This window comes from Vibrio sp. Of7-15 (genome assembly GCF_022347565.1).
Classification (GTDB): Bacteria; Pseudomonadota; Gammaproteobacteria; order Enterobacterales; family Vibrionaceae; genus NORP241.
The window spans coordinates 1-57,671 of the sequence record NZ_JAKRGH010000030.1; the positions used below are offsets into that span (position 1 = coordinate 1).

A 57,671-nucleotide genomic window follows, 5' to 3' on the forward strand; every position below is an offset into this window, starting at 1 on the left:
AAATCTGCCGGCACTGCCTTCGATGGTTCGAATCCGTCCCCCTCCACCATTATTACAATTTAGTTGCTCAATCAGTGAATTTGGCCTAGGCGACTAATATTAATATAGAAATACCCCGTGGAGGGGTTCCCGAGTGGCCAAAGGGAGCAGACTGTAAATCTGCCGGCACTGCCTTCGATGGTTCGAATCCGTCCCCCTCCACCATTATTTACTGTTTAGAAACAATTTCTAGATAGGCAATCAGATTGCAAATTGCAAAACGAACCCTGTGGAGGGGTTCCCGAGTGGCCAAAGGGAGCAGACTGTAAATCTGCCGGCACTGCCTTCGATGGTTCGAATCCGTCCCCCTCCACCATCATTCAAGCCAGTCCTGAAAAGGGCTGGCTTTTTTGTTACCACTCATCCAAAGCTAAAGACAGCACCAGTCTCAATGCCTCCTAACCTCCTGGCATTTCACTTGCAGCTCTAACCTTCATAATGGATCTGTATTGCAAATTGCAATATTGCTTTAGCAGAGAAGGAGATCGCAATGGATGCAATCATGACTTACCTATCTGAGCAAAACTTACAGTTTGTAATGAATAATTCAGCACACTCTGAAGTTCATGCGTTAATCATTGAAGATCAACGTTCGGCGTCTTATATGCTCAAATCATTGCTTCAAAATCTACATATCTACAATGTTGATCTGGCGAGTACTGAGCAAGAAGCGACCCGCTACTGCCAACTCAAACATTACGATTTAGTGATCATGGACTATCACTTAAATGGCGAAAATACAGGCAGTGAATTACTGGCCAATTTACGCACCAATAATCTCATTAGTATTAACACCACTTGCGTCATTATTTCTGGTGATAGCAGTCACGAAGTCATTCTTTCTTCGATGGAGGCAAAACCTGATGCTTTTATTTGCAAACCCGTTAACTTAACGTCTTTGTCTGAGCAATTACAACGTGCCTGCTCAGAAACAGCAGTCCGTTATCCATTTATGAGCATTGCTCAACAGCAAGGCCCACAAGCCGCTATTCATTATGGCCTTACACAACTAAAACCCCTGAATACTCAAAATCGCAGCTTACACACCCTGCTACTGGATATGCTGATCGCACAGAAAGACTGGCCACAGTTAGAGCATGTCATTAACCTAGTTGGGGAAGTGAAGGATGTGCCTTTACTGGAAGTCGCAAAAGCGCATTTAGACATTCAGCAAGAGAGTTTACAGGACGCAGAGCGTCGGTTAAAAACGTTACTAAAACACCAACCGTTGTTTCTAGCAGCAATCGATTTGTTATGCCAAATAAAAATCAAACAACATGAGTTTTCGGAAGCACTTATTTACGCAGAGCAAGCCAGCAAACTGACCCCAAACAATACAGAAAGAATCATGCTTCTAGCTCGGTTAGCCGTAAAAGAAAAAGAATACGATATTTTTAATAAGACTGGCGACATGCTCGCAGCGCATCTTCATTTTCAAGAATCGAACTGGTTAGTTCAACTGACAGATTATGTCGTATTATGTGAATCTGTCTATCAACAGAAAAAACAGCTTAAAGCACAACAGAATAACTACAAAGAAATTAACCTTTTTTTTCAAAAAGTTAAGTTGCGCCTACCAAAACGCCATTATTCATCATTTTATGCATTAGCCAACATAGCCTTGGCTCGCAATGAGCTGCTGCACAATAGCCCACATAGAGCAAAACAACACATCTACCTTGCTCTAACACCACACTTAACAGAGCTAAACAACTTATCGTTGGTTGTTCAAATCTACGCACTTACCCCAATCATGGAGTTGGCGGAATCCAACTTAAGTATGGTGATTTATCAATCCATGAAGAACAATAACACCCTCACTGTCACCTTAAAAAATCAATTACAGAAACTAAAACAAAGCCTGCTTTTTAAACGGCACTTACAGCTCATCAAAGCACTAAAAGAGGCCAAAAATGCACTTTCTCACCAACCAACGGAAGCGCTAATGCATTACAACAAAGTGCTTGAGGCCCATCCAGCTTGTAGCGAAGCACATTTAGGTCGGCTGGAAGCAAGCCTTAAGCTTCAGAATATGGATAAAAACCTGATTCTAACCAGTTTTTCAGCCATTACTTTAGTCGCTCTGCCTCTGCCCCTAAAAATCTGGTGTGATGAATTGGCTAAGAAGTATCAAGAGCTGGGAATATCGAGCCCCTTGCATAAACATCGCCAGGGCGAGCTCTTTGCCCGCCCAGCAATAAGCTAGCGTGAAATATCGTCTCGATAGTGCGGAGAATCGAAATCCAGTATTGGCCCAGCAGGAACAATCTGAGTCGGGTTAATACTGGTGTGGCTATTATAGTAGTGTCGCTTAATGTGGTACATATCCACTGTTTCTTTCACTTTAGGGTATTGGTACAACTCTTTTAAATAGCCTTGAATATTAGAATAATCTTGGATCCGCTTTTGGTTACACTTAAAGTGCCCAACATACACTGCATCAAAGCGAATTAACGTCGTGAATAAACGCCAATCGGCTTCGGTTACTGTATCCGAAACCAAATACCGACTTCTGCCTAAATGATCGTCTAACTTATCTAATGCCGAGAATAAAGACGTGAACGCTTCTTCATAAGCTTCCTGAGTCGTCGCAAAGCCACAACGATATACACCGTTATTGATATTTGGGTAAACAAAATCATTCCATTCATCAATCTGAGAGTGCAGTGTTTCTGGGTAAAAATCGGTGGTGTTTCCCGTTAACTCATTAAACTCAGAGTTAAACATACGAATAATTTCAGAAGATTCATTACTGACAATGGTATTGGTTTTCTTATCCCATAACACAGGCACAGTAACTCGCCCTGTGTAGTCCGATTTCGCTTTCGTATAAATTTGATGCATAAAGTCAAACTGAAAGAGCGGCTCCGGAGTATCAAACTGCCACCCTTTATCATGCATATCTGGGCTAACCACGGTGACATCAATATGATCAACAAGATCTTTCAATTGCCTAAAGATCAATGTTCGATGTGCCCAAGGACAAGCTAATGAGACATAGAGATGATAACGCCCAGACTCTGGTTTAAACATCGCATCAGGCTTATTTGCTACCCAGTTCCGAAACCCCGCATCTTCACGAATAAACTTTCCGTTACTGCTTTTTGTGTCGTACCACACATCATGCCAAACACCCTCAACTAACTTACCCATACCGATTCTCCGCTCTGTATTTATACGTTAATGGAAACAGTATAAGAGCCTCGATGAATGGTTAAAGCCTGAAAATTTGCTCAAGATGCTCAAGATATTCGAACAAGATCATATAACAACAGAGCACAGAAAGCCCTACGCTCACTTTAGACTAATCGCTAAAGACAACTAGACTCAAATAATTGGGTTGCTACATAAGAATAAACTCAAGGCGGAAAACTTATGAACTTGACGATAAAAACCAAGATCTGGCTGTTCATCGTATTGATTATGTTACTCATGCTTGGTTCAGGTTTATATTCAAGTTCGAAACTACAGCACATGGGGCAAGTTTTAGAAAAGTTAACCCAATTCGACCTACCGCTTGCTGAAAAAATCTCAAACATAAAAGCACTGCACAACGAGCAAACCATCCATTTAGAGCGCTACTTTCGCTCATTCAACACAACAGAACAACAAGCCTTTGGCACTCTCGATGAAAGAACACATGCACAATTTAGCGAAATAAAAACCCTAATCGCAGAACACCAAAGTCATAATCGCAAGTTAACCCATATTTTTTCTCAACATAAAGCCCAACTTGATGCATTAGAAAATCAATATCTACAACTTGGCCAACTGAGTAATGAACTGATCGAAGTGATCACCACAAGCCAACTCAAATCATTACCTAGACTAGAAAGGTCCTTAAGCCAAACCGCCAAAGAAGTCGGTTCAGGCTTATATCTACTTCTGGTTCAATTAGAAAAAGACGCTCTTGAACTCAGCGAAGTGGATGAACTTCTGAGCCTAAAAATATTGAATCACGCCTACCTTCCAACCATTAACAACATCACGACCATTAAACATAAGCAGCTATCCCAACAAACTAATATTCAAGCGCTATTTCGCCACTTAAATGAAAACACAGCCTATAATCTAGCCCTGCTTTCCAAACAGATCAGCGGCGAATTTGTGAAAGCAGAAACGTTACTCCAACAGTTACTCACCTCTTGGCTATCTCCTGAAGCCATGAATAAATTTTCGACTTATCTCATCAGCTTAAAAGCCACCAACAGCAAACATGAGCAATTTAAAATCGCGCTGAACACCGCAATTGATGAAATACTTAAAAACCAGTTGGCGCTTATCAGTGACAAACAACAACTCATACAAGAAAGATCAGCACAGCTCAATACGGATTTAGATACCTTCTTAATTCGTATAGAAACAGAAGCTTTTAAACAAGAACAACAAGCAGAACAAGACCGAAAACAAGCAACCCTGCTGTCGTTAACTACGTACGTATCAGGAATTATCATTGCCGCCATCGCAGGCTTCATTTTAGTTCGTAACATCGTTTCTGGCCTGAATTCCGTCGCTTTAGCCACCAAACGGTTTTCTAGCGGAGACCTAACCACTGAATTGGTTCTCACGGGCGGAAGTGAAATCAGTAACCTCACCAAAGAGTTTAACCTCATGCGGGATAACTTCCGTGACATGGCTGAAAAAGCAAGGAACTTTGCTGCCGGTGACGAGAGCCAATTAATCGAACCAAAAACAGACTCCGATGAGCTCGGCATTGCGCTTTCTAATATGATGAAACAGGGCATAGCCAGAACCCAATTAATTGCAGACACTGAAGCGCGCACCCGAGCCATTATTGATACCGCCGTCGATGGTATCATCATCATCAGTGAAAAAGGCCTGATTGAAAACCTAAACCCAGCAGCAGAAAAACTCTTTCAGTACGCAAAAGAAGAGCTTATAGGCAATAATATCAACGTATTAATGCCAAGCCCCTACCGTGAAGAACATGATGGCTACCTTGCCAATTATCGAGTCTCTGGCATCAAAAAAATCATCGGTAAAGGCCGGGAAGTCGAAGGGAAAAAGAAAGATGGATCCGTATTCCCCATTTCACTGTCGATTGGTGAGATCCTGTTAGGAAATTGCCGACTCTTTACGGGCATAGTGCGCGACATCAGTGCTGAACGACAAGCCAAAAAACTGCTAGAGCAAAGTGAAGAAAAAGGCCGAGCCATTATCAACAATGCCCAAGATGGCATCATATTAATTACAGAACACGGCTTAATTGAATCGTTCAACCCTGCTGCTGAACGCCTATTTGGTTACAAAGAAAGTGAGGTGGTGGGGAAAAATATTAAAGTACTGATGCCTTCTCCCTTTCATGAAGAGCATGACACTTACCTCGAAAACTATCGAAACTCAGGCATCAAGAAAATCATCGGGATTGGCCGTGAAGTAGAGGGAAAAAGGCGTGATGGCAGCTGTTTTCCCATCGCCTTATCTGTTGATGAAATTACCCTCGGCAATCAACGCTTCTTTACTGGCATCGTAAGAGACATCACCCAAATCAAAGCCAGCGAATTAAAACTCAAAGAGAGTGAAATACGCAGTCGAGGCGTTATCGAAACCGCCGTTGATGGCATTATTATTATTACCGACAAAGGCATTATTGAAGACTTTAATCCAGCATCAGAGCGGCTATTTGGCTATAAAAAAGAACAAGTAATTGGAAAAAATATAAAAATACTGATGCCCTCTCCTTATACAGAAGAGCATGATTCCTACCTTGAAAATTACAAAAACACAGGTATTAAAAAAATCATTGGTATTGGTAGAGAAGTGAGCGGACGTCGGCAAGACGGCACCACTTTTCCCGTGCAATTGTCCGTAGGAGAAATGACAGTTTTTGATCGAACCTATTTTACTGGTGTAGTTAGAGATATTTCAGCCCAAAAAAACAATGAAAAAGCACTCATAGAACGCACTAAAGAAATGGAGCTACAAAACTGGTTTAAAAGCCAAGTGGCCAGAGTGTTGAAAGTCTCGTCCTCAGGGCAAAATATGCTGCAACTGACGCAAACCGTGATTTCTGAACTGGCCGACATATTCACCATTGGCCATGGGACTTTTTATATGTCCAATCACGACCAGTCAGGTTCACAACACTTTTCATTATTGGCAAGCTACGCCTATCAGGAGCGCAAAAACTTATCGAACCACTTTGTTCTCGGTCAAGGTCTCATTGGCCAAGCAGCATTAGAGAAAAAAGCCATACACCTTACTCAGGTCCCTGAGGATTATATAAAAATCAGCTCTGGGCTTGGTGAAAAATCCCCTTTAAATATTATCGCTATGCCGATTGTGTTTGAAAATCAGGTCCTCGGTGTGATTGAACTTGCCTCTTTCACCGCTTTTGAAGAAATTCAACTAGAGCTACTTCAACAAATCAGCGATGGCCTAGGGGTTATTATTAATAACTCACTCAGTAAAGAGAACATCGAAAAACTGCTCGACGAATCAAAAAAGCAAAGTGAAGAACTTCAAACCCAACAAGAAGAGCTCAAAGCTTCGAATGAAGAGCTTCAATCCCAAACTCAAGCATTACAGCAGTCTCAAGCCCAACTAGAAGAACAGAAAGAAACGTTAGAACAATCCAATACCGCTCTGGAAGAAAGACAACTTGAAATCAAAAAACAAAATGAACAATTAGAACAATCCCGCGCAGAGTTAGAGAAAAAGAGTCAGGCACTGGCTCTATCGAGCAAATATAAATCTGAATTTTTGGCCAACATGTCACATGAACTCAGAACGCCATTAAATAGCTTACTTATTCTCTCTAAATCGCTATCAGACAACAAAGAAGGCAATTTAACCGATAAACAAATCAAATCAGCCAAAGTGATCCACGATGGCGGATCCAGCTTATTGGAAATGATCAACGACATTCTCGATCTTTCAAAAGTAGAAGCAGGAAAACTCGAAATTGAGATGATCAACGTGGATCTAAAAGACATTTGCCACAGTGTCTATGCCATTTTTGAAGCACAAGCCATAGATAAAAGAATTCAGTTTACGACCCAGATACCACAAACAATCGACACAACAATTACAACCGACAGCCACCGCGTTGAGCAAATTCTGCGTAACTTCCTCTCCAATGCTTTCAAGTTTACCGAGTCTGGCACCATCGACATTCAAATCCACCAGCCAGCCAACACCACTACGTTTACTTCTTCTGTCTGTAACCCAAGTAACATGATTGGGATTTCGATTTCAGACACAGGCATGGGGATCAGCGAAGATAAACTTGATTTGATTTTTGAAGCCTTCCAACAACAAGATGGCTCCATCAGCAGAAAATACGGCGGAACCGGCCTAGGCCTAACGATTTCTCGTGAACTGGCTCATTTACTGGGCGGGGAAATTCAGGTCACTAGCCAGATTAATCAGGGAAGTATATTTAGCTTGTATCTCCCTACATCTAGACTGTCATCCCACCCAAATGGCTTAATCAGTCCAAACTATAACGCTGAGCCAGCAAACTATGAGGAGCCTGAAATATATGATGTACCTGAAGCAGGCGAAAAATCTGGGATACAAGAACTGCAAGATGCCGACGAGATATTAAATGCAGATGCATATACCCCGCCCAAAGCACCTACGAATAAAAGCGATTACCGAAACCACATACTGATTGTGGAAGACGACAAAATTTTTGCCGATGAGCTAGAACGAATAGTAAAAGAAAACGGTTTTTCTTGTTTAAGAGCAAACACAGGCCGAGAAGCCCTATACCAAACTTTAGAACATCATCCTCGAGCCGTACTGCTCGATATTGGCCTACCTGATATCGATGGTTTTGAAGTCATTGAGCAAATTAAAGCAAACAGTTCAACCAGAAGAATTCCGGTACACGTCATATCAGGCGCTGATTGTAAGTCAGACAGCTTAAGTCACGGTGCTTACGGCTTTTCAATGAAACCAGTATCCGAAGACGATGTTAAAAAGTCTCTACTGAGCTTATACGCCAGTAAAACCACCCCCATGAAAAAAATCCTTGTGGTTGAGGACGATTCTGGAGAGCGAATCGCTCTGGATGTCTTATTAACAAACGACAGTACTGACATACAATACGCCTCCAGCGGAAAAGAAGCCTGCGATAAGCTAACCAGTGATCACGATTTTGACTGCCTAATTTTAGATCTAGGCTTACCTGACATGAGCGGTATCGATGTATTAGATAGGATTCAAGTATTGCCCAAAAACTCACGCCTGCCCGTTATCATTTACACGGGTAAAGAGCTAGAAGAAGATCAACAAGCCAAGCTACATAGTTATGCATGTGACATTATTATCAAGGGTGCAGAATCTCCAGAGCGATTAATGGATGACATCACTCTATTTGTACACAGTGTCAGTAAAAAAGAGCAGCAAACTATCTCACACGATCACTCTTCTTTAGAAGATAGAAAAGTTTTATTAGTGGATGATGATATAAGAAATGTTTATGCCCTTTCCAGCCAGCTAGAGCAAGAAGGTATGCTCGTTGAGGTAGCAGACAACGGCCAACAAGCAGTCAAAATGGCAACAGAAAACCGAGATTTTGAACTAATTCTAATGGATATCATGATGCCTGAAATGGATGGTTTTGAAGCCACTCGGAGGATCAGAAAGTTATCGGGGTATGAATCCACTCCGATTATTGCTCTAACTGCCAAGGCCATGCCCGAAGACAGGATAGCCTGTGTTAAAGCGGGAGCCTCTGAATATTTAGCGAAACCAGTCAATATGGACAGACTGCTTTCAATGTTAAAAGTTTGGTTATACAAACCGACGCAGGGTTAGCATATGGACAGTGTTGATATTGAAAACCACGAGCTAGAGCTATTACTTTCCACCTTACTTACCCACCATAATTTAGATTTCACCAACTACGCCAGAGCTTCATTAAAACGAGGGGTTAAACGGCACGTTGAACAAGCTAAATTACAATATATTTCGGAGCTAATTCCAAAAGTCATTCATGAACCTCAGTGTATTCACCAATTGTTAGATAGCCTGACCATTCGCGTTTCTGAAATGTTCAGAGACCCCAACGTTTTCCTAACGATTCGTAAAAAAGTCCTGCCTGTGCTGAGAACCTACCCAAGAATTAATATCTGGCATGTTGGGTGCGCCAGTGGGGAAGAAATTTACTCTATGGCGATCATGTTACTGGAGGAGGGGCTGCTCAATCGCTCTCACCTGTACGCGACAGACATTTCAGATACTGCCATTCAAAATTCTAAAAGTGCTATTTACGATGCCAGTAAAATTACCCTATTTGGTGAAAACTACTTAAAAGCAGGTGGCACACGTGACATTAGTGACTACTTTACAATGGCTTATGGCTCCATCAAACTACAAGATTATTTAAAAGAGCATATTACGTTTGCTTACCATAACTTAACCCAAGACCCTGAATTTGCTGAAGTTCACCTTGTTATGTGCCGTAATGTACTGATCTATTTCAATCAAAAGCTGCAAAACCGCAGCCTATTAAAATTTAAAGACAGTTTAATTCATCGCGGTTGGCTCGTATTAGGAGACAAAGAAACGTTAAACGGCACATCGGTTCAATCTGATTTTGATAACACCTATCAGAGTTTACGTATCTTCCAGAAAAAGCTCCCTAGTGTGATATGAAAAAAAAACCACCAATACATTCTTATAAAGCTGTGGTTATTGGTGCTTCTGCTGGCGGATTATCAGCACTTAAAACGCTTATTCAGCACCTCCCTGCTTCTTTCCCTCTACCTATTTTTATTGTTCAGCATGTCTCCCCCAACAGTGATGACTTTTTACCCCATTACCTCAACAGCCATGTGGCACTTAATAGCCAAGTGGTATTTCATGGCACGCAAATCCAAAATAGCACCATTTATTGCGCACCTCCGGGCTATCACATGCTTATAGAAAGCGATGGCACCATCAGCCTTTCTATTGATCCACACGTTTTATTCAGCCGCCCTTCCATTGATGTTATGTTTGAATCGGCTGCGGAGGTATACCGGTCATGCCTTATTGGGGTTTTGCTCACAGGAGCAAACAGAGATGGAAGCCAAGGTTTAGTCACCATAAAAAAATATGGCGGCACCGTATTAGTTCAAGATCCAAGTACCGCTGAGTACCCTGAAATGCCTCAATCGGCCGTTAATACTGGTGTTGCCGATCACGTATTAGATTTATCTGGCCTTGCTCATACACTCTCACACTTAGTGCTACCAACGTGAAAAATAAATCCATAACTCACGATAGTCCAAGACTTGCATTCATCCCCTCATGCTTTACGATAGCGAATATTAGAATTAGCCCACCCAAACACATAGGCTCAACAAACAATGAAAGTCATCTCTTTTAATATCAACGGTCTTCGCGCAAGATTACACCAACTTCAAGCTTTGATTGAAAAACACCAGCCGGATGTAATAGGCCTTCAAGAAATTAAAGTGCATGATGAAGCCTTCCCACTGGAAGACGTAGAGGCCATGGGTTACAAAGTGTACCACCACGGCCAAAAAGCGCATTACGGTGTCGCTATGTTGTGTAAACAAGAGCCTGTATCCGTACAAAAAGGCTTTCCAACCGACGATGAAGACGCGCAACGCCGTATGATCATGGCAACGTTTGAGCAAGAAGATGGCCGTAAAGTAACAGTACTTAATGGTTATTTCCCTCAAGGCGATAACATTAAACACGAAACGAAATACCCATATAAGCGTCAATTCTACAAAGACTTAATGACCTACCTAAACGACCATCACACAAACGAAGAAGATGTGATTGTGATGGGTGACATAAACATTAGCCCAATCGATGCCGATATCGGTATTGGTGAGCCAAACGCAAAACGTTGGCTAAAAACGGGTAAGTGTTCATTCCAACCAGAAGAGCGTGAATGGCTAAAAACCCTTATGGATTGGGGTTTTGTTGATACATTCCGCCAACTTCACCCTGATGTCACCGATCAATTCTCATGGTTTGACTATCGCTCTAAGGGCTTTGTCGATAACCGTGGGCTTCGTATTGATGTGGTTTTGGCAACGCCTTCGTTAGCAGCGAAATGTCAGGACGCGGGGATTGATTACGAACTGCGTGGCATTGAAAAACCATCGGATCATGCGCCTATCTGGTCAACATTTTCAAAGTAATAGTGCCCCTATCGACTATCTATTGCTCATAAACAAATAAACAAATAAACAAATAAACAAAAAAGAGCGTACTTTATCGGTACGCTCTTTTATTTATAAAAATGACGATTAGTTAACCAACAGTATAAAGTTAGCTTAATGGCCTTAAATAACGTAAGAATCGACCTTCCGCTTTTTTAAACGCATAAATAATAATAAACGTCAGTGCCATGTAGAATAAGCCAGCTGTTAAGAAGGATTCAAACGGCGCATAGTAACGAGAATTTACTAAACGTGCAGCGCCTGTTAGATCCATAATGGTCACAATACCTGCAACCGCAGAGCCATGTAACATGAAAATAACTTCATTACTGTAAGCAGGTAAAGCACGACGTAAAGCACTTGGCAGCACAATTCGACGGTAAGTCTGGAAAGGACTCATGCCATACGCTTTTGCAGCTTCTACTTCCCCTTTTGGCAAACCATTTATAGCACCACGAATAATTTCAGATGTGTAAGCACTTGTATTCAATACAAACGCTACCAGTGCACAAAACCATGCGTGCTCCCATAGCGTGCCTTGGATCTCAAGGAACTGATCCATCCCGTAATAGATCAAGTACAGCTGAACTAATAAAGGTGTACCACGGAAAAAATAAATAAACGCCCAAGCCGGAGTCCACATCAAAAGGTTTTGACTATTACGAGCAATCGCCATAGGAATAGCCACGATCAAACCAATAATCAATGCGCTAATCACCAACCATGTTGTCGTCCATAAGCCATCAAGGTAAATCGGGAAGCTCTCAATAATTAATGAAAAGTCCATATCTACCTCGTATGAATACTGAATTTACGTTCAACTAATTTAAGTGCACCAGTTGAAAGAGCCGTAAATATCAAGAACATGATGGCTACAGCCATGTAAAACGTAAATGGCATTTTAGTTGTGCCTGCCGCCATTGCCCCAACTCGAACCATGTCTTCTAAACCAATGATGGACACTAATGCCGTAGTCTTTAAAAGTACTAACCAATTATTACCAAACCCCGGTAATGCATGGCGGATCATTTGAGGCAACAAAATACGGCGGAAAGCCAATGTACTGCTCATTCCGTAAGCTTTAGCCGCTTCCAACTCTCCGCGATCAACCGCCATAATGGCCCCACGGAACGTTTCAGCCATATAAGCTCCGAAGATAAACCCAATCGTCAGTACCCCAGCAATAAATGGGCTCACATCCACATAATCAGGCAGATAAGAAACCCACTCATGTTCTGGGTTACTGGATGTCATCCACTCGTTAATCCATTCGTTGATTGCATAGAGACCATTATTCAACATCATTTGGCCGCCATAGAAGATCAACATCATAAGAACGAGATCAGGAATGCCTCGAATAACAGTGGTATAAAATGTTGCAATGGCTCTTGCCCAGCGATAAGGCGCTAATTTGGCCAAAGCACCAAGCATGCCCAAAACCATGGCAAGCACCAATGACAGTAGGGCTACTTCAATGGTGATCACCGCCCCTTTTAAAATCGAGGCTTCATATCCTTTTAAATCCAACATACTACTGAGGGCGGCACTTACATACCGCCCCTCCGCTGGTGATTATTGACCGTAAACGTCGTACGCGAAGTATTTACTAGCAATCTTCTGGTAAACACCTTTCTCACGTAGAGATTGAATTGCTTCGTTTAACTGCTTCGTTAAATCTTTATCTTGTTTACGAACCGCAATACCAAAGCCATCACCGAACCATTTCGGATTCGTTAATGAAGGACCAATAAATTCATACGCTTTACCACCAGGCTTGTTCAATAACCCTTCTTCAAGAGCTGACGCATCACCCAATACGGTCGCAATACGGCCCGCTCGTAGATCTAAATAAGCCTCATCAAATGAACCGTAACGAACAATATCTACTGAGCTACCATAGTTATCCGTTAGGTATTTATCATGCGTGGTTGCACGTTGAACACCAACTTTAACGCCTTTTAGACCTTCTTTTGTGAAGTTTAAGTCTGTGCCTTTCTTCGCAACAAACTTATTTGGAATAAGCGCATACTTACCTGTGAAATCTACTTTCTTTTTACGCTCTTCAGTAATCGACATTGCCGCAATAATGGCGTCGTATTTACGAGCAAGCAACGACGGAATAATGCCATCCCAATCTTGCGCTACGATCTTACATTTAGCCTGCATCTCTTTACACAAAGCATTTGCCATATCGACATCAAAGCCTTTTAGCTCACCACTTGGTTCAGTCCAACTGAACGGAGGATACGCCCCTTCAATACCAAAACGAACGACTTTCCAATCCTTTGCTTGTGCTGCACCTGCTAGTGTTGAAGCAACCAATGCCGTTGCTAATACCCACTTTTTCATTTCCTTACTCCTATGTGCATGTTGTGTAAAGCATCGTCATCTGCTTGCACCCCAATGCAAGTCAGAATCCAGCTCTGTGTTTTAATAAATAGACGAAATAAACTGCTGTAAACGCTCTGAATCAGGGTTTGTAAATAGTTTAGAAGGGTGTCCTTGTTCTTCCACTAATCCTTGGTGTAAGAACATCACATGATTTGAGACATCACGTGCAAATGCCATCTCATGCGTCACGACTAACATGGTGCGTCCCTCTTCGGCCAAACCTTGCATAACACCAAGAACTTCGCCGACCAATTCAGGGTCAAGTGCTGAGGTAGGTTCATCAAACAACATTACTTCTGGATCGACCGCAAGCGCTCGTGCAATGGCTGCACGCTGCTGCTGACCACCAGATAAATGGCCTGGGTAATAGTCTCGACGCTCATACAGACCTACTTTTTGTAGAATCTGCTCTGCTTTCTCAATGGCCTCAGATTTTGGCACACCAAGTACGTGAACTGGAGCTTCTATCACATTTTCCAGCACCGTCATGTGTGACCATAAGTTAAACCCTTGAAAAACCATAGCAAGACGAGAACGAATACGTTGAACTTGCTTCTCATTAGCAGGAACAGGATCGCCCATACGGCCATTTTTCATTTCGATTAATTCACCGTTAACCCAAATTTCTCCCCCAGTTGGGGTTTCAAGTAGGTTTATACAGCGTAAAAAGGTGCTCTTACCGGAACCGGAAGAACCGATGATTGATATTACATCACCTTTATTGGCAGTTAGCGAAATCCCCTTCAGCACTTCATTTTGACCAAAGTGCTTATGCAGTTCCTTAACTTCCAGCGCTATGGCATCCTTCATGCGCCTTCACTCCTGTTATACTGATGAACTGAATAACATCAAAAATAATTGTTATTTTGTAAAACTCCAGTGAAAAATAACACCTGAAGTTTCGCTCTGCAACATTTTATTAACTAAAATGAGAGGCTATATATAGTCGAATTATTTGCATAAAAATCCATTATCGCGTTTTTATGCTGATTTGCAACCACAAAGTACATATTGTACGGTATTCATATTTTTTATAAACTTGACTATCAATTGCTCTGAGATATTAATTTATGCCTAGACTGTTTTTTGCTCTTTTACAGGGCATTTGTCTAATGATGTTCACTCTAACAGCCTACGCACAGACCACCCTTACTGTTGTACCTGAGATCCGTGAAGATTTTACGCGCCGATTCAATCCGTTTGTGGGAAATTCTTTACCAACAACCCATGAATTTATTTTTGAACCACTGATTATTTTCAACTCAATGAAAGACAATAAACCAGAATATCGCCTAGCCACAGGTTACGAACTGGACGATGATCTCAAGGGGGTTACTTTCTTTTTAAGAAAAAATATAAAATGGTCAGATGGAAAGTTATTCACTTCCTCAGATATCGCATTCACATTTAAGTTAATAAAAAAACACCCAGAACTTGATTACTTATTGATCAGCGATCATATTAAAGATGTCACCCCTATTGACCCACATCGTATTTACATTGAGTTGCATAAAGCCAACTCTCAAATCGCTCGTGTACTGGTTACTTTATCTATTGTGCCCGAGCATATCTGGAGCAAAGTGAGTGATCCGGTAAGCTTTGCTAATCCGAACCCTGTGGGTAGCGGTCCCTTTACCACCATTGAGTCCTTTTCAAACAATGAACTGATCCAATGTCAAAACCCTTACTACTGGAATAAAGAAGATCTGGACATTGATTGCCTTCGTTTACCCAAAGTCGTTAGTAACAATGATTTTCTTTCGCGAGTCGGTAAAAGTGAATTTGATTGGAGTAGCTTTTTTATTCCCAATATTGAGCGACATTATGCGGCTATTGCACCAAATTTTCGCTATTGGTTAACTCCAGCAAGCACCGTTAGCTTAGTCTTTAATTTTGAAACTGAGAATGAACAATGGCGAGATCTGTTTGCACAAGTCAAATTTAGACGTGCTATTTCAATGGCCATGCAAAGAGCACTGCTCATTAATATTGCCGCTTATGGTCAAGGGCAACCCATCACACACGCTTCTGGTATGAGTAATAAATTCAATACTTGGGCAGATCCAATGACCACCCAACAATACGAATACTTTATTAACTATCAGCCTAATGCCAGTGATGACTACCTACGCCAGCTAGGGCTACTAGATAGAACTGGCGACAAACTACGAAACTTTCCAAACGGTGATCCCGCTCAATTGACACTCATTGTACCTAGAGGCTGGAATGATTTTACTGCTTGTGCGTATTTAACGGCAGAGATGCTGTTTCATCGTGGGATTCGCATTGATGTGCAAGAATTGCCTTATCGTGAGTACTACAAACGCATGGCAACCAAAGACTATCAACTTGCCATAACAAACTTCCCTCATGGTGCAACACCATTTAGGTATTTCGAGGCGACATTTAATACCGAACACCAGACAGAACTATCCCCACGCTATGGCATGCATTATTACAAAAACAAAGAAGTGGATAAATTACTTAAAAAGTACTTACTAACACGTGAACTTAAAGAGCAAAAATCTTTAATTAAAGAACTCAATGCCCTTATTGCGGAAGAACAAGTCACAGTTCCTCTATTTAATACAATGAACTTTTATCAATACAATACCGAACGCTTTACTGGCTGGTTTAATGAGCACAACCCTCAAGCAAACCCGGTCGCTTGGTCTCAAAACCCTGAGCGTCTACTACAAGTGTTGGCATTAAAGCCAGTCACTACTCAGAAGCAAGGTATTTCACTCTAAATACAAACAACAACTTGGCAAGGATAGCGGCTAAAACCCATTCTTTGTCAGGTTTTATTCCCTCTATGTTTTCTATTAATAACGCCTAAAAATGAAACCTAACCTTTCATTCCTCTTCTTTTAAATCAACAAAAAATTAAAGTTCATACATTTCAAGCAGTTAAGAGTTAATAACACTTAGATTAATATGTAATAAAATTACAATCTAAAAATTATTTTAATTTCTCAAATATTTTATAACCTTATTAATCAACATCTTAACTTAACTACACTTTGCAAAAACGATCACAACTCGTCATTAATTTTCATAAGATGATCTATATCAAGTCTGCAGCGTTACTCCTTTGGTATTATCGCTACCAAGAGATTTTCAACGTGAATAGAGTATTGAAGTGAAAACTGAACTGAATGCATTTGACTCGCTCATGCCACCTGAAATGGCCCGTAAAGCCGAAGAGGTAGGTGTCTATAAAGCAACTAAGAACCCATTACAATCGTTCTTCCTTGCCATTACTGCGGGTATCTTCATTTCAATTGCTTTCGTTTTTTATACTACTGTTACAACGGGTGCCGGTGACATGCCTTATGGTATGGCTAAATTTATCGGCGGGTTAGCTTTTAGTCTTGGCCTTATTCTAGTGGTTGTATTAGGCGGTGAACTTTTTACCTCTTCTGTTTTAACCACCGTAGCAAAAGCAAGCGGCCGCATTACTTGGACTCAGCTACTCAGAAATTGGGTGACCGTTTATTTTGGCAACATGGCTGGCGCGTTCTTTTTTGTCGCTCTTATATGGATTGCCCAACAGCACTTAGCAGCTAATGGCGCTTGGGGCATTAATGCAATGAAAATTGCTCAGCACAAACTTCATCATACCTTTGCTCAAGCGGTTGTATTAGGCATGTTATGTAACTTAATGGTTTGCCTAGCTACTTGGATGACATTTTCTTGCCGCAGCGTATCAGACAAAATTTTAGTTATGTTGCTGCCTGTTTCTATGTTTGTGGCCAGCGGTTTTGAGCATAGCATCGCCAACATGTTTATGATCCCAATGGGTATTGCAATTCATACTTTTGCAGGCCCTGAGTTTTGGGCTCTTACTGGCGCCAACCCAGCAGATTTTGCAGATTTAACAATGAGCCACTTTATTTTCAATAATCTTATCCCTGTGACTATCGGTAACATCATTGGTGGCGGATTATTAGTAGGTATGACTTATTGGTTTATTCACCGTCGTGCGGAATTGAAAAAGTAGTTTCTCACGCCGAAAAAATGTAAGTATTTAATTTTTCTACTGAATAACTTTATTAAAAGGTAGGTATATCATGGCAGAGCAATTTGCTAACGCTTGGAAAGGTTTCGCTAACGGCGAATGGCAGAACGAAGTAAACGTTCGTGACTTCATCCAAAAGAACTACGCACCATATGAAGGTGATGAGTCTTTCCTTGAATCTGAAGCGACGCCAGCTACAGCTAAGCTGTGGGACCAAGTTATGGAAGGCATCAAGCAGGAAAACAGCACTCATGCTCCTGTTGACTTCGATACTTCAGTTATCTCTACTATTACTTCTCACGATGCAGGCTACATCAACAAAGATCTAGAAACGATCGTTGGTCTTCAAACTGAAGCTCCTCTTAAACGTGCGATTATCCCTAACGGTGGTATTCGTATGGTTGAAGGTTCTTGTAAAGCGTATGACCGCGAGCTAGATCCTCAAGTATCTAAGATTTACTCTGAGTACCGTAAAACACACAATGCTGGTGTTTTCGATATCTACACACCTGATATTCTAAAATGTCGTAAGTCTGGTGTTCTAACTGGCCTTCCTGATGCGTACGGCCGTGGTCGTATTATCGGTGACTACCGTCGTGTTGCTCTTTACGGTATCGACTTCCTAATGAAGGACAAACTGGCTCAGTTTGCTTCTCTTCAAGAGCGTTTCGAGAACGGTGAAGATCTACAAATGACAATGCAACTTCGTGAAGAAATTGCAGAGCAACACCGTGCTCTAGGCCAAATCAAACAAATGGCTGCGAAATACGGTTTCGACATTTCAGGCCCAGCGAACACCGCGCAAGAAGCGATTCAGTGGACTTACTTCGGCTACCTAGCAGCGGTTAAATCTCAAAACGGTGCTGCAATGTCTCTAGGCCGTACTTCTACGTTCCTAGATATCTACATCGAGCGTGACATCGCTGCTGGTACTATCACTGAAACTCAAGCTCAAGAAATGATTGACCACTTCGTAATGAAGCTGCGCATGGTTCGTTTCTTACGTACGCCTGAGTACGATGAGCTATTCTCTGGTGACCCAATCTGGGCAACAGAATCTATGGGTGGTATGGGTCTTGACGGTCGTACACTGGTTACACGTACAAACTTCCGTTTCCTAAACAGCTTGTACACTATGGGCCCTTCTCCAGAGCCAAACATTACTGTACTTTGGTCTGAGCAGCTACCTGATGGCTTCAAACGTTTCTGTGCGAAAGTATCTATCGATACCTCTTCTATCCAGTACGAAAATGATGATCTAATGCGCCCAGACTTCGAGTCTGATGATTACGCTATCGCATGTTGTGTATCTCCAATGATCATTGGTAAACACATGCAGTTCTTCGGTGCTCGTGCCAACCTTGCGAAAACAATGCTTTACGCAATCAACGGTGGTGTCGATGAGAAACTGAAGATCCAAGTGGGTCCTAAGTCTGATGCAATTACCGATGAAGTTCTAAACTACGACGATGTAATGACTCGCTTAGACAGCTTCATGGATTGGTTAGCAACACAGTACGTGACTGCATTGAACTCAATTCATTACATGCACGATAAATACAGCTACGAAGCCTCTCTAATGGCTCTGCACGATCGTGACGTTCGTCGTACCATGGCGTGTGGTATTGCTGGTCTATCTGTTGCCGCTGACTCACTGTCTGCCATTAAATACGCAACAGTGAAACCTGTTCGTGACGAAGACGGCATCGCAACTGACTTCGAAATCGAAGGCGACTACCCTAAATTTGGTAACAACGATTCTCGCGTAGATGACATTGCTTGTGAGCTTGTTGAAAGCTTCATGAACAAGATCCGTAAGCTTAAGACTTACCGTGATGCAATCCCTACACAGTCTATTCTTACTATTACATCTAACGTTGTATACGGTAAGAAAACAGGTAACACACCTGATGGCCGTCGTGCTGGTGCTCCATTTGCTCCAGGTGCTAACCCAATGCACGGTCGTGACGAAAAAGGTGCGGTAGCATCACTGACGTCTGTAGGTAAACTGCCGTTTGCACATGCGAAAGATGGTATTTCTTATACTTTCTCTATCGTACCAAACGCACTAGGTAAAACTGACGACTCTCAAAAAGCGAACCTAGCTGGTCTTATGGATGGTTACTTCCACCATGAATCAGGCATTGAAGGTGGCCAGCACTTAAACGTGAATGTTCTTAACCGTGAAACTCTAGAAGACGCTGTTAAAAACCCTGAGAAATACCCTCAGCTGACAATCCGTGTTTCTGGTTACGCAGTACGTTTTAACTCTCTAACAACAGAGCAGCAAAAAGACGTAATCGCACGTACTTTCACTGACTCTCTATAGCTTCAGTCAGATTCACCGCGATTAAACAATAAATGAAAAAGCCCAGCACACCACCATGTGCTGGGCTTTTTAACATTTATTGCGTTTTAATATTTATTTTTAAGCCAGCTACTACAGCTAAATTCAGACCGAAAACTGCTTACAATCTTCGTTCAGGTTGTGTGAACGATCACCAACAGCTTTGCTGTTCTCTCGAAGTAGCGTGTTATTGTCATCACTGTCTTTCATGGCTGCAGAGATTTGTGTCATGCTGTCTGCCATGGAATGGCTCGTTACCGCGAGTTCTTTTATGGATTCAAAAATCAACTCTGTCTGGTGGTTGGCTTCATCCGCTTTTTGAATGATCCCTTTAATAGCATTCATCGCTTCATGGCCACGCTTTAAACCAAGCTCCATCGACTCTTCACTTTGGCTAATATACTGGATCACCTCTGCACTTTCTTTTTTCATGGTATCAATAGTGCCTGAAATTTCTCCAACGGCTGTTACCGTACGTACAGCAAGATTTCGAACCTCATCCGCTACCACAGCAAACCCTCGCCCTTGTTCCCCCGCCCTTGCCGCTTCTATTGCCGCATTTAATGCTAGAAGGTTAGTTTGCTCTGCAATGCCATTGATTATTTCCATCACCGAATCTACTTTACTGGACGCCTCTTCCAATTGCTGAATATGTGTTGCTGCTGCCGTTAAAATTTTTCCCACATCTTCCAATGATGTAATGGCTGAGGTAATCACTTCCCCCCCATCTTCTGCTGACCGACTGGACTCTTTGCTGACTTCGGCCACCATGGATAAGCTGTTCGACACTTCTTGAGTGGTCACACTCACCTCTTCGGTCGCGGACGCAAGCACTTGAGTTTGTTCCACTACCTCAGATTGACTATTAACCAAATAATCCACCGTTTGGTTCAACTCAGTGGCATTTTTTGATAAGTCGCCACTGCTCTGCTGTACTTTGCTCACCAGCTGACCGAGATTCTCACACGTTTGATTGATCGCAATCGCAAGGCGGTTAAATTCATCTTTGTCATTATCTGTAATAGATAACCGTTGGCTTAGATTACCACTGGACATGGCTTCCAACACCCCTGTCGTACGGGTTAAAGCTCGTGTAATGCTAATACTTAAAGTCATGAAGATAGACAGGGTGATCGCCGCTAAAATAAAACAAGCAACAGTGGTAGAAACCAGTGTGGTGGAGGCTGCGTCGCTAGATTGGTCTTGATATAACTCCGCCATCGCTTCTAATTTTAAATCCACGTTATCAATCGTCGACAATACATTTTCTTGACTATTAAAAAGGCGATCTTCTAACTGACCAAGTTGCTGTGATAATTCACTGACTCGAACAAAGGTCACTTTAAACTGTTCAATCTCTTTTTCGTACAAATCGAGCATAGCGTAAACATTCGACATACTAACAAACGCACCGAGCGCCCGATTAAAAAGCTTTTTATTTTTTTCAGTTGGAAGTAATAAGTAATTTTGTTGCATTTTGATCATATTCTGAAAATCAGAATCTAGCGTCACCATACCGGTTTCTTTAATTTTTGCTTCAATTGTCGACGCTAATGTTTTTAATTCTCCAAGCTTGCCATCTTCCACATTAAACCCGAGTTCAGACCTTAGCTCTAACCAAGGATTAAAGGCTTTTATATAACCACTCAACGCTTGTTCAAGTTTGGTAGCTTCACTTGGGAGATCAAAATTAATCAAAGATTGCTGGTTGTTTTTAACGCTATTTTGAACTTCTTTTAAATCTGACTTTGCCTTAGGTATCTTGCTCACATCCATGTCATTTAAGCTGCCAGCTAACTTAAGCAATTGAACTTCCGTTGATTTAAGAGTAGCAACCGCACTTGAAAGTCGATTACTTTGTATCATTTGCTCACTCATGTGGCTTAGGCTAATTGCTGTATAGCCTCCAAGGATCGCGAACCCAAATAGCAAGACAACCACCGCAGCTGTCAATTTTTGCTTTTGAGACACGTTTACTGTGCTCATATAACCTCCAACGGCCACCGCTATAATAGCAACCAAGTTATTTACACTTATATCATTTTATTAACATAGCAGTATTCATGGAAGCAGCAATAGATTTTATGAACCTAAGGGGGGTTGGTATTTTGTTTTTATGACATTTTCTTACTGGTAATCACTACATTATCCCTACTTTTTGTAATAAAATAACGCACAGCAGATTACCTTCTTGGAGTACACGTTATGTCAGTTACAGGCCGTATTCACTCATTTGAATCATGTGGTACCGTCGATGGTCCGGGTATTCGTTTTATCGTCTTTTTACAAGGCTGCTTAATGCGATGTAAATACTGTCATAACCGAGATACGTGGGATACTCACGATGGTAAAGAAGTGACTGTTGATGAAATCATTAACGATGCTAAAAGCTACCGTCATTTCATGAAAGCATCCGGTGGTGGTGTTACCGCATCTGGTGGTGAAGCTATGCTGCAACCAGAATTTGTCCGAGACTTTTTCAGAGCGGCCAAAGCCGAAGGCATTCACACCTGTTTAGATACCAATGGCTACATTCGTAAGCACACTGATGTGGTGGATGAAGTGCTGGAAGCCTCTGATCTGGTTATGCTGGATCTCAAACACATGAAAGATGAAATCCACCAAGATCTAATCGGTGTTTCCAACCGCCGCACGTTAGATTTTGCTCGCTACTTACACAAAATTGGGCAAAAAACGTGGATCCGATATGTGGTAGTGCCAGGCTATACGGATGATGAAGAAGCTGCCCATATGTTAGGCGAATTCATTAAAGACATGGACAACATCGAAAAAGTGGAGCTGCTGCCTTACCATAAATTAGGCGCTCATAAATGGGAAGCACTAGGCCATGAATACCCATTAGAAGGAGTGAACCCACCTTCGAAAGAAAGTATGGAAGCCATTGTCACTATTTTAAATAAATACCACGATAATGTGATGTACTAAGCCGTCATTAGACTGTCAAAAATCACGTTTATTATTGGGCTGATATTCACATCAGCCCAATCTATATTTACCTCATTATTCCCTTCGTGAACTTTATGAACAGAATTGGTTTTATAGCCAATATTCTTTTTATCGACGCTATCTAGCCATTTCCATCACTTGCATTTAACTTTTCCTTAACCTTTGAACGTCAAACCCTCGGTTCAAAGCGATTTATAACTACTATAAACCTACACATAAGGAATGTGAGTCATGCTTAAGGTTTTCAAAAAGCGATTTACCGCATCAATGATTGCAGCGAGTATTGCCACCCTTTCAAGTTCTGCTTTTGCTAGTGAACTAGAAAAACTCCACTTTTTGATCCCTGGTGGTGCTGGCGGCGGCTGGGATATGACCGCTCGTGGTACTGGTGACGCTCTCATCAAGTCAGATTTGGTTGAGCAAGTCTCTTTTCAAAACTTGTCTGGCGGTGGTGGTGGTAAAGCCATTGCACACTTAATTGAAACGGCGAAACGTCAAGAAGACACCTTAATGGTGAACTCCACTCCTATTGTTGTTCGCTCACTCACCGGTATTTTTCCCCAATCTTTCCGTGATCTCACACCAGTAGCTGCAACCATCGCCGATTACGGTGCCATCGTGGTGGCTGCGGATTCCAAATTTACAAGTTGGGAGCAAGTCTCTGCCGCTTTTAAAGAAAACCCACGTTCTGTAAAAATCGCAGGCGGATCAGCACGTGGCAGCATGGATCATCTTGTTGTGGCAGCTGCGTTTAAAGGTGAAGGCTTTGATGCTAGAAAAGTTCGTTATATCGCCTACGATGCTGGTGGTAAAGCCATGGCAGCCCTGCTTTCCGGTGAAACTCAATTGCTTTCAACAGGCTTAGGCGAAGTTCTGGAAATGTCGAAAAATGGCCAAGTTCGCATACTGGCAGTCACAGCACCGGAGCGCTTACCAGCAGCACCAAACATTCCAACACTAAAAGAATATGGTAACGAAACCGTATTTGCGAACTGGCGTGGTTTCTTTGCCGCTCCAGGCACAAGCCAAGAAAAGCTAGACGAGTGGAACCAAGCTCTGAGCAAAATGTACAAAACAGAGCAATGGGCTACCGTTCGTGACCGCAATGGCTGGATTGACAACTACAAAGCCGATAAAGACTTCTACAAATTCCTTGAAGATCAAGAGAAACAAATGGGCGATCTAATGCGTGAATTAGGTTTCCTTAAGTAACGAATACACTCGCACCGCCTTTGTCTGGCTACAGTGCCAGACGTAAGCTGCATCAACTATCAGTTCCCCGGATACGGAACTCTCCTTGCCCAACACTAATGAGTTAGTTTGGTTTGATGCAGCTTATTTTTCCTTTCTTATTTCAGCTCAAGGACATGGAGAGAACCTATGCAGTTAACGACCTCTTCGCTGTTATGTCGAGACAGAATCGGCGCATTAATCTTTTTAGCGGTCAGCTTATGTTATGGATACCAAACCAGCCTGATCCCTTTATTCCCTGGTGATGAGTACGAACCGTTTACCGCAAGAACTCTGCCATACCTACTTACTTTTGCTGGTATTGGCTTATCACTGATTTTATTAGTCACCGCAAAACCTGAAGAACAAGGCCAATTACCATCCAATTTAAATTGGCGTTTATTAATCAGCTTTTTAGTCCTAATGGCAGCCTATGGCGTTGGCCTGACATGGTTAGGATTTGTGTTGGCCACCAGCCTTTTCTTACTCGGTGGTTTTTATTTACTTGGTGAGCGCAGAAAAAAAGTATTGTTTGGCGCTTCATTTCCCTTTGTCCTTGCCTTTTGGTTATTACTGACAAAAGGGTTAGATATTTACCTTGAGCCTGGCAACCTCTTTACGGCTTGGTAGGAGACACGGATATGTTAGATGGAATTTTAGCGGGCCTTTCAACCGCAGTCATGCCAACCAACTTAATGATGGTGATGATCGGCTGTTTTGTCGGCACTTTTATTGGCATGTTACCAGGGCTTGGGCCTATTTCAGCCATTGCCTTGATGATCCCAATTAGCTACGGGTTAGATCCCGCTTCAGGTCTGATCCTGATGGCGGGTGTGTATTATGGCGCTGTTTTTGGGGGTTCAACTTCCTCAATCTTAATCAACGCACCGGGGTGTTCTTCTACGGTGGTAACCGCCTTTGATGGCTACCCAATGGCTAAAAAAGGCCAAGCAGGTAAAGCACTGGCCCTTGCAGCTTACTCCTCTTTTACTGGTGGCACGCTTTCAGCCATCATGCTATTAGTCGCAGCTCCAGCTCTTGCTAGTGTGTCACTCAGCTTCCAATCTTCTGATTACTTTGCCTTAATGTTACTTGGCCTTTCTGCAGTTGCTGCCTTTGCTGGTAAAGGTTTAGTGGTAAAAGCATGGATGATGACCGTATTAGGCTTGATGCTCTCTACTGTTGGTATTGATAAAGGTGTCGGCGTTGAACGTTTCACTTTTGGACTGACTGATCTAATGGATGGTTTTAGCTTCTTACTGCTGGCCATGGCCACCTTTGCCTTAGGTGAAACCCTCATGGGGGTACTAAAACCGGCAAAAGACACGCGTGATGAAGAAAGCCAAAAACTGGATGAGCTTGGCAGCATGAAGGTCACGAAAGAAGAAGTGAAAGAAGTTGCTCCTGTGGCTGTTCGCTCCTCCATTTTAGGTTTCTTCACTGGCGTCTTACCTGGTGCAGGGGCAACCATTGCCGCTTTCTTAAGTTACGGTATGGAACGTAATATCGCACCAAAAGAAAAACGTGAAGAATTTGGTAAAGGCAGCATTCGTGGCTTAGTGGCTCCAGAATCAGCTAACAATGCCGCTTCAAGTGGTTCATTTGTCCCGCTACTGACGCTGGGTATTCCTGGCTCTGGTACAACGGCCATTATGCTTGGTGCACTAATCGCTTACGGTATTCAACCTGGCCCACGCTTGTTTGTCGATCACCCTGATATTTTCTGGTCAGTCATTATCTCTATGTACTTTGGTAACATTGTATTGGTGATTTTAAACTTACCGCTTATCCCATACATCGCTAAGCTACTGATGATCCCAAGAACGGTATTACTGCCTATGATTCTGTTCTTCTCAATCACGGGGGTGTACTTAGTCTCCTTTAATACGGTGGATGTCTTCATTATGCTGGCAGTGGCTATCGGAGCCATCGGCCTTCGACTAGCTAACTTCCCACTCGCCCCCTTGTTACTTGGCTTTATTCTAGGTGGATTAATGGAAGAAAACTTACGACGAGCACTAATGATCAGTGACGGCGAGCTCAGCTTCCTATGGGAGCGTCCTATTACCCTATCGTTCACAGCATTAGCAGTGGTGGTACTGCTTGCCCCTGTCTTCATGGCATTATGGAAAAAGATAAAGCCAGCCCCAACGGTAGAAAACGTTAAACCGTAGATACATTTCAAGGTGGTATACGCAATAATCAAAAAGGCTGAACAAGTGGTTGTTCAGCCTTTTTATTTTCGTCTTTTGTTTCCAATGCCTAAGTCACGGACCATGGTCAAAAAATACTAAGAAACCACTCGATACGTTCGCTCTGGTCTTCCCACCGTGCCATAGTTTAAATCGGCTTCGACCTCACCGGATGTAATCAGATACTCCAAATATCGTCTTGCAGTGGTACGGCTCGCTCCAATCAGCTCCCCAGCTTCATCAGCGGTGACTGCTGTTCGCTCAGAAAACAGAGCTCGAACCTTATCCAGTGTTACCCCATCAATCCCTTTTGGTAACCGCTTCTGAGTGGTGACTGGAGTACTGTCACGACTGGTGAGCATGGCATCAACCACACTCTGATCCAAATCGGAGGCCATGTGTAATTTACGCTTTTGTTCAAGGTACTTTTGTAATGACGCCTCTAGGCGAGAGAAAATGACAGGCTTTAATAAATAATCCACCACTCCGCCACGCATGGCCTCTTGTAAGGTATCCACATCCCTAGCCGCAGTAATTAAAATCACATCACACGATTGTTGGTGCTGACGCAACTGGCGCAGAATATCGAGCCCATTTCCATCAGGCAGGTACACATCTAACAAAACAAGATCTGGTTTTAGTACATCTAATAACGTGTTCGCTTCCATACATGATGTTGCTATCCCAATGACTTCAATGGCTTCCATTTGACTCAAATAGCGCCTATGAACCTCAGCAATGGCCACATCATCTTCTATGATCAAAACCTGTGTGATGACCGTTGTTTGATCTGCCATGTTATTAGCATCACGCATGTTGGATTTCCTTGGGGATATAAACTGTCATCCTCGTTCCTTGTGTTGATTTATTTTCCATGACTAACTGGCCTTGATAACGCTGAACCAATTGATTCACTAAATATAATCCGACTCCACGATTATTGGCTGATTTACTGGAAACACCACGCTGGGTTAACGTGTCTGGATTAACATCCGCAGGTAAACCGCAGCCCTGATCATCCACCTCAATGATCAATTCTCGGCCATAATCGGTCACACTAATTTGCACGGTTTTATGCTCTAGATTAGGTTGCCCATCATGTGTCAATGATGCCTCAAAAGCATTATCAATTAAGTTACCAATGATGGTCACCATGTCTTCTGAGCGCACACGCGTTGGCAATACTTCCAACCGAGTCCCTTCATCAATCTCTAATGATAAGCCGAGTTCTCTTGCTCGCTCACTTTTCCCTAAGATCACGCCCGCGATGACCGGATCACTAACCGCTTCTCGTAAAAATTGAATCAGGTTTTGATAGTGCTCGGTTTCTTGACCAATTAATCGCTGTACATCTTGAGTTTTCCCAAGCTGAACTAAACCACTGATCGTATTAAGCTTGTTACGGTGTTCATGAGTTTGAGAACGAAGCAAATCAGCATACTCACGAACTTGGGATAATTGCTTTGTCAGCTCCGAAATTTCATCTTTTAGACGAAAGCTCGATACCGCCCCAACGATCACCCCATTCATCAGTAGGGGCTCACGATTGGCGACCACAACTTGCCCATTAAGCAATAGTTCTGTGTCATGCTCAGATTGATGGGTGATCAATAACTTAGTTAAATCACTGTCTGGCAACACCTGAGATAAAGGCTTACCCAGTGCCTGCTGCTCATCAATGCCTAAAATTTCACACGCACTGCGGTTAATGGATCGCAAATTACCATCAGCATCAATACTGATCACCCCTTCTCGAAGGGTACTTAAGGTCACGTCTAATTCGACGTATAAACGGCCAATTTCTTCAGGTTCAAAGCCTAAAATAGCCCTCTGAAAACGACGAGCAGCATAGTTCGACAAAATCGCATTAGCTAAGACCACCAGAAGGGCCATCCCAATCAAAAACAATAAAAACGGCTCTACTTTGTCGTGAATGCTCGTCAGCAAATAACCCACAGAGACAACCCCAATGATCTCACCTCGGTGGTTAAAGATTGGTGTTTTGCCACGAACCGATTTACCTAAAGAGCCTTCAGCAAAAGAGACATACGACAAACCCATTTTAAGCGCTTTGTCGTTATCGCCTCCTCTCATAGGGAGACCTAAACGTTCTGGGATGGGGTGAGCAAGACGGATCCCATGTTTATCGCCTACAACAATAAATGCCGCACCAATGGAAGCTCTTAAACGCTCAATTTTATGTGCTATCAAATCAGGCTGATTGGATTCAACCGCCTTTAGGACTGTTGGAGAGTCCGCCAAGAATTTAGCAATGCCAAGGGCTTTTTCACCTGAATCTGTCGCTTCCCAGTATTTGATGTAGCTAAACCCTGCCGCCGATAAGATCATCAGCTCAATTAAACCAGATAGGGTCATGACTAGTAATAAACGGCGGCGAAAGCTTAATTTACTCCATTGAGACACGTGTTATTCCTTTACTCTAACTAAGTTCCACATCCATTAGCTTTGGGTTTTATGTGCTGAACACACAGAAATACCACACTTTGCAGATACTGTTAAAAAACATAATAACACTGGAGTAATCTAATTACTTTGCTCAACTTCATAGGGTGAAAGTTCCAAGAGTTACACTGAAGATGTGCTGGAACTGTTACGCTCGGCAACGATTTGTTCTGAGTAAATATCAATAAAGCTAGCCAAGACCGTTTGCCTTACTGGTTTAGAAATAAAGTCGTTCATACCCGCATCGGCACAACGTTTACGCTCTTCAACGGTAACATTGGCAGTAAGAGCAATAATGGGGGTTGCCATGATATGATCATCTCTAGCAGCTTCAAGCTCACGGATTTTCTCTGTCGCTTTAAAACCGTCTAATACAGGCATCTGGCAATCCATGAATACTAAGTCGTAGTCGTGGCTTTTCCACAGATCCACTGCCACCAGCCCATTTTCAGCAATAGTGACTTCATGGCCAAGCTTGGTGAGCATGGCTTCCGCGACTTTCTGATTAACATGAGTATCTTCCACCACCAAAATAGACAGTGAAATATCATTACTGACCGCCACATTCTCACGACTTACTTGTAATCCATAGCTGGTATCACCGATCGCAGGACTAAGCACATTATGCTCAGATTTATTATGTCGTCCTAGCGCCCTCTGTAACAATAGTTTCAGATCCGTCAAGCGATAGGGACGAGCTAAATAGCCACGAAGCTGACAATCTCTGATTTGCTGGCTGTCCTCTTTATCAGGTGCTGCCGTTATCATTAGCAAAATAGGACTTTGATCATTAAATTGATGACGAATTTTTTTCGATAATGAAAAGCCATCCATATGCGGCATGATTTTATCTAGCAAGACAATATCAACTGGATTTGAACTATTAATGCCTTTTTCAATGTTCAGCAAAGCTTCTTGCGCTGTACCACAACAATGCACTGACGCTCCAAACTCTTCAAGTTGAGCACTGGTAATACGCATATTGAGCTTGCTATCATCCACTAACAGAATCGAAATACCTTCAAAAAGCTGACTGTCATACAAATCCACTTCTGACAGGTTAGAGCGTTCCAATTTCACATCAAAATAGAATGTGCTCCCTAAACCGACTTCACTGTCTAATTTAAGATCGCCACCCATCAGATCAATAATTTGACGACAAATAGCCAAACCAAGCCCTGTACCACCATAATTTCTGGTGGTGCTACCATCCGCTTGTTGGAATTTTTCAAAGATAAGTGATTGCTTATCTTTAGGAATGCCGATCCCGGTGTCTTTCACTGAAAAACGAATCGTTAAATGATCAGAATCTTCCTGAAGCAAGTGGGCACTAACACCAATAAAACCATCGCTGGTAAACTTCAAGGCGTTACCCACTAAGTTGATCAACACCTGTCGTAAACGGGTAGGATCACCAATTAATAAAGGGCTAATATTACTGTCCACTTCACACGAGAACTTCACAGCTTGCTCCGAAGCCTTCAACTGGAACAGGATTTCAATGTCTTTAAACACCTCAAATACATTCAGATCGGCATTTTCAAGCTCTAACTGACCCGCCTCTATTTTTGAAAAATCGAGTATGTCATTGATAATATCCAACAAAGAGAGAGAGCTTGTATGCAGCATATCGATGTATTCACGTTGCTGCTGATCTAAAGATGTCGATTGCAATAACGCAGATAAACCAATAATACCATTCATAGGAGTACGAATTTCATGGCTCATGTTCGCCAAAAATTCACTTTTTTTCCGGTTGGCATCTTCCGCGACCTGTTTGGCTTCAACCAGCTCATTATTATAATGTCGGACTTTTTCAACAGATTGATTATACCCTTCCGCTAATGTGGATATTTCATCATCAAACATCTTTGGCAGCATAGTAACCGGATTAGGTGTTCCATCCTCCTGGTTATTTAATTCTTTTGTTAAGTGCACCAGATGACGACCAATAATCTGATACACAATAAACATAATAAAGGCGGTAATAATGAAGGTTTTTATCGCTTGAGTAATTAACAGAAAGGTAAATTTTTCATACAACTGCTCATAAACAGTCACTAAGCTGGACTCAACATACAGCATACCAATCTCATATTTCTTACCATTTACGTGGTAATTCATTGGCCACTGTTCTGTGAGTTTATATTCATTTTGAGGGGTTCCTAATTCAATGATCGTTTCAAACTGATCACTGACTTTTACATAATGAACATCAGGTAAATGTAATAAACCAGACGAGAGCATGGCCAGTTGCTCTCTATCTTCCACCCATAAGCTTGCCGTCAGGCTCGATAGATAACTCCCTTGAATTTCATCCATGCGAGTATGTATGCTATCGACCTCTTGGTCATAATCGAGGAAAAGATTCAAGCAAGTAATAGCAAAAGTAAAAATTGAACTTACTAGTAAAATCCAACTAACTAGTTGCCTACCGATGCCTACTTTTTTCTTTGAGCCAACTCTAAAACGAGTAATCATGCAAACCCGACGCTATTATTCTAATATCTAATTATTAGCATAAAAATGTATTCAATGCTGCCTAGAGGGAACAAAATGAAGATAAAAAGCTCAATACCACCAGCTCTAATAACTTCAATAATATCAATAAGCTTCTCGGCCAGTTCTTGGGCCAGTGATGTTCCGTATTTTGTCATTTCAAAACAAGCTCGTCCTTTCCAAATTGAAACAAATAATCAGCAACACCAAGGGATAATTACAGAAATTGTTGAAGCGGTATTTGAGAACAATAACTACTCCCTCAGTTACAATACATTCCCCTATAATAGGATGATGATACAACTTGCATCAGATAATTATCCTAATTGGGTCACTTATGGCAGCCCTAATTGGGGAGGCTTACAAGGAGAGAATTTATCTTCTATTCCAGTATATAAAGTTCAGCATGCTTTGTTAAGTAGTAAAAAAGTACCTTTTGAATTCGAAGGTATCGATAAAATGAAAGGCAAAATAGCGGTACTGTTGGATGGCTTTCAATATCCGGGGCTACAACCTTATATTGATTCAGGGCATTTGAACGAATTACGGGTAAAAGATTATCGTGCGGCCTTTAAAGTTGTTGAAAGATTAGCAGGAGAGTCTTTCTTTGTAGAAATGGATACACGAATAAAATATAACCTAATGCAGCAAAATAAAGATCTACAAAAATACAGCCTTCAATACTTTGGTTCAGTGATCCCTGATTATCAAATTCACTTAGCCTACGATCCAAACATGAAACCAGAATTACAAAAATATATTGATTCTCGTCTAATGGAAATGAATCAAAATGGAAAGTTAAATAAAATAGTTCAAAAATACCAGTAATAGTAAATTTAATTAATGAACTTACTATAATAAGAAGGCAGCTTAATCACTGCCTTTTTATTATTGGCAACTAGGTTTATTAAGCTTTATTAACATCGTAAGGCACAAACATATGCCCTAACTTGGTGGCTTTGGTGTTTAAATAGCCCACATTATGCGGATTCTTTCCTTCTTTTAACGCAACACGTTCAACCACCTCAATGCCGACATCTTTAAGTGCTTTGACCTTACGTGGGTTATTTGTCATCAAGCGCACTTGCTTAATGTCTAGAAAGTTCAGCATACCTCTGCAAAAATCGTACTTCCTCATATCAGCTTCAAAGCCAAGGGCTTCATTCGCTTCAACCGTATCGGCTCCGTCATCTTGTAGGTTATACGCTTTAATTTTGTTCAAAAGGCCAATACCTCGCCCTTCTTGACGCAAATACAATAATACGCCACTGCCATTTTCAACTATGTTTTCTAGGGCTTTTGATAATTGAAAACCACAATCGCAACGAGCACTAAACAAGGCATCACCAGTTAAACACTCTGAATGTAATCGTATCAGAATCGGAGTATCTGGCTCTAAATCACCATACACTAAGGCCAAATGCTCTTTTCCCGTATCCGGCTCATAAAAACCATGCATCATAAAAGTGCCCCATTGAGTTGGGAGCTTAGCTTTTTCGACAAACTGAACCGTATTACTTGAGCGTTCTCTGACTAACTCATCACGAACATCCATTAAGATTTTACCGAGTTCATTACGGCCACTGCCATCCCCCCCATCGCCCCAAAAGTTATCTTTATGCGAATGTTCTTTAATTATGCAATTACCAGTGCTGATTAATTTATCTGCAATTTGGGGATTTTGTTTAAATTTTTCAGATACAATTAATTTCATTACCTCACTACGAATATCTTCCCAATCTTCTCGCACATCACTGACGTATTCACGACTGAGCTGAAAAGCAATATCTGGTGTTTTTGCATTTCGTATTTTTTCTTGTAGCTCAGGACAATGAAACTTTTGAGCCTGGTAATAATGCTCGCTTGTTGCCCATATTTGACCTTCAAGGTTCACTTCTACAGGGGCAAAATTAGAAAGATACCCGTGTAAATCTTCTGGCTCATAAAAAAAGACTTCTTTATACATAATTACCTCTACAGCAACGCCTAACCAACTAGGGACTTCGTTATAAATTTAGCTGAAATTCTTTATATGCATGTAATTTTCTAGAAACAACACTCAGTGAAATTATAATCAAACAGTTCCATTATTAATATTTTCATTTATGAATGAATAACCTAACTACATATATTAGAACTCTATTTTTCTTTCTCAGCGCTGCCTTTTTAGAAGCCCTTCACACTACCTTGTTGATTTATTAATCACCTTTCATTTTTAGAGCCATATTTAATGAAAGTTTCTTTCAATATACCTACATCGGCTTTCTTACTGGGTTTTCTATTCATGGTTAGTATTCGTATTTTTCCTCAATTGCTGTTACAACTGAATAATCGATTAATTTACCAACAATTAACATGACTGAACTACAATGGTTAGGCTGGTTCTTCTGGCTTGGAATACTCATAAAGTTTTTCCCTGCTGAATTTATTCCAAAACTAAAACAAGAAAAAACCTATCAGCACATCGTGTTTTCGAGCTGTATTTTCTTATTTATTCTTTGGGGTCTAAGAGCAGGTATTAAGGAAGGGTTAGATGTACACTTTCTTGCCATGACAGTGCTCACTTTAACGCATGGTTGGCGCATTGCGGTTCTAATCAGCACAGTTCCAATTGCCGCTTTAGCACTATTTGGCTTTGTTTCCACAGCAGATTTAGGTGTTTATGCCCTGATAAACACAGTATTACCTGCGTTGTTAAGCTATAGCGTCTTTAGTTTGAGTTTTCATTACCTACCGCGTAACTTGTTCGTTTTTATCTTTGTCGCAGGCTTTTTTAACGGTGCCTTAAATATTGCTATTCAACTTCTTCTTACCTCTGGTTGGCTGTATTTTGCAGGTATTCATACTTGGCACAGTATTGTGGACAACTACCTCGTGTTTCTACCTCTACTGCTGTTTCCGGAAGGGCTTTTAAACGGAATGTCGATTACTCTATTAACTATTTTTAGACCAGAGTGGATTCGTACGTTTTCTGATCGGCAATATTTATATCAGCATCCTAACGATAAAAAATAGCGCAAGTGAGCCTCAATTTTTATGTAAAAATCCTACAAAACATGTGTTGAGATCATGTTATCACGTGCCACATGGCTGCTAATCTTGCCTGTAGATTGATACATAAATTTTTGAGGCCCTATTATGGAAATGACTAATGCTCAACGTCTGATTCTGTCTAATCAATACTACCTAATGGCAAAAATGGATCCTGAAAATGCAGAAAAATACCAACGACAACAAACGATTGTTGAGCGCGGTTATGCATTACAAATCAGAGAGCTAGACAAAGACTTTGGTTGTCTATCTGAAGAAAAGTGCCGAGAAGTGATCGATTTCATGGAAATGTATCACGCGATGCAAGAATCAAACAAAATGTTATCAGAGACTGAGCGCAAAGAAGTGGATCAGCGTCGTTTACAATTTTTAGGTTTTGATATTGCTTCTGAAGCTCAACACGTTAATTATGTTCGCTTCCTAACTGGTTCTGAAGGTCTATACCCTCAATTTGATAAGGCCGATCATCACTTTAACAGCCAGATGCCAATGCTGGATAAGTACCGCCGTATGTTAGCCGTCTGGCGTAACTGTCCACGTCAATACCACCTTTGTGCAACAGAGCTTAGCCAAATATTCAACGCTTAGTGCGCTTAAGAATAACGCACTTAAAAGAAAAACACTTAATAATATAGTGAACTGCATAGAAAAAGACCTGCACGATGGCAGGTCTTTTCCTTTGTGCTTATTTCTATCGTTTCAATGCTTCCTCCACGAGAGCATTGAAGTGGATTAGAAACCGTAAGAAGCACCAAATACGAACGCATTGTTATTATTGTCAGATTGGTTACGGTACTCAAAATACGGTTGAACACCAGAACGAGTCCACGTAGCTCGAAGCTCATGATCCATCGTATTATCACGAGATGCACCCGCCTCTGTGTCCCCTGCAATAACGTACACATTATTATAACTTAGTGTCAGATCCATATCGGTCACATCATAGCCAATCCGGTTATCCATGCGCAGATCCATGTCATTATTGGTATCCGTTGCATCAATGTGTGCACGAGTACGGTTTGACAAAGCAATCCCGTTATCAAAGTTATAACCAATCTTCACTAATGGGCGGTACTGAACGGTTTTACCTAAGCTCATTAAGTGCTGATAACCTGCTGCAACCCACAACTTGTCTGAAAGATTAAAAGACTGTTCACCACCTACAGTTAAACCAGCGCCAACTTGGCCTGGAGAGTCATCTCCCGTTTGAATTGTGCCTAATTGAATACCATCTATCTCAGCGTAAGCAGTAAAGCCACCATAAGTATTATCAAACGTATGGCCTGCTTCTAATGTCGATGTGGCGTTAGAGCCATGAATACCATCTGAATGCAACTGAGCATTACCCGTCACATAAGAAGAATCTGCCATTGCAGTACCAGATATTAGAGCAGCAGGAAGAGTTAATGTTAATAATGTTTTTTTCATTTTAATTACCTCAGCTCCCAAAGAAAGTCACCTTACTTTCTAGTTTCTTATGCTCAAAAACAAACATAAGGAACTGTATTTATTGGGAAAAAGTCGAGCAATCCATCCATCAATTGCCTAGTATTTTCTTGATAAACTCAAGATACCCGACCTAACTGAACAAACACTGAACACCTATTTCGATTTAATTCACATTGAAAAATAACACTTAATAAATTTGAACTAGATAACATTTTTATTATCAATAACAACAAAAATAACCATCAAGGTTATCCCTAAAAAACCAAAAAGAACCACAAGAGTAATGAACACGCCTTGCCCCAACTAAGCCCAGAGATTAGACTTGCCCGGTTATTTTCAATTAGGTCACGCTATGTCTTTTCTTTGTCCACTTTGTCAGCACACTCTTACTCACAACGATAAACAATTACGTTGCGATAATAATCACCAGTTTGATATGGCAAAAGAAGGCTATGTAAACCTGATGCCAGCTCATCACAAACGCTCTAAAAATCCGGGTGACAATAAAGAAATGATGCAGGCACGACGTGCATTCCTAGAAGCAGACCATTACCAACCAATGCAACAAGCGGTTGCTCAGCTTTGTGCTGATAATTTATCAGATGATGCCACTAAGCTACTGGACATTGGCTGTGGTGAGGGTTACTACACCACAGAAATCGCTAACCAATTAACGTCACTTCCACACTTACAAGTTTTTGGTTTAGACATCTCAAAAATCGCTATTCGCTATGCCGCTAAACGCTATCAAAATAGCCAATTTTGTGTCGCTTCCAGCCATAAGTTGCCATTTTCGGACCAATCTTTAGATGCAGTTGTACGTATTTATGCGCCATGCAAGCAAGAAGAGTTACAACGAACAATCAAAGATAATGGTGTGATTATCACTGTCACACCAGCAAGCCGTCATTTATACGAGCTGCGCGCAGAAGTGTACGACGACGTTAGGCTCCACCCTGAAACACCAGAAAATATTGAAGGGTTCAACCTACAAGAAGAGAAAAAGTTGTCATACATGATGGACTTATCAGGAGCACAAGCACTGAATTTACTCCAGATGACACCATTTGCTTGGAAGGCGACTGAAGATCTAAAAACAAGGCTCTCCAGTCAAGAACAGTTCAGCTGTGAAGCTGACTTCATGCTTCGAGTGTACCGAAAAGCATAAGGCTCAAACCGAACTGTAATTAATTCTCATTTAGATTGATAAAGTACAACAACTCCACTACTATCTGGCCCCTATAATTGGTATATACATCAGGCAAGTGGAGTTGTTATGAAATCTTGGCTATCACCAAAAAAAACATTACTGGCTATTCTCGCGCTCAATGCTTTAACAGGCTGCGCTTCTGCTTCTATCGAGCCGACCACGGCCACCCCCGTCAACACATTTTATGATTACCAGCTACACACTCCTCAAGGAAATGACATTACTGTTGCTGATTTTGCCAACACATTAAGCAACGCCGATGTGATCCTAGTTGGAGAATGGCACACTCACCCGGGTATTCATCGTTTTCAAACCGACTTATTACAAGCGCTGCACCTTAATTTCTCCAAGGTTGCTCTGTCTATGGAACAATTCACCCGAGATAACCAAGATATCGTTAACCTATATTTAGAAGGGAAGATCGGGGAACAATTATTAATAAAAAAAGGCAGCGCATGGCCAAACTACGAAAGTGATTACCGCCCCTTAGTGGAGTACGCAAAAGCCAATCAGCTTGATATCATTGCCGCTAATGCCCCGAAAACCACCGTGCGCTGTATTGGTAGACAAGGCATTGACTACCTAGAAAAGCTGGATACAGAAGAGAGACAATGGCTAGCAGACACAATTTCAATACAAGATAGTCCATACAGAAAAAAATTTTTGGCCTCCATGCACCATGGCAATGAAGAGCAAACCCTAAAACAGTTTGCAGCTCAAATCACTTGGGATGAAACCATGGCCGACAGCATTGTGGATTACTTAGCAGAGAACCCAACAAAACAGGTCATGCACATTGCCGGAAAGTTTCATATTGAAAATGGACTAGGCACAGCAGCCAGTATTAAAGCCCGAAATCCGGAGTTAAATGTGGTTCTAGTAAGTCCAACCAGCAAACAAAATCCACTAGCAGAAAACAGTGAAGATTATCGTTTAGAGGTCCTAAACCTACCGAAACGTTTTGTAAGTCACGAAAGCATGATGGCTTCAATGAAACATATAGGTAAGCGTAATAAAACACTAACCTGTAAATAATTTCTTACTTGTCGGCAAGGCATGAGTGTGAAATCCATGCCTTTATTTTATGGTCACTATCAACTTTAGCTTTCTTCCTGCCAAGATAATGCTCTAGGCCCAGAGCGAGGAGATCTTGTTGATGACCAACATAGTAAAGAACCTAGTACCACCAATACACACCCTTCAAACATACTGATACCAGGTGATACACCAAGCCACAAGGCAGCCACTAAAATCGACAGTAAAGGGGTAAAATAAGACAAGGCTGCGACTAATGTTAAGTTACCTTTCTGCATCGCCAAATCCCAACACGAGTACGCCAACGCACAAGTCCCAGAAAGTAATAACAACTCAAATGCCGCTTTCCAAGTCAGTGTTCCAACGCCACCAACCCAAAACGCTTGTAGCCACATCACGATAGAAGTCAGCAACAAAAAAAACGCTAATGCTCCACGGTTTCGGCACCAGAGTCGAGTTAGATTAGAATACAAAGCCCAACATAGCGCGGCACCAAACGCTAACCCATAAGGCAAAGGGTTCGCGATAATATTATGACTCATGCTAGCAATATCAAGCCCCTGTCCACCGGACACCACATGCACCACACCAACTAGAGAACAGATAATACCAGGAACTAACCACCACCTTGCTTGCTGTTTATGAATAGGGATGGCCAAACATAAGGTTAAGCTCGGCCAGAGGTAATTGATAAGCCCAATCTCTAACGTTTGTTGGTGATTATTGGAAAAACCAATGGCTAGGGCGAAAGCTGCCATATAAAAGATAAATAACCCACCACACACAATTAGATACCGTTTCGACTCCCCTTTCATACCAAGTTCACGACGAGCAAGAAAAATAAATACAGCGCTCAAGGTATATACAGCAGCCCCTGTTGCTTCAGGGCCTAAGATTTCAGAAATACTTCTAAATAGGGCGACACTTAGGCTCCACATTAAAATCGCCAACATCCCAGCCAGCGTTCCTTGCTTTGTCATTACTTTATCCATCTGATTTAGGTGGCTCTACTCTACTAATAAATGCCGAATAAAAAAGAGAGGAATACTGCAGTTTTGTATACGAAATTGTTATAAAAGTGAAAAAATAGGCAGTTCAAGTCTGCCTATTTTTCTCTTTATTAAGTCACGCTTTATTAGTTCAAAAGTAAGCTATCATCTGCCAATTCTTCGCCACGAACTTTGCTGAACATCTCCAGTAAATCTTTTACTTCCATATTCGCTCGTTCTTCCCCGGCAACATCCAGTACAATCTCTCCTTGGTGTAACATCACAGTACGATCACCACATGCCAACGCATCTTTCATCGAATGCGTTACCATCATTACGGTTAAATCAAACTCTGTGACAACCCTTTTCGTCAAATCAATAACAAAAGCAGCCATACGTGGATCTAATGCAGCAGTGTGCTCATCGAGCAATAGAAGTTTGCTGTCCGATAAGGTCGCCATGACTAAGCTTACCGCTTGTCGCTGACCGCCAGATAACAGTCCAATACTATCACCTAGACGATCTTCTAACCCTAATCCTAAAATGCTGATCCGCTCTTGGAACAACTTTCTACGATTAGAAGATAAAGCCAGCTTCCAACCACGGCTTTTACCTCGGCTGTACGCCAACGCCATGTTCTCTTCAATGGTCAGCTCACCACATGTCCCCGCCAAAGGGTCTTGAAATACTCTTGCGGCTAACCGAGCACGTTGGTGAACATGCTGCGAGGTAACATCTTGGCCACCTATCACCACTTGACCACCCACCATGGGTGTTTCCCCACTCACAGCACCAAGTAAAGTCGACTTACCAGCCCCATTTGAACCTATAACAGTGAGAAACTGATGCTCCGGTACTTCAAGCGAGATCCCTCTTAATGCTCGGTTCTCTAAAATAGTCCCTTGATTGAAGGTGACTTGAATATCTTCCAACTGGATCATGACACCTCCTTACTGGTTTTTAGGCTTTGCGTTTGCGACTTTTTTGCGCGCAGTTTTCCTTTCATTTTTGGTGCAATTAGCGCAACAGCAACCAGAACCGCCGTGATTAAATTAAGATCAGAGGCTTGCATACCAAACATGCCGGAACTTAATGCAAAAGCTACCGCTAAACGGTATAGAATAGAGCCCAGAATAACCGCAACAACCGCTACCCAAATTTTACGTCCTGGAATCAGTGTCTGGCCAAGTATGACCGCCGCTAACCCCACCACAATAGTACCAACACCTGAAGTAACATCCGCAAAACTGTTGGTTTGCGCAAATAACGCCCCAGAGAAGCCTACGAACGCATTCGACAGCGCTAAACCGAAGTAAGTATAGAAACCAGTACTACCACCTTGAGCCTTCACCATACGACTATTTACGCCCGTAGCACGCAAGGCCAACCCAAAATCACTGGCTAATAATCGGACAATGAACCAAGCACTCAAGGCAACCAAAACCGCAACCACCAATGGGCGAACATACATAGGATCAACCCCCATGTTCTCAAATGGCGTTAAAATTGTATCTTCACCTAACAATGCAATGTTGGGACGCCCCATGATGCGAATATTAATCGAAAACGCGGCGATCATGGTTAAGATGCTGGCAAGCAAATGCAAGATCCCACAACGTACAGCAAGAAACGCAGTAACAAGCCCAGTTAACCCTCCGGCTAGAATTGCCATTCCTGTTGCGATCCATGGATTAACCCCAGACACAATCGCGGTAGCCGCTACTGCAGCGCCCATAGGAAAGCTACCATCAACACTCAAGTCGGGGAAATCGAGCACGCGGAAGGTAAGATAAACACCCAAAGCCACCAGCCCGTATACTAAGCCGATTTCTAAGGTGCCAAAAAAAGCAAAAGCAGACATGTATTCTCCCTAGATACTACCCCTGCTTACTTGCACTGTAAGCAGGTAACACACCCTGTATTATTTATAGTTACTCTTGTACTTTCGTTGCACGGCCTAATACATCAGATGAGAAAGAAATCCCTAGCTTATTGGCAGCAGCTTTATTTAAAACAAGATCAGAGCCCTTTGCTACTTTAACCGCAATCTCACCCGGCTTTTGACCATCTAAAATAGCGGCGACATAATCGGCGGTTTGAACACCAACTTGGTAGTAATCAAAACCCAAGCCAGCAAAAGCACCGTTTGTTACGTATGATGTGGCACCGCCAAATACGGGAGTTTTCGCTTGATTAGCCGCCACAATCATGCCATCAATGGCGCTTGCTACGGTGTTGTCTGTAGGGGCATAAATCACATCCGACTTAGATGCGACAATCTGCGTTGCAGCTTGAACGTCTGCACTTTTTAATGCCGTACCTTCCACAACTCTTAAACCTTCTTTCTTCGCAGCACTCTTTAAGAGATCAACCAATGTCACGGCATTTGCTTCCCCTGGGTTGTACACCACACCAATGGATTTAGCATTTGGTAATAACTCTTTAATCAAAGAGACATGCTGCGCTACCGGAGACAGATCGGACAGCCCCGTGACATTTCGACCCGGCTTATCCATATTTTTTACCAATTTAGCACCAACAGGGTCTGTTACTGCCGTAAACACAACGGGAATTGAGCGAGTAGCAGCCACCAATGCTTGAGCGGTTGGTGTTGCAATACCTACTAACACGTCTGGCTTTTCCCCCACATACTGACGAGCAATCTGCACTGCGATAGCCGGGTTACCTTGTGCCGTTTGATAAACAAATTCTAAGTTTTCCCCTTCAACATAGCCTTTTGCTTTTAAACCATCTAATAAGCCTTGACGAGAGGCGTCAAGTGCTGGGTGTTCAACAATCTGTGAAACAGCAACTTTAGCCATTTTTGCCAAAACGGTCGTCGGTGCCAATAAAAGCGATCCAGCGATGCACGCTGCGGTAATAATCTTCGACGCTTTCATGTTATCTCCTTGGTCTTATTGCGATTTGTTTATTGTTTGCGCGAGCGTCATCTTCCTGTGACGCCTTTTAATTATTAGACAAACTTCGTCGTCTTTTCTATTTATCCCAAAAAACCGCCAATAAATATACATTTTATTAACATTTATTTTTGGTTATTTAGATAATGCGTAAACTAAATCACCTTCTCTCTCAAATATGCTGATATATTCATATTAAAAAGGAAGGTATGAAGAAGGGGTATTTAAAGAAAAACTACGGATAAAAAAAAGCAGGTGCGTAAACACCTGCTTTAATGAATAGAGAAGAGAGAAAGAAAAAGCCGTTAAAACCAGCGCTCCAGCGCCGACCGATCTAGCTGTTTAAATGCACGAGAAAGCACTTTCGCTAACTCTTTATATCTAGGTTGAGCTTTTAAAGGCTCTAAAGCACCGCCGTTTTCAATAATTTTCTGGTGTAATTCTCGATACCATCCGGCTAGCGCTGGCGGTAATTGCGTATTTGAACGGTTACCTAACCACCAAAAACCTTGTAGTGGCATGCTCAAAGCAAACAACGCCATCACAATGGCTTGTGGCAACGCATCATAGTTATTAAATGCCATTTGTGTAAGAACACTAATAACTGCAACAGCAGGCATAACTTTAATTGCAAAGCGAGTGGCCTTGATCACTCTTTGCTCTGGAAATAAAGGCGCTAACTCTTTTCGCAGTGGCCACATGTCCATATATTTCTGACCATCTCGAAAACGGTATAAAAAGCTTTTTTCGCTCATATCGCCCCTCCCACTCAAAAAAAACTATAACTTTTCAAAAAAACTGATAACAAACTTGATTAAAATTAATATTTTTTCAAAATCTTTTTGTTATCTTGGCGCACAATCGCTATCCTACGCGCACTCCAATTTTCATTGTTGCCCTTATTGACTAATAAGGCAACTTTGTTTGATGAATGCAAGGAAAGCACACAGCATTCGCGTTGTGTTTCAATATACGGAAATTAACGATTTTTTGACCGAGAATAGGCTTGTTGATACAAAACTCGTCTATTCTTGTGATTAATTTTCATACTTACTGAATTTTATATTCAGACGAATAACAGGTAGTAACTCATGTCTAAGCTGGTTTTAGTTTTAAACTGTGGTAGTTCTTCTCTTAAATTTGCAGTTGTTGATGCAGTATCAGGTGAAGAGCACCTGACTGGTCTTGCTGAATGTTTGCAGCTTCCTGAAGCTCGCATCAAGTGGAAACTTGACGGCAAGCACGAAGCACAACTAGGTAACGGTGCAGCTCACGAAGAAGCACTTGCTTTCATGGTTGAAACTATCCTTGCTTCTAAGCCAGAGCTTTCTGAAAACATCGCGGCTATCGGTCACCGTGTTGTTCACGGTGGTGAGCAATTCACAAAGTCAGCACTTATCACTGACGATGTACTTAAAGGCATCGAAGATTGTGCAGCTCTTGCTCCTCTTCACAACCCTGCGCACATCATTGGTATTAAAGCAGCTCAAAAATCATTCCCAGCACTTAAAAACGTTGCTGTATTTGATACTGCTTTCCACCAAACTATGCCTGAAGAAGCTTACCTATACGCTCTTCCGTACAACCTATACAAAGAGCACGGTATCCGTCGTTACGGCATGCACGGTACTTCTCACCTATTCATTACTCGTGAGTGTGCAAACATTCTTGAGAAGCCAGTTGAAGAGCTAAACATCATCAACTGTCACTTAGGTAACGGTGCTTCTGTTTGTGCAATCAAGAACGGCCAATCTGTAGATACTTCTATGGGTCTAACTCCTCTTGAAGGTCTTGTAATGGGTACTCGTTGTGGTGACATCGACCCTGCAATCATCTTTCACCTACACGACACGCTAGGTTACTCTGTTGAGAAAATCAACAACATGCTAACTAAAGAGTCTGGCCTTGCTGGTCTTACTGAAGTAACTTCTGACTGTCGTTTCGTTGAAGACAACTACGGTACTAAAGAAGAAGCAACTCGTGCAATGGACGTATTCTGTCACCGTCTAGCTAAATATGTTGCTGGCTACACAGCAACTCTAGAAGGCCGTCTAGACGCTATCGTATTTACTGGTGGTATCGGTGAAAACTCTGGCCCTATCCGTGAGATGGTTCTAAACCGTCTTGGCGTATTCGGCATCGAAGTTGATGGTGAAGCAAACCTTAAAGCGCGTTTCGGTGGTGAAGGTACTATCACAACTGCAAACAGCCGCGTACCAGCAATGGTTATCTCAACTAACGAAGAGTTAGTTATCGCTGAAGATACAGCTCGTCTAGCTGAAATCTAATCTCAGTGTCTACTGGCTAATCTATGCTTAATTAGGTTAGCCAGTTCTTCTTTTTATAGCTTTGTAGTCTGTATACGAAGCTTTTGCCCCAAATAGTGTAGAGGAATTATCCTGTGTCTCGTACTATTATGCTTATCCCTGCTAGTGCTGGTGTTGGTCTTACCAGTGTTAGTTTAGGTGTCCTACGTTCTATGGAGCGTAAAGGCGTAAGTGTTGCTTTCTTTAAGCCTATCGCTCAGCCACGTCACGGTGGTTCTCAGCCTGATTTAACATCAACTATCATTCGCTCTAACAGCGACATGAACATTGCTGAACCAATTGCAATGTCTCACGCTGAGAAGCTAATCAGTAATGATCAAAGCGATGTATTACTTGAAGAAATCGTTGCTCGTTATAAAGAAGCAACAAAAGATGTGGAAGTTGCTTTAATCGAAGGTCTAGTACCTACTCGTAAGCAACCATTCGCAAACCAGATCAACTACGAAATCGCCAAAACGCTTGGTGCAGAAATCGTATTTGTTGCAACACCTGGCACAGATAATCCAGCACAGCTTAAAGAGCGCATTGAAGTTGCATGTTCTAACTTCGGTGGCACTAAAAACAAGCAAATTTCTGGCGTAATTGTAAACAAGCTAAATGCGCCTGTTGATGATGCTGGCCGTACACGCCCAGATCTATCTGAAATTTTCGATGACGCAGATGCAACAAAACCAACAAATGTTGAAGTTATGCAGCTGTTCAACTCTAGCCCTATCCGTGTTCTTGGCTGTGTGCCATGGAGCATCGATTTAATCGCAACACGTGCGATCGATATGGCGAAGCACTTGAATGCTGAAGTGATTAACGAAGGTGAAATGAATACTCGTCGTATCAAGAGTATTACTTTCTGTGCTCGTTCTATCCCACACATGATTGAGCATTTCAAACCAGGTTCACTGCTTGTTACTTCTGCTGACCGTCCTGACGTTATCGTTGCCGCTTGTCTTGCTGCAATGAACGGTATCGAAATCGGCGCTATGCTACTGACTGGTGGTTACGAAGTACCTGCTGAAATCATGACTCTGTGTGAGCGTGCATTTGCAACTGGCCTTCCGGTATTCACAGCACCAGGTAACACATGGCAGACTTCTCTTAACCTACAGAGCTTCAACCTAGAAGTACCTGCAGACGATAAAGAGCGTGTTGAGTTCGTTAAAGATCACGTGGCAAGCCACATTGACGGCCAGTGGATTGATTCTTTATCTGAAGGCACTGACGGTATCCGTCGCCTAAGCCCACCAGCATTCCGTTACCAGCTAACTGAATTTGCACGTATGGCTAACAAGCGTATCGTACTTCCTGAAGGTGATGAGCCACGTACAGTAAAAGCAGCATCTATTTGTGCTGAGCGCGGCATTGCTGAATGTGTGCTTCTTGGTAACCCAGACGAAATCCGCCGTGTTGCAGAGCAGCAAGGTGTAGAACTAGGTACTGGCGTTCAAATCATCGACTCTGATGCTGTTCGTGAGAACTACGTTGCTCGTCTAGTAGAACTTCGTGAGAAGAAGGGCATGACGGAAGTTGTTGCTCGTGAAAAACTAGAAGACTCTGTATTCCTAGGTACTATGATGCTTGAGTGTGGTGAAGTTGACGGCCTAGTATCTGGTGCAGTTCACACCACAGCAAATACTATCGTTCCTCCATTCCAGATCATCAAGACGGCTCCTGAAGCGTCTATCGTATCTTCTATCTTCTTCATGCTTCTGCCTGATCAAGTACTGGTATACGGTGACTGTGCAATCAACCCAGATCCAAACGCTGAACAACTGGCTGAAATCGCAATCCAATCAGCGGATTCTGCTAAAGCATTCGGCATTGATCCTCGCGTTGCTATGATCTCTTACTCTACTGGTACTTCTGGTAAAGGTGCAGACGTAGATAAAGTTCGCGAAGCAACTCGTATTGCTCAAGAGAAACGTCCTGATCTTATCATTGATGGTCCTCTACAGTACGATGCAGCAATCATGGAAAATGTGGCAGCTTCTAAAGCGCCTAACTCTCCTGTTGCTGGTAAAGCGACAGTATTCGTATTCCCAGACTTGAACACGGGTAACACGACGTACAAAGCCGTGCAACGTTCAGCAGATCTAGTATCTATTGGCCCAATGCTTCAAGGTATGCGTAAGCCAGTAAATGATTTGTCTCGCGGCGCATTGGTAGACGACATTGTTTACACTGTTGCTCTAACTGCTATCCAAGCAGGTCAAGCTGAAGAACAAGCTCAATAATCCCTCTTTCGGTTTTATTGCCTAGATAAAAAACGGCCACCTACAGTAAAGGTGGCCGTTTTTATATTTAAAGTATTACATTAAACGATAAGCAGGCCTTGGTTTGTTTTTCGTGATTACTTCCACTTCCTTAAACTCTCTCGTTTTCATGATCGCATATAGCAATACCGGTGACTGACTGCGATACACACTTAATAGAACGTCCCCTAGCTCTTCATCCGCAACTTTTTTGTACATTGAGACAGCAGCAATGCAAGCAATTACATTATCGTCCACAATATTGAGCTCTAACACCTGAGCCACTTTTATTAATACGGAAATATCGTTCATCGTAATTTCATGTCCATTTAACTTTTATTATTGTACGGTATAGCTATACCGCTTTTGGCATATCGATATTACAACGTAGAAACAGGGTTCCAAACACCAAAAATGCGCAACAAGTTTAATATCTTGTACGATAAAATGTAAACAAAGGAAAAGAAAGTGATTTGATTGAGAGAAAAGAATTGAATTAGCTTCACACTTTATCGTACGGAGTATGCACTAATGAAGCTAACAATTTATGTTCAGGCGAAACTACAGTTTTTGCCTTCCCATTAATGAATGGGAAAGTGTCATGCCATCAACGAGTTCGAGTTCACCGCCGACAGGAACACCATGCGCAATGCGGCTAGCCGACACTTGATGTTCAGTACATAACTCAGCCACATAATGGGCTGTTGCTTCACCTTCAACGGTTGGGTTTGTCGCAAGAATAACTTCCGAAATATTACCTTGAGATAAACGCATATCAAGCAAGTCTAAACCAATGTCACTTGGCCCAATACCATCAAGAGGTGACAAATGCCCCATCAGGACAAAATAACGACCTGAGAATTGGCCCGTAGCCTCAACAGCCACAATATCTGCTGGGCTTTCAACAACACATAGTTGGCCGTTTTCTTGGCGACGCGGATTTAGACAAATGGCACACGTTTCTTCTTCCGTGAATGTCCGACATTCAGAGCAATGCCCAATTTCGGTCATGGATTGTGAAAGTGCATCTGCCAATTGTAGGCCGCCTTGTCTATTACGCTGCAATAAATGAAAGGCCATACGCTGAGCTGACTTGGGGCCAACCCCAGGTAGACAACGTAAGGCCTCCATCAATTGTTCCAGCAAATGGCTGGTACGCATAATTAGAATGGCATCTTAAAGCCTGGTGGTAGTTGCATACCGCCAGTAACGTCACCCATTTTCTCTTTTTGTGTCTCTTCAACACGACGAGATGCATCGTTGAATGCAGCGGCAATCAAGTCTTCGATCATTTCTTTGTCGTCTTCCATTAAGCTGTCATCCAGCTCAACGCGACGAACGCTGTGACTACCAGTAATAGTTACTTTTACTAGGCCTGCACCTGCTTCACCAGTCACTTCCATGTTTGCAATCTCTTCCTGCATTTTCTGCATACGATCTTGCATTTGTTGCGCCTGCTTCATCAGGTTGCCCATTCCGCCTTTGCCAAACATATTACTCTCTCTTTATTCGCTTGGATGGTTAACTTATGTATCTCTTATATGGGGAATTTGGTTCGTAAATTCAACCCAAAGAACATCATTAAATTGGTCGAATACTCTCTTCATCTACTGCGGCTGAAAAGCGCTGTACAATGAAAGCGACATTCGGATCGCTTTGCAAACTACGCTGAGCCTGCACTAATTTTTTCTGGTAAAGGCTTTCACGCCATTCAAGCGGCGTTACACCTTTCTCGCCCAGCTCTATGTCTAATTGTATCTCACTACCTAGCAAGGCACCTAATTCTACTGCCAGCTGAGCTTGAGCCCGCTCACTGTTTAAATGCGCTTGAGCACTTCTTAAACATAACTGAACTTGCTGGCCATTCTGCTCGAAGGCTGAGTTTAGTGCCAACTGCTGGATCAATTTAGGAACCTTCAGTTTTCCGACTAATGCAGACCAAGCATCTTGCTCTGCCGCCTCTAAAGTCAACTTAGCCACCATTTCAGGTGTTTTCTCTTGCTCCAACGCCTGCTTTTCTTTAGATGGCGTTACCTGAATCACAGGCTTATCTTCAACTTGGGTTGTTGGCTTCCAGCGATAGCCATCATCTTCGATAACATCCACAGGTTGACCGGGCTCAGTAATATGATGCGACGGCTGCATCCCTTTTGATGTAGGGTGCTTTTCAGCTAAGCGATCCAGCACTGAGCTTGCCTTTTTTACAGGCGCCGCATTACTCTTTTTTACATTATCACTCGGTTTAATCTCCCCAGCAGGAGCCAAACCTTTCGAACGACTGCGCAACTGGTTACGTGCAGCCAATAAGTTGGATGCTGGTGAGTCTACTTTTGTTTCACGTGGTGCAGTGGCCGTATTCACGGGCTGAGGAGCTGCCTGCGGCGCTGATTCAACGGGGTTCATCGGAGGTGGAGACATCGGCTTCTGAGCATGCTGTGGTGCATTCTGCATCGGAGCTTGTTGTTGCATGGCCTGTTTTGCTTGCGATAGCCCTCTTGGCTGCGCTGAGCTCTCTTGCGGTGCACTCGGCATCTGAGGTGGTGCCACTCGTTGAGGCGCACTGTGAGGCTGTCTCATCCCACTTTGAGGTGATTGAGGTTGAGCAGCGACAGTCTGCGGGCTCATTTGCTGCTGAATTGGAGCAGGTTCTGCCGCCGGGACATTCACTATTTGAGGTTGATGAGCAGGCATGGCCATAGGTCTAAACGCCAACATCCTCAGCAACATCATTTCTACCCCTGTTTTTCCATCAGGAGCAAAAGGTAAATCTTTACGACCTTGCAATGCTATTTGGTAACAAAGTTGGACATCTTGAGGATCTAGCTGCTTACTTAAGAGCTCGATTCGTTCAGCATCTGGCAAAGACAGATCTAAACTGGCAGGCAATGCTTGATACATTGCAATACGATGTAACTGCGACGCGAGTTCTTTTGCTAAAGCGTCCCACTCAATCCCAACTTTGGCTAACTCCGCCAAACAAGTCATTGCTTGCTGAGGATCTTTAGCAGTCATGGATTCAAGTAAACGAATCGCTTGGTCAGTATCAAGAGTACCTAACATCGTTGATACGATATCGTCACTCACCTGCCCGTTGCCAAGAGCGATAGCTTGATCGGTTAAACTTAACGCATCACGCATACTGCCATCAGCAGCGTGAGACAATAAGCTCACAGCACGCGCATCTGCAGTCACGTTTTCATGCTCTAAAACATGGTCAAGCTGAGTGTGGATTTGATCAACGCTGATGTGCTTCAAATGAAACTGTAAACAACGAGATAGGATCGTGACAGGTAGCTTCTGAGGATCGGTCGTCGCCAGTAAAAATTTAACGTATTCTGGTGGCTCTTCTAGCGTTTTCAAAAGCGCATTAAAACTATGACGAGACAACATGTGAACTTCATCAATAAGGTACACTTTAAAGCGACCACGCGCTGGCTTGTACTGAACGTTATCCAACAGTTCACGAGTGTCTTCAACTTTTGTTCTTGAAGCTGCATCAATTTCCAGCAGATCAACAAAACGCCCTTCATCAATTTCGCGACAAGTACCACACTCACCACAAGGCGTTGCGGTAATGCCTTGCTCACAGTTCAAGCCTTTAGCAAATAAACGAGCAATTGTCGTTTTACCTACCCCGCGAGTGCCACTGAAAAGATAAGCATGATGAAGACGATTATGTTCTAGCGCATTTTCCAACGCTGTTAGCACATGAGGCTGGCCCACAACATCTTTAAAGTGATGAGGACGCCATTTGCGTGCTAAAACCTGATAACTCATAGAATAGTGCCTGACAGAATTAAGGGGGTAATCCTAGCATATACCTAAGTGACCGAAAATACTGATGAGGTTATATTAAGGTCACTTAGTATTAATCTGGCTATTGCAGCCAGCTCTTTTTTAAAGATTGGGCAAATGGCAGATTAATGGCCTTCAAATTCACAGATACTGTACACATCAATATCCAATGCTTGTAGGCGCTTATCACCACCAATTTCAGGTAAATTAATAACAAAAGCAGCGTGGTTAACTTGACCACCTAGCTGACGAATCAACTTTGTTGTAGCCTCAATAGTGCCACCAGTTGCCAGCAAGTCGTCAACCATCAGTACTTTATCACCTTCAACGATAGCATCTGTGTGAATTTCTAACGTATCCGTACCGTACTCTAACTCGTAGCTTTGAGCAATCGTATTACGTGGCAACTTTCCAGGTTTACGCACAGGAACAAAACCAACACCTAGCTCTAATGCTAACGGCGCACCAAATAAAAAGCCACGTGCTTCTGTGCCCACAATTTTGGTAAAACCGCCATCTCGATATGTATCGGCTAATAATTGGATTGTCGCCTGATACGCGGCAGGGTTTTCCATTAGGCTAGTCACATCGCGGAATAAGATCCCTTCTTTAGGATAATCAGGAATGCTTTTGATACTGTCTTTAATTAGAGTAAGAGTTTCTACTGTCATATTTGTAACCGGAGTCAACCGGAACCTATTTTATACCGAGTAAACAATCAATCCGGTATGGCTAAAATAACAACGCCCACTCAGAAGAGCAGGCGCATCCAACACTTCACCATAATGTTAGTTATTTTCAGACTCTTCAGCAACAGGCTCGTATTCAGGCAAGCGATTAAACCACCATAAGAGTGATACCCCCATCACAACTAACATGATTTTTTGCCATAGTGTCGGGATTAACCAAATAGAAAGGCTAAAGCTCATCACCATTAACAGTGATGCTCGTCGTTTAATGACAGGGCTAACGGCACCATTTTCATTCCATTGAATGATTATTGGACCAAACGTCTTATGTTGAAGAAGCCATGCATGAAAACGAGGTGAGCCTCGCATAAAGCACGCACTGGCTAAAAGTAGAAAAGGAGTAGTAGGTAGGAGCGGAAGAAATATACCCAAAAAACCTAGGCAAACAAATATCCAACCGATCACAACAAAAAATAACCTTTTTATCGAATCAGTCACTTCCCCTCCTTTGTAAACTAAAAATTAATACGTCCCAGATATAATTTTGATCCAAGTTAGGGTTGCAGGCAAGGTCGGAAGCAATAAAGCGAGCAAAAAACCAATAAAATAAAATACGTTATAAGGATCTTTAAAATCTTTTTCCATGATGGCCTCTGTTTTTGTTGCCCACTCAATTCCAATCATAGCTAGCGTAAGATTTATCATTACAGCTTAGCTACATTTCGTACACAGCGCGACAATATATACAAAAACTTTAGAAACAAAAACCGAGGAAAAGTAAGGTTTAAAACCGTTTGATCTTAACTTAAAGACAGCAGCCTGTTTGATTCAACCTGCTTTTTATGCAACTGAATTGATTTATATCAGCTCATTACTAACCGACTTTATTACACTGAGACTTACTTGTAGAAAGGACGACGGTAAAAAGGTGGCTAAGATGGACTTCATTGAACAACAAACACAAAAACTAAGTGATGAAAAAAGCCAACTGCTCCAAAAGCTGGTGGGCAATTTAAAAAATCACCATCTAAGCTCTGACAATCAAAACTCTTCTGTCACACACATCATCAAACAAGCTAAAGGGCTATACATCGATAGCCTAAATAGGGACGCCATTAGATTGGAAAAAGTAGATGCAAGCTTAGCCCTCATTGAAACCCAAATGTATGGTTTTTGCGTAGATTGCGAAGAAGAATTAGAAGTTTCACAAATCCTGCAAGATCCAGCCGAAAATCGATGCTTAAAATGCCAACAGCACAGTAGATACAAACATAAAAATAGCACTCAATAATACTGAGTGCTATATGGGGATGCTCACTAACTCACAGCTTCACTTGGAATAAAAAATTAAAGAGCGTCTAAGTTTTTTAAGGTTAAGCTTAAGCTTGATGCTCCTGCTTCACTAAGGGTTAAGTCACCACCCAATGCGCCTACCTGCAATTCAACAACTTTATTCTCATGGCTATTGTTACCCAAATTTTGTGAAGGCTGAATACGAGTAGCAACGGAATTCACATTCCAACACCCACCTAACCCTGCGGGTAAAATTTCAAGCTCGCCATTACATACATTAAAGATCCCAAACAGAGCATTAATGGGTTCTGCATAGCCTGAATGGGTAATCCCTTTTTCAATCAATGACGCTAAATGCGTTAAATCATTTTCTTGTGCGATCCGAGTTCGAATGTAATCGTTAAAAAACGCGCGAACTAAAAGCGCTGTACCCACACCATTTTCTCCCCCAGAACCGGAGTCAACAAAGTAAAAAATCAAACGGCCATCCATCAACCATGAGTAATCCAATACAATCGGCATGCTATCCATCGCTTGCAAAGCACGATAGGTAAATTTCCAACTACCAAGCTGAGAGTCTTGATCGGGTAGTAAGCCGATAAGCAGCTCTCGAGCAGCGTTTGGATTGTCTTTAAGCTGCTCAAGATGCCAGTGTAATTCTTTCTCGATAGGGGCTTCTCCGTCATCTTCAGAAGTACCAAACCACTGGCTCGAAAAATCACGCCCCATCATATCTTCTGAGTTCGTATCTTTTAGCACCGACAACAGTGCTGATTCTAAAATGCTAATATCATCAAGCGGTTTAACCAAAAAGTCTTTTACACCATGCCGCAAGACTTTCGCGACATCTTTCATTTCCCCAGTTCCAGAGACAACGATCATCGGCAACATAGGGTATTCCATGCTCACTTCTTCAACAAACTCCATGCCTGTCATCACTGGCATTGAAAGATCGCACAATAAGATATCAGGAATACTTTGTCTCAGAGCCACTAATCCTTCAAGTCCATTTTCTGCTTCATGAACAATACACGCTTGTTTTTCAAGAAATCCTCTAACCATGCGGCGAAAGATCGGATCATCTTCCACGATTAAGACTTCTTTACCTGCTAACAAACTCGACTCCTCTGCAGATGTACCAATAACAGAACCAAGAGTGTGTGGTACTTCATTTTCTATATTTTCAGTTCTGGTCGGCATAATTTCATCCTTACTTTCTAATTTGCACACCCTTGTTAAAGCATAGGTCTATTCAACAGCATCGTCTTCTTGATACTGTTATTTTTAAGCTCTTTCTTGATAACTGTGACACATAACACACACAAATGTACAATATTTAATACACAAAAATCACTAAAAATAACAACAGTATCAGATAGTAAACATCATACAATTTGTTTAATTATTAATAAAAACGTTTGATATGGAACAAATCCATTGCAGTTTCAGTCATCAATACCTTCGTTCTAAGATACACTCTGGTATCTATACACATTGAACGAAGTATTCTATGAAGCTTGATGATTTAAATCTGTTCCGCCTTGTTGTAGAGCATGGTAGCTACACGGCGGCTTCTCGTTACACTCTTGTGCCTGTTGCCACCATCACTCGCCGCATTCAAGCCTTAGAAGAGTCTCTCAATATCCGCCTCTTAAATCGCCATGCCCGTAAACTCTCTCTCACTGAAGCTGGGCAACGCTTTTACGATGAATGCGGCCCAATTCTGCAAGCCTTAGTAAATAGTAGTGAGCAATTAAGTGAAGAGTGCCGAGGGGCAGCTGGAAAGTTAAAAATTGCAGCACCTTCAAATTTAACAAAAATGCTGATTCAACCCATTTTGAATAAATTTATGTCTATATATCCAGACATCAGTATTGAGTTATCAATGAGCAATCAGCCAGATCAACTCGATCCTACAGAATGGGATGTGATCTTTCGTGTTGGACCACAACGGGACTCAACACTCATTGCACGAAAAATAAGCTCTGTTGAAGATATTTTAGTCGCAAGTCCACGCTATCTAGAAAGTGTTTCCACACCACAACACGCCAGTGAATTACACTCACACATGCTTTTAAAGGGAAAGCCTTTACTAAAATGGCGTTTGAATAACCACCTTGGTGAAACTATTACCATTACTGATCCTGGTCGTTTTGAAGCCAGTGAGCTTAACGTGGTAAGACGCGCTTGTGCCGATGGGTTAGGCATCACACTCATGCCAGATATTATGCTCACTCAATATATGGAAGATGGCAGTTTAGTGAGAATACTAAAAGACTGGTCGGCGAACCCGCGTGATGTCTACATGCTTTATAACCACCGAGAACACCAGCCAGAAAAAGTACGGTTATTTATTGATTTTGTTAGTGACTTTGAGCTTCCCACTTCCTAACTGTTTGCATTGGATCTCAATGCAGTTTCTATTTATAAGAGCCACAAAACTAAAAAGCCAGAGCATAAACTCTGGCTTTTCCCTCTGTGTCATAAAACCTAAGCGTTATGCGCCTTCATTGTGCAACTCGAGGTTAGCAAGATCTTGCTGAATCTCACGTTGAATCTTGGAGTCGTCACTGCGTAAAGACTCAAGGTAATCTAAATAAGACTGATCAATATCATTTGTTACATAGCTACCATTAAACACTGAAGTTTCAAATAATTGCACATCAGGATTACCTTCACCAACAGCATCCACCAAATCTTTTAGATCTTGGAAAATAAGCGCATCGGCACCAATAATTTTGCTGATCTCTTCTACATCACGGCCATGAGCAATTAACTCATTAGCACTTGGCATATCAATACCATAGACGTTAGGGAAACGAATTTCTGGTGCCGCCGATACCATGTATACATTCTTAGCTCCTGAGTCACGAGCCATCTCGATAATTTGCTCAGATGTTGTCCCACGGACAATAGAATCATCAACAAGTAGGACATTCTTACCTTTAAACTCAGAACGAATCGCATTAAGTTTACGGCGCACCGACTTTTTGCGTTGTTGCTGACCAGGCATAATAAAAGTACGGCCAACATAACGGTTTTTCACAAAGCCTTGGCGGTATGGTTTATCGATAATCTGCGCGATTTCTAGTGCAATATCACACGAGGTTTCAGGAATTGGGATCACAACGTCAATGTCTAAGTCGTCCCATTCACGTTTAATCTTTGCGCCCAACTTTTTGCCCATTGCAAGGCGGGCACTGTATACCGAAATCTTATCAATGAATGAATCAGGGCGAGAAAAGTACACAAACTCAAAAATACATGGGTTAAGTTGTGGGCTTTCTGCACATTGCTCTGTGAATAAACCACCTTCAAATGGAGCATACACAGCTTCGCCTGGTGCAATATCACGTACAAAATCAAAGCCTACGGCATCCAATGCCACTGACTCTGAAGCCACCATGTACTCCGTGCGACCATCTACCTCACGCTTACCTAGGCACAGTGGACGAATACCATTTGGATCACGAAATGCAACCATACCATGGCCAATGATCATCGCTGCAACTGCGTAAGCACCTTTAATTTGACGATGTACATTACGTACCGCGTAGAAAATATCATCTTTAGATAGAGGATAGTTTTTCGCGAGATCCACTTGATGTGCAAGTACATTGAGCAGTACTTCCGAATCAGAGGTTGTATTTAAGTGACGGCGATCATGCTCAAACAACTTCTCACGAATCTCATTTGCATTCGTCAGGTTACCGTTATGAGCTAATGTAATGCCATAAGGAGAGTTCACATAAAAAGGCTGTGCTTCCGAAGCGCTAGAACTACCTGCCGTTGGGTATCGAACATGTCCAATACCAACGTTTCCTTGTAATCGTTGCATGTGTCTAGCTTCGAACACATCTTTCACTAATCCGTTAGCCTTACGTAGACGAAAACGATTGCTTTCTATGGTAACAATACCAGCCGCATCTTGGCCACGATGCTGTAAAACAGTTAAAGCGTCATAAATAGACTGATTTACAGGTGTTGCACCCACGATTCCAACAATACCACACATGTCCTTTAATCCTCGTTTGCGAAAGGACTGGCGCTAAAGTGCGCCAGGCAAAAAACTCGATGTTTCTTTTAAATAAGTGAAGAACCACTCAATGACCACCGCAAAGTTAGGGATCAATTGAGATTTCGTCCACCACTCTGCATCTGAAAGTGACGTAAATGCATCAATAAAAAACAGCACTGCAGCGACAATAAGTACGCCACGTAACCCACCAAATACAATACCGAGAATCCGGTCAGTGCCTGATAAGCCTGTTTTTTGAACTAACTGACCAATAACATAATTGACCACGGCCCCAACAACCAATGTTGAAATAAACAATGCAGCAATCGCACTGCCATTTCGTACCATTTCATCATGTATGTTAGTAAAATATACCGCTAACTGAGGGTAGAAGTTACTCGCGACAAAAAAAGCACCAAACCAAATAACTAATGACAGCGCTTCTTTTACAAAACCGCGTATTAAACTAATCAGTGATGAAAGGCCAATTACGCCTAAAATTACAAAGTCGATCCAAATCATGTTGATGTCATATCTTAGTTGGCGCGCATTTTAACAGAAAATCGCGCCACGCAAACGTTTGTTTAAGGATTAAGTGGATTAAATTTCATCATTCGACCTTTTAATCCGGTCAATTTTTCCAGTTTAGGTAGCTCAGATTCCAATTGATCACGGGAAATATCGGGTCCCACAACAACACGAGCTAAATCTCCTGGCTCAGGTTGTTTAGGGTACACATGAGCTTGGAAGCCTTGAGCCCTTAACTTAGTAACCAGTTGGTGTGCATTATCAAAATTTCTAAATACACCCAACTGAACAATCCAAGCACTTTTCTGATAATTATTAACAGGCTCTACCTCATTAATAACTATTTGTGGGTCATCATTATCATCAATAGCGACACTCACTGGCTCATCCGGCAGCTCAGCAGAAAAATCGACAGGCTCTAATACTTCAAAAGTTTCAATTTCTTCTTCGGCATCAGGTTTAATGGGAATGCTGGCAAACTCTTCCTGATAGTGCAATTTTTTACCATCAAAGACATCTGGCAGTACGATGACACCAATAGCAACCAAAATGATGGTGCCTACTAAGCGGCTTTGAAATTTACTTGCCACAGTCACTCCTTATTGAGCCTTGCTCCAATGATCCCATATTTGACCAACCGTATGGAAAGAGCCAAAAACAAGAATAATTTCATCTGACTTAGCCATTTTCTGAGCTTGAACAAATGCGTCCACCGGAGCTTTAAATTCCTGAGTTCCAGTAGGAAGGTAAGCCATTAACTCACTAGACGTGGCAGCACGAGGGCCAGACAAAGAAGCCGGATACCAAACCTCTATGTATGC

The 57,671-nt window shown here is 42.1% G+C and carries 48 protein-coding genes and 2 tRNA genes (1 of these 50 running past the window's edge); 23 read left to right on the top strand and 27 right to left on the bottom strand.

Features of this window, described 5'->3' with window-relative positions; genetic code table 11:
• Positions 1-119: 119 nt before the first annotated feature.
• The 3 genes from MHO82_RS21875 (at position 120) to MHO82_RS21885 (ending at position 2,245) form a co-directional block, all read left to right on the top strand.
• Positions 120-204: transfer RNA gene (locus MHO82_RS21875), tRNA-Tyr, on the top strand.
• A gap of 66 nt (positions 205-270) precedes the next feature.
• Positions 271-355: transfer RNA gene (locus MHO82_RS21880), tRNA-Tyr, on the top strand.
• 174 nt (positions 356-529) lie between these two features.
• Positions 530-2,245 carry a response regulator gene (locus tag MHO82_RS21885; protein WP_239187878.1) on the top strand — a complete coding sequence of 572 codons (1,716 nt, stop codon included), beginning with the start codon at positions 530-532 and terminating at the stop codon, positions 2,243-2,245.
• Here the strand turns inward: MHO82_RS21885 and MHO82_RS21890 are convergent.
• Complete coding sequence (locus MHO82_RS21890) at positions 2,242-3,192, bottom strand: glutathione S-transferase family protein (protein WP_239187880.1); 951 nt, start codon at positions 3,190-3,192, stop codon at positions 2,242-2,244. The two genes, MHO82_RS21885 and MHO82_RS21890, sit on opposite strands and share 4 nt — an antisense overlap.
• 222 nt (positions 3,193-3,414) lie before the next feature.
• Here MHO82_RS21890 and MHO82_RS21895 point away from each other — a divergent pair, with 222 nt between their 5' ends.
• The 4 genes from MHO82_RS21895 (at position 3,415) to xthA (ending at position 11,171) form a co-directional block, all read left to right on the top strand.
• The gene (locus MHO82_RS21895) at positions 3,415-8,826 is read left to right on the top strand and encodes a PAS domain S-box protein (RefSeq protein WP_239187882.1); all 5,412 of its coding nucleotides are present in this window, start codon (positions 3,415-3,417) and stop codon (positions 8,824-8,826) included.
• Between the two features lie 3 nt (positions 8,827-8,829).
• On the top strand, positions 8,830-9,666 hold the full coding sequence (locus tag MHO82_RS21900; RefSeq protein WP_239187884.1) for a CheR family methyltransferase: 837 nt from the start codon (positions 8,830-8,832) through the stop codon (positions 9,664-9,666).
• Complete coding sequence (locus tag MHO82_RS21905; protein WP_239187886.1) at positions 9,663-10,253, top strand: chemotaxis protein CheB; 591 nt, start codon at positions 9,663-9,665, stop codon at positions 10,251-10,253. Before MHO82_RS21900 ends, MHO82_RS21905 begins: the two co-directional genes overlap by 4 nt.
• Before the next feature lie 108 nt (positions 10,254-10,361).
• A complete protein-coding gene (gene xthA, locus MHO82_RS21910; RefSeq protein ID WP_239187888.1) occupies positions 10,362-11,171 on the top strand; it encodes an exodeoxyribonuclease III in 810 nt (269 codons plus the stop codon).
• A gap of 130 nt (positions 11,172-11,301) precedes the next feature.
• Here xthA and MHO82_RS21915 read toward each other — a convergent pair whose 3' ends face one another.
• The 4 genes from MHO82_RS21915 to MHO82_RS21930 form a co-directional block, all read right to left on the bottom strand.
• Entirely contained in the window at positions 11,302-11,979 is a 678-nt protein-coding gene (locus MHO82_RS21915) for an ABC transporter permease (protein WP_239187890.1), read from the bottom strand.
• 2 nt (positions 11,980-11,981) lie between these two features.
• Positions 11,982-12,722 carry an ABC transporter permease gene (locus MHO82_RS21920; RefSeq protein ID WP_239187892.1) on the bottom strand — a complete coding sequence of 247 codons (741 nt, stop codon included), beginning with the start codon at positions 12,720-12,722 and terminating at the stop codon, positions 11,982-11,984.
• A 42-nt stretch (positions 12,723-12,764) separates the two neighbouring features.
• The gene (locus MHO82_RS21925; RefSeq protein WP_239187894.1) at positions 12,765-13,541 is read right to left on the bottom strand and encodes an ABC transporter substrate-binding protein; all 777 of its coding nucleotides are present in this window, start codon (positions 13,539-13,541) and stop codon (positions 12,765-12,767) included.
• An 81-nt stretch (positions 13,542-13,622) separates the two neighbouring features.
• Entirely contained in the window at positions 13,623-14,393 is a 771-nt protein-coding gene (locus MHO82_RS21930; RefSeq protein WP_239187896.1) for an ABC transporter ATP-binding protein, read from the bottom strand.
• Positions 14,394-14,695: 302 nt separating this feature from the next.
• Between MHO82_RS21930 and MHO82_RS21935 the strand changes: the two genes are divergently transcribed.
• The 3 genes from MHO82_RS21935 to pflB all read left to right on the top strand — a co-directional run bounded on the left by MHO82_RS21935 (position 14,696) and on the right by pflB (position 19,933).
• The gene (locus tag MHO82_RS21935) at positions 14,696-16,333 is read left to right on the top strand and encodes an ABC transporter substrate-binding protein (protein ID WP_239187898.1); all 1,638 of its coding nucleotides are present in this window, start codon (positions 14,696-14,698) and stop codon (positions 16,331-16,333) included.
• A 392-nt stretch (positions 16,334-16,725) separates the two neighbouring features.
• A complete protein-coding gene (gene focA / locus MHO82_RS21940; RefSeq protein WP_343299979.1) occupies positions 16,726-17,586 on the top strand; it encodes a formate transporter FocA in 861 nt (286 codons plus the stop codon).
• Positions 17,587-17,656: 70 nt separating this feature from the next.
• The gene (gene pflB, locus MHO82_RS21945) at positions 17,657-19,933 is read left to right on the top strand and encodes a formate C-acetyltransferase (RefSeq protein ID WP_239187901.1); all 2,277 of its coding nucleotides are present in this window, start codon (positions 17,657-17,659) and stop codon (positions 19,931-19,933) included.
• 123 nt (positions 19,934-20,056) lie between these two features.
• Here pflB and MHO82_RS21950 read toward each other — a convergent pair whose 3' ends face one another.
• Positions 20,057-21,937, bottom strand: coding sequence for a methyl-accepting chemotaxis protein (locus MHO82_RS21950; RefSeq protein WP_239187904.1), 1,881 nt, complete (start codon positions 21,935-21,937; stop codon positions 20,057-20,059).
• A gap of 219 nt (positions 21,938-22,156) precedes the next feature.
• Here MHO82_RS21950 and pflA point away from each other — a divergent pair, with 219 nt between their 5' ends.
• The 4 genes from pflA to MHO82_RS21970 all read left to right on the top strand — a co-directional run bounded on the left by pflA (position 22,157) and on the right by MHO82_RS21970 (position 26,322).
• A complete protein-coding gene (pflA, locus tag MHO82_RS21955) occupies positions 22,157-22,897 on the top strand; it encodes a pyruvate formate lyase 1-activating protein (protein WP_239187906.1) in 741 nt (246 codons plus the stop codon).
• Positions 22,898-23,149: 252 nt separating this feature from the next.
• Positions 23,150-24,130: a tripartite tricarboxylate transporter substrate binding protein gene (locus MHO82_RS21960; RefSeq protein WP_239187908.1), complete on the top strand. Its 981-nt coding sequence runs from the start codon at positions 23,150-23,152 to the stop codon at positions 24,128-24,130.
• A gap of 168 nt (positions 24,131-24,298) precedes the next feature.
• Positions 24,299-24,778: a tripartite tricarboxylate transporter TctB family protein gene (locus MHO82_RS21965; RefSeq protein ID WP_239187910.1), complete on the top strand. Its 480-nt coding sequence runs from the start codon at positions 24,299-24,301 to the stop codon at positions 24,776-24,778.
• A gap of 11 nt (positions 24,779-24,789) precedes the next feature.
• A complete protein-coding gene (locus MHO82_RS21970; protein ID WP_239187912.1) occupies positions 24,790-26,322 on the top strand; it encodes a tripartite tricarboxylate transporter permease in 1,533 nt (510 codons plus the stop codon).
• Between the two features lie 116 nt (positions 26,323-26,438).
• Here MHO82_RS21970 and MHO82_RS21975 read toward each other — a convergent pair whose 3' ends face one another.
• From MHO82_RS21975 to MHO82_RS21985, 3 genes are all read right to left on the bottom strand, one after another.
• Entirely contained in the window at positions 26,439-27,137 is a 699-nt protein-coding gene (locus MHO82_RS21975; protein WP_239187981.1) for a response regulator, read from the bottom strand.
• Between the two features lie 10 nt (positions 27,138-27,147).
• Positions 27,148-28,716, bottom strand: a complete 1,569-nt coding sequence (locus MHO82_RS21980) for a sensor histidine kinase (RefSeq protein WP_239187984.1) — start codon at positions 28,714-28,716, stop codon at positions 27,148-27,150.
• A 210-nt stretch (positions 28,717-28,926) separates the two neighbouring features.
• Positions 28,927-31,284, bottom strand: coding sequence for a response regulator (locus MHO82_RS21985; protein WP_239187914.1), 2,358 nt, complete (start codon positions 31,282-31,284; stop codon positions 28,927-28,929).
• A gap of 75 nt (positions 31,285-31,359) precedes the next feature.
• Here MHO82_RS21985 and MHO82_RS21990 point away from each other — a divergent pair, with 75 nt between their 5' ends.
• Positions 31,360-32,130, top strand: a complete 771-nt coding sequence (locus MHO82_RS21990; RefSeq protein ID WP_239187916.1) for a transporter substrate-binding domain-containing protein — start codon at positions 31,360-31,362, stop codon at positions 32,128-32,130.
• A 79-nt stretch (positions 32,131-32,209) separates the two neighbouring features.
• Here MHO82_RS21990 and ribA read toward each other — a convergent pair whose 3' ends face one another.
• Positions 32,210-33,268 (bottom strand): GTP cyclohydrolase II, encoded by a 1,059-nt coding sequence (gene ribA, locus MHO82_RS21995; RefSeq protein ID WP_239187918.1) that lies wholly within the window; start codon positions 33,266-33,268, stop codon positions 32,210-32,212.
• A gap of 389 nt (positions 33,269-33,657) precedes the next feature.
• Between ribA and MHO82_RS22000 the strand changes: the two genes are divergently transcribed.
• Both MHO82_RS22000 and MHO82_RS22005 read left to right on the top strand, forming a co-directional pair.
• Positions 33,658-34,317: an energy-coupling factor ABC transporter permease gene (locus MHO82_RS22000; protein WP_239187920.1), complete on the top strand. Its 660-nt coding sequence runs from the start codon at positions 33,658-33,660 to the stop codon at positions 34,315-34,317.
• Between the two features lie 123 nt (positions 34,318-34,440).
• Entirely contained in the window at positions 34,441-34,941 is a 501-nt protein-coding gene (locus MHO82_RS22005; protein WP_239187923.1) for a YfbU family protein, read from the top strand.
• Positions 34,942-35,085: 144 nt separating this feature from the next.
• Here MHO82_RS22005 and MHO82_RS22010 read toward each other — a convergent pair whose 3' ends face one another.
• Entirely contained in the window at positions 35,086-35,781 is a 696-nt protein-coding gene (locus MHO82_RS22010) for an oligogalacturonate-specific porin KdgM family protein (protein WP_239187926.1), read from the bottom strand.
• A 373-nt stretch (positions 35,782-36,154) separates the two neighbouring features.
• On the opposite strand from MHO82_RS22010, the gene rlmA reads away from it, so the two are divergent.
• Positions 36,155-36,970 carry a 23S rRNA (guanine(745)-N(1))-methyltransferase gene (gene rlmA / locus MHO82_RS22015; RefSeq protein ID WP_239187929.1) on the top strand — a complete coding sequence of 272 codons (816 nt, stop codon included), beginning with the start codon at positions 36,155-36,157 and terminating at the stop codon, positions 36,968-36,970.
• Between the two features lie 108 nt (positions 36,971-37,078).
• A complete protein-coding gene (locus tag MHO82_RS22020) occupies positions 37,079-38,047 on the top strand; it encodes a ChaN family lipoprotein (RefSeq protein WP_239187931.1) in 969 nt (322 codons plus the stop codon).
• A gap of 65 nt (positions 38,048-38,112) precedes the next feature.
• Here the strand turns inward: MHO82_RS22020 and yddG are convergent, their stop codons facing one another.
• From yddG to yfbV, 5 genes are all read right to left on the bottom strand, one after another.
• Positions 38,113-39,027, bottom strand: a complete 915-nt coding sequence (gene yddG / locus MHO82_RS22025) for an aromatic amino acid DMT transporter YddG (RefSeq protein WP_239187934.1) — start codon at positions 39,025-39,027, stop codon at positions 38,113-38,115.
• Positions 39,028-39,182: 155 nt separating this feature from the next.
• Complete coding sequence (locus tag MHO82_RS22030) at positions 39,183-39,977, bottom strand: ABC transporter ATP-binding protein (RefSeq protein ID WP_239187936.1); 795 nt, start codon at positions 39,975-39,977, stop codon at positions 39,183-39,185.
• The gene (locus tag MHO82_RS22035) at positions 39,974-40,897 is read right to left on the bottom strand and encodes an ABC transporter permease (RefSeq protein WP_239187938.1); all 924 of its coding nucleotides are present in this window, start codon (positions 40,895-40,897) and stop codon (positions 39,974-39,976) included. Before MHO82_RS22035 ends, MHO82_RS22030 begins: the two co-directional genes overlap by 4 nt.
• A 70-nt stretch (positions 40,898-40,967) precedes the next feature.
• The gene (locus tag MHO82_RS22040) at positions 40,968-41,936 is read right to left on the bottom strand and encodes an ABC transporter substrate-binding protein (RefSeq protein WP_239187940.1); all 969 of its coding nucleotides are present in this window, start codon (positions 41,934-41,936) and stop codon (positions 40,968-40,970) included.
• A gap of 323 nt (positions 41,937-42,259) precedes the next feature.
• The gene (yfbV, locus tag MHO82_RS22045) at positions 42,260-42,709 is read right to left on the bottom strand and encodes a terminus macrodomain insulation protein YfbV (RefSeq protein ID WP_239187942.1); all 450 of its coding nucleotides are present in this window, start codon (positions 42,707-42,709) and stop codon (positions 42,260-42,262) included.
• A gap of 336 nt (positions 42,710-43,045) precedes the next feature.
• On the opposite strand from yfbV, the gene MHO82_RS22050 reads away from it, so the two are divergent.
• Positions 43,046-44,242 (top strand): acetate kinase, encoded by a 1,197-nt coding sequence (locus MHO82_RS22050; protein ID WP_239187944.1) that lies wholly within the window; start codon positions 43,046-43,048, stop codon positions 44,240-44,242.
• Between the two features lie 113 nt (positions 44,243-44,355).
• The gene (pta, locus tag MHO82_RS22055; RefSeq protein WP_239187946.1) at positions 44,356-46,509 is read left to right on the top strand and encodes a phosphate acetyltransferase; all 2,154 of its coding nucleotides are present in this window, start codon (positions 44,356-44,358) and stop codon (positions 46,507-46,509) included.
• 75 nt (positions 46,510-46,584) lie between these two features.
• Here the strand turns inward: pta and MHO82_RS22060 are convergent, their stop codons facing one another.
• The 6 genes from MHO82_RS22060 to MHO82_RS22085 all read right to left on the bottom strand — a co-directional run bounded on the left by MHO82_RS22060 (position 46,585) and on the right by MHO82_RS22085 (position 51,509).
• Positions 46,585-46,839, bottom strand: a complete 255-nt coding sequence (locus MHO82_RS22060; protein WP_239187948.1) for a hypothetical protein — start codon at positions 46,837-46,839, stop codon at positions 46,585-46,587.
• A 249-nt stretch (positions 46,840-47,088) separates the two neighbouring features.
• Entirely contained in the window at positions 47,089-47,688 is a 600-nt protein-coding gene (gene recR / locus MHO82_RS22065) for a recombination mediator RecR (RefSeq protein WP_239187950.1), read from the bottom strand.
• A gap of 2 nt (positions 47,689-47,690) precedes the next feature.
• Complete coding sequence (locus tag MHO82_RS22070; RefSeq protein WP_239187952.1) at positions 47,691-48,020, bottom strand: YbaB/EbfC family nucleoid-associated protein; 330 nt, start codon at positions 48,018-48,020, stop codon at positions 47,691-47,693.
• Between the two features lie 88 nt (positions 48,021-48,108).
• Positions 48,109-50,304 carry a DNA polymerase III subunit gamma/tau gene (gene dnaX / locus MHO82_RS22075; RefSeq protein WP_239187954.1) on the bottom strand — a complete coding sequence of 732 codons (2,196 nt, stop codon included), beginning with the start codon at positions 50,302-50,304 and terminating at the stop codon, positions 48,109-48,111.
• A 143-nt stretch (positions 50,305-50,447) separates the two neighbouring features.
• Entirely contained in the window at positions 50,448-50,993 is a 546-nt protein-coding gene (gene apt, locus MHO82_RS22080) for an adenine phosphoribosyltransferase (protein WP_239187957.1), read from the bottom strand.
• Between the two features lie 117 nt (positions 50,994-51,110).
• Positions 51,111-51,509: a YbaN family protein gene (locus MHO82_RS22085; protein WP_239187960.1), complete on the bottom strand. Its 399-nt coding sequence runs from the start codon at positions 51,507-51,509 to the stop codon at positions 51,111-51,113.
• 325 nt (positions 51,510-51,834) lie between these two features.
• Between MHO82_RS22085 and MHO82_RS22090 the strand changes: the two genes are divergently transcribed.
• Positions 51,835-52,302: a TraR/DksA C4-type zinc finger protein gene (locus MHO82_RS22090; protein WP_239187962.1), complete on the top strand. Its 468-nt coding sequence runs from the start codon at positions 51,835-51,837 to the stop codon at positions 52,300-52,302.
• 56 nt (positions 52,303-52,358) lie between these two features.
• Here the strand turns inward: MHO82_RS22090 and MHO82_RS22095 are convergent, their stop codons facing one another.
• Positions 52,359-53,420 (bottom strand): response regulator, encoded by a 1,062-nt coding sequence (locus MHO82_RS22095; RefSeq protein ID WP_239187987.1) that lies wholly within the window; start codon positions 53,418-53,420, stop codon positions 52,359-52,361.
• Between the two features lie 394 nt (positions 53,421-53,814).
• Between MHO82_RS22095 and MHO82_RS22100 the strand changes: the two genes are divergently transcribed.
• Positions 53,815-54,696 (top strand): LysR family transcriptional regulator, encoded by an 882-nt coding sequence (locus MHO82_RS22100; RefSeq protein ID WP_239187964.1) that lies wholly within the window; start codon positions 53,815-53,817, stop codon positions 54,694-54,696.
• A gap of 105 nt (positions 54,697-54,801) precedes the next feature.
• On the opposite strand, the gene purF is transcribed toward MHO82_RS22100, so the two are convergent.
• The 4 genes from purF to folC all read right to left on the bottom strand — a co-directional run.
• Complete coding sequence (gene purF / locus MHO82_RS22105; protein WP_239187966.1) at positions 54,802-56,319, bottom strand: amidophosphoribosyltransferase; 1,518 nt, start codon at positions 56,317-56,319, stop codon at positions 54,802-54,804.
• A 33-nt stretch (positions 56,320-56,352) separates the two neighbouring features.
• Entirely contained in the window at positions 56,353-56,844 is a 492-nt protein-coding gene (locus MHO82_RS22110; RefSeq protein WP_239187968.1) for a CvpA family protein, read from the bottom strand.
• A gap of 62 nt (positions 56,845-56,906) precedes the next feature.
• Positions 56,907-57,440 (bottom strand): SPOR domain-containing protein, encoded by a 534-nt coding sequence (locus tag MHO82_RS22115; protein ID WP_239187970.1) that lies wholly within the window; start codon positions 57,438-57,440, stop codon positions 56,907-56,909.
• Between the two features lie 9 nt (positions 57,441-57,449).
• Positions 57,450-57,671, bottom strand: partial view of a bifunctional tetrahydrofolate synthase/dihydrofolate synthase gene (folC, locus tag MHO82_RS22120; RefSeq protein WP_239187972.1) — the final stretch only. It continues 1,038 nt past the right edge of the window; the window shows 222 of its 1,260 coding nt (coding positions 1,039-1,260); its start codon lies beyond the right edge, outside the window; the stop codon is at positions 57,450-57,452.

What these genes read in the sequence shown, in the direction of transcription:
- MHO82_RS21885 (WP_239187878.1), top strand. Translation starts at nt 530, where the DNA reads ATGGATGCAATCATGACTTACCTATCTGAGCAAAACTTACAGTTTGTA.
- MHO82_RS21890 (WP_239187880.1), bottom strand. Translation starts at nt 3,192, where the DNA reads ATGGGTAAGTTAGTTGAGGGTGTTTGGCATGATGTGTGGTACGACACA.
- MHO82_RS21895 (WP_239187882.1), top strand. Translation starts at nt 3,415, where the DNA reads ATGAACTTGACGATAAAAACCAAGATCTGGCTGTTCATCGTATTGATT.
- MHO82_RS21900 (WP_239187884.1), top strand. Translation starts at nt 8,830, where the DNA reads ATGGACAGTGTTGATATTGAAAACCACGAGCTAGAGCTATTACTTTCC.
- MHO82_RS21905 (WP_239187886.1), top strand. Translation starts at nt 9,663, where the DNA reads ATGAAAAAAAAACCACCAATACATTCTTATAAAGCTGTGGTTATTGGT.
- xthA (WP_239187888.1), top strand. Translation starts at nt 10,362, where the DNA reads ATGAAAGTCATCTCTTTTAATATCAACGGTCTTCGCGCAAGATTACAC.
- MHO82_RS21915 (WP_239187890.1), bottom strand. Translation starts at nt 11,979, where the DNA reads ATGGACTTTTCATTAATTATTGAGAGCTTCCCGATTTACCTTGATGGC.
- MHO82_RS21920 (WP_239187892.1), bottom strand. Translation starts at nt 12,722, where the DNA reads ATGTTGGATTTAAAAGGATATGAAGCCTCGATTTTAAAAGGGGCGGTG.
- MHO82_RS21925 (WP_239187894.1), bottom strand. Translation starts at nt 13,541, where the DNA reads ATGAAAAAGTGGGTATTAGCAACGGCATTGGTTGCTTCAACACTAGCA.
- MHO82_RS21930 (WP_239187896.1), bottom strand. Translation starts at nt 14,393, where the DNA reads ATGAAGGATGCCATAGCGCTGGAAGTTAAGGAACTGCATAAGCACTTT.
- MHO82_RS21935 (WP_239187898.1), top strand. Translation starts at nt 14,696, where the DNA reads ATGATGTTCACTCTAACAGCCTACGCACAGACCACCCTTACTGTTGTA.
- pflB (WP_239187901.1), top strand. Translation starts at nt 17,657, where the DNA reads ATGGCAGAGCAATTTGCTAACGCTTGGAAAGGTTTCGCTAACGGCGAA.
- MHO82_RS21950 (WP_239187904.1), bottom strand. Translation starts at nt 21,937, where the DNA reads ATGAGCACAGTAAACGTGTCTCAAAAGCAAAAATTGACAGCTGCGGTG.
- pflA (WP_239187906.1), top strand. Translation starts at nt 22,157, where the DNA reads ATGTCAGTTACAGGCCGTATTCACTCATTTGAATCATGTGGTACCGTC.
- MHO82_RS21960 (WP_239187908.1), top strand. Translation starts at nt 23,150, where the DNA reads ATGCTTAAGGTTTTCAAAAAGCGATTTACCGCATCAATGATTGCAGCG.
- MHO82_RS21965 (WP_239187910.1), top strand. Translation starts at nt 24,299, where the DNA reads ATGCAGTTAACGACCTCTTCGCTGTTATGTCGAGACAGAATCGGCGCA.
- MHO82_RS21970 (WP_239187912.1), top strand. Translation starts at nt 24,790, where the DNA reads ATGTTAGATGGAATTTTAGCGGGCCTTTCAACCGCAGTCATGCCAACC.
- MHO82_RS21975 (WP_239187981.1), bottom strand. Translation starts at nt 27,137, where the DNA reads ATGGCAGATCAAACAACGGTCATCACACAGGTTTTGATCATAGAAGAT.
- MHO82_RS21980 (WP_239187984.1), bottom strand. Translation starts at nt 28,716, where the DNA reads ATGACCCTATCTGGTTTAATTGAGCTGATGATCTTATCGGCGGCAGGG.
- MHO82_RS21985 (WP_239187914.1), bottom strand. Translation starts at nt 31,284, where the DNA reads ATGATTACTCGTTTTAGAGTTGGCTCAAAGAAAAAAGTAGGCATCGGT.
- MHO82_RS21990 (WP_239187916.1), top strand. Translation starts at nt 31,360, where the DNA reads ATGAAGATAAAAAGCTCAATACCACCAGCTCTAATAACTTCAATAATA.
- ribA (WP_239187918.1), bottom strand. Translation starts at nt 33,268, where the DNA reads ATGTATAAAGAAGTCTTTTTTTATGAGCCAGAAGATTTACACGGGTAT.
- MHO82_RS22000 (WP_239187920.1), top strand. Translation starts at nt 33,658, where the DNA reads ATGACTGAACTACAATGGTTAGGCTGGTTCTTCTGGCTTGGAATACTC.
- MHO82_RS22005 (WP_239187923.1), top strand. Translation starts at nt 34,441, where the DNA reads ATGGAAATGACTAATGCTCAACGTCTGATTCTGTCTAATCAATACTAC.
- MHO82_RS22010 (WP_239187926.1), bottom strand. Translation starts at nt 35,781, where the DNA reads ATGAAAAAAACATTATTAACATTAACTCTTCCTGCTGCTCTAATATCT.
- rlmA (WP_239187929.1), top strand. Translation starts at nt 36,155, where the DNA reads ATGTCTTTTCTTTGTCCACTTTGTCAGCACACTCTTACTCACAACGAT.
- MHO82_RS22020 (WP_239187931.1), top strand. Translation starts at nt 37,079, where the DNA reads ATGAAATCTTGGCTATCACCAAAAAAAACATTACTGGCTATTCTCGCG.
- yddG (WP_239187934.1), bottom strand. Translation starts at nt 39,027, where the DNA reads ATGACAAAGCAAGGAACGCTGGCTGGGATGTTGGCGATTTTAATGTGG.
- MHO82_RS22030 (WP_239187936.1), bottom strand. Translation starts at nt 39,977, where the DNA reads ATGATCCAGTTGGAAGATATTCAAGTCACCTTCAATCAAGGGACTATT.
- MHO82_RS22035 (WP_239187938.1), bottom strand. Translation starts at nt 40,897, where the DNA reads ATGTCTGCTTTTGCTTTTTTTGGCACCTTAGAAATCGGCTTAGTATAC.
- MHO82_RS22040 (WP_239187940.1), bottom strand. Translation starts at nt 41,936, where the DNA reads ATGAAAGCGTCGAAGATTATTACCGCAGCGTGCATCGCTGGATCGCTT.
- yfbV (WP_239187942.1), bottom strand. Translation starts at nt 42,709, where the DNA reads ATGAGCGAAAAAAGCTTTTTATACCGTTTTCGAGATGGTCAGAAATAT.
- MHO82_RS22050 (WP_239187944.1), top strand. Translation starts at nt 43,046, where the DNA reads ATGTCTAAGCTGGTTTTAGTTTTAAACTGTGGTAGTTCTTCTCTTAAA.
- MHO82_RS22060 (WP_239187948.1), bottom strand. Translation starts at nt 46,839, where the DNA reads ATGAACGATATTTCCGTATTAATAAAAGTGGCTCAGGTGTTAGAGCTC.
- recR (WP_239187950.1), bottom strand. Translation starts at nt 47,688, where the DNA reads ATGCGTACCAGCCATTTGCTGGAACAATTGATGGAGGCCTTACGTTGT.
- MHO82_RS22070 (WP_239187952.1), bottom strand. Translation starts at nt 48,020, where the DNA reads ATGTTTGGCAAAGGCGGAATGGGCAACCTGATGAAGCAGGCGCAACAA.
- dnaX (WP_239187954.1), bottom strand. Translation starts at nt 50,304, where the DNA reads ATGAGTTATCAGGTTTTAGCACGCAAATGGCGTCCTCATCACTTTAAA.
- apt (WP_239187957.1), bottom strand. Translation starts at nt 50,993, where the DNA reads ATGACAGTAGAAACTCTTACTCTAATTAAAGACAGTATCAAAAGCATT.
- MHO82_RS22100 (WP_239187964.1), top strand. Translation starts at nt 53,815, where the DNA reads ATGAAGCTTGATGATTTAAATCTGTTCCGCCTTGTTGTAGAGCATGGT.
- purF (WP_239187966.1), bottom strand. Translation starts at nt 56,319, where the DNA reads ATGTGTGGTATTGTTGGAATCGTGGGTGCAACACCTGTAAATCAGTCT.
- MHO82_RS22110 (WP_239187968.1), bottom strand. Translation starts at nt 56,844, where the DNA reads ATGATTTGGATCGACTTTGTAATTTTAGGCGTAATTGGCCTTTCATCA.